This is a genomic window from Bacteroides cellulosilyticus (assembly GCF_020091405.1).
Classification (GTDB): Bacteria; Bacteroidota; Bacteroidia; order Bacteroidales; family Bacteroidaceae; genus Bacteroides.
Genome location: NZ_CP081903.1, coordinates 5307752 through 5365422 on the forward strand (window position 1 = coordinate 5307752; position 57671 = coordinate 5365422).

At 45.6% G+C, this 57671-nt stretch carries 45 protein-coding genes, 1 tRNA gene and 1 riboswitch (2 of these 47 running past the window's edge); of the genes, 30 read left to right on the forward strand and 16 right to left on the reverse strand.

The features are described from left to right. The 3 genes in view from K6V21_RS20135 to K6V21_RS20145 are tightly spaced (at most 20 nt apart) and all read right to left on the reverse strand, a layout consistent with a single transcriptional unit that may run on beyond the window. On the reverse strand, positions 1–1271 hold the 5' portion of the coding sequence (locus K6V21_RS20135; protein ID WP_224319663.1) for an FtsX-like permease family protein. It extends 1057 nt beyond the left edge of the window; 1271 of the gene's 2328 nt are visible here — the first part of the coding sequence; it begins with the start codon at positions 1269–1271; its stop codon lies off the left edge, out of view. A gap of 12 nt (positions 1272–1283) precedes the next feature. After that, positions 1284–3593, reverse strand: coding sequence for an ABC transporter permease (locus tag K6V21_RS20140; protein WP_224319664.1), 2310 nt, complete (start codon positions 3591–3593; stop codon positions 1284–1286). A 20-nt stretch (positions 3594–3613) separates the two neighbouring features. Then, a complete protein-coding gene (locus K6V21_RS20145; protein WP_007218342.1) occupies positions 3614–4297 on the reverse strand; it encodes an ABC transporter ATP-binding protein in 684 nt (227 codons plus the stop codon). Between the two features lie 284 nt (positions 4298–4581). On the opposite strand from K6V21_RS20145, the gene K6V21_RS20150 reads away from it, so the two are divergent. Together K6V21_RS20150 and K6V21_RS20155 are read left to right on the forward strand one after the other, a co-directional pair. Further along, complete coding sequence (locus K6V21_RS20150; protein WP_224319665.1) at positions 4582–5388, forward strand: metallophosphoesterase family protein; 807 nt, start codon at positions 4582–4584, stop codon at positions 5386–5388. Next, positions 5363–6133, forward strand: coding sequence for a hypothetical protein (locus K6V21_RS20155; protein WP_224319666.1), 771 nt, complete (start codon positions 5363–5365; stop codon positions 6131–6133). Before K6V21_RS20150 ends, K6V21_RS20155 begins: the two co-directional genes overlap by 26 nt. Before the next feature lie 75 nt (positions 6134–6208). Here K6V21_RS20155 and K6V21_RS20160 read toward each other — a convergent pair whose 3' ends face one another. The 4 genes from K6V21_RS20160 to K6V21_RS20175 all read right to left on the reverse strand — a co-directional run bounded on the left by K6V21_RS20160 (position 6209) and on the right by K6V21_RS20175 (position 8647). Continuing rightward, complete coding sequence (locus K6V21_RS20160) at positions 6209–6391, reverse strand: hypothetical protein (protein ID WP_022209299.1); 183 nt, start codon at positions 6389–6391, stop codon at positions 6209–6211. A gap of 160 nt (positions 6392–6551) precedes the next feature. Beyond that, positions 6552–8045 carry a proline--tRNA ligase gene (gene proS / locus K6V21_RS20165; protein WP_224319667.1) on the reverse strand — a complete coding sequence of 498 codons (1494 nt, stop codon included), beginning with the start codon at positions 8043–8045 and terminating at the stop codon, positions 6552–6554. A gap of 124 nt (positions 8046–8169) precedes the next feature. Next, the gene (locus K6V21_RS20170; protein WP_217716258.1) at positions 8170–8463 is read right to left on the reverse strand and encodes a hypothetical protein; all 294 of its coding nucleotides are present in this window, start codon (positions 8461–8463) and stop codon (positions 8170–8172) included. A gap of 111 nt (positions 8464–8574) precedes the next feature. After that, positions 8575–8647, reverse strand: a tRNA-Gly gene (locus K6V21_RS20175). Positions 8648–8741: 94 nt separating this feature from the next. Between K6V21_RS20175 and cobU the strand changes: the two genes are divergently transcribed. The 4 genes from cobU to cobC are packed head-to-tail and all read left to right on the forward strand — an operon-like array spanning position 8742 to position 11694. Beyond that, positions 8742–9251, forward strand: a complete 510-nt coding sequence (gene cobU, locus K6V21_RS20180) for a bifunctional adenosylcobinamide kinase/adenosylcobinamide-phosphate guanylyltransferase (RefSeq protein WP_224319668.1) — start codon at positions 8742–8744, stop codon at positions 9249–9251. 59 nt (positions 9252–9310) lie between these two features. Then, a complete protein-coding gene (gene cobT / locus K6V21_RS20185) occupies positions 9311–10348 on the forward strand; it encodes a nicotinate-nucleotide--dimethylbenzimidazole phosphoribosyltransferase (protein ID WP_224319669.1) in 1038 nt (345 codons plus the stop codon). A 4-nt stretch (positions 10349–10352) separates the two neighbouring features. Next, positions 10353–11141 carry an adenosylcobinamide-GDP ribazoletransferase gene (gene cobS, locus K6V21_RS20190; protein ID WP_224319670.1) on the forward strand — a complete coding sequence of 263 codons (789 nt, stop codon included), beginning with the start codon at positions 10353–10355 and terminating at the stop codon, positions 11139–11141. Positions 11142–11148: 7 nt separating this feature from the next. Beyond that, positions 11149–11694, forward strand: coding sequence for an alpha-ribazole phosphatase (cobC, locus tag K6V21_RS20195; RefSeq protein ID WP_224319671.1), 546 nt, complete (start codon positions 11149–11151; stop codon positions 11692–11694). Here cobC and K6V21_RS20200 read toward each other — a convergent pair. The 5 genes from K6V21_RS20200 to K6V21_RS20220 form a co-directional block, all read right to left on the reverse strand. Then, positions 11672–13648 carry a histidine kinase dimerization/phospho-acceptor domain-containing protein gene (locus K6V21_RS20200; RefSeq protein WP_224322072.1) on the reverse strand — a complete coding sequence of 659 codons (1977 nt, stop codon included), beginning with the start codon at positions 13646–13648 and terminating at the stop codon, positions 11672–11674. The genes cobC and K6V21_RS20200 overlap by 23 nt on opposite strands. After that, a complete protein-coding gene (locus K6V21_RS20205) occupies positions 13648–15519 on the reverse strand; it encodes a sensor histidine kinase (RefSeq protein WP_224319672.1) in 1872 nt (623 codons plus the stop codon). Before K6V21_RS20205 ends, K6V21_RS20200 begins: the two co-directional genes overlap by 1 nt. 102 nt (positions 15520–15621) lie before the next feature. Next, entirely contained in the window at positions 15622–16599 is a 978-nt protein-coding gene (gene cbiB, locus K6V21_RS20210; RefSeq protein WP_224319673.1) for an adenosylcobinamide-phosphate synthase CbiB, read from the reverse strand. A 167-nt stretch (positions 16600–16766) separates the two neighbouring features. Further along, complete coding sequence (locus K6V21_RS20215) at positions 16767–17801, reverse strand: threonine-phosphate decarboxylase (RefSeq protein WP_224319674.1); 1035 nt, start codon at positions 17799–17801, stop codon at positions 16767–16769. After that, on the reverse strand, positions 17794–19320 hold the full coding sequence (locus K6V21_RS20220; protein ID WP_224319675.1) for a cobyric acid synthase: 1527 nt from the start codon (positions 19318–19320) through the stop codon (positions 17794–17796). The genes K6V21_RS20215 and K6V21_RS20220 overlap by 8 nt, the downstream gene beginning before the upstream one ends. Positions 19321–19670: 350 nt before the next feature. Here K6V21_RS20220 and K6V21_RS20225 point away from each other — a divergent pair, with 350 nt between their 5' ends. The 3 genes from K6V21_RS20225 (at position 19671) to K6V21_RS20235 (ending at position 24655) form a co-directional block, all read left to right on the forward strand. Continuing rightward, a complete protein-coding gene (locus K6V21_RS20225; protein ID WP_224319676.1) occupies positions 19671–21071 on the forward strand; it encodes a TolC family protein in 1401 nt (466 codons plus the stop codon). Positions 21072–21188: 117 nt separating this feature from the next. Beyond that, entirely contained in the window at positions 21189–22178 is a 990-nt protein-coding gene (locus K6V21_RS20230; protein ID WP_217716268.1) for an HlyD family secretion protein, read from the forward strand. A gap of 32 nt (positions 22179–22210) precedes the next feature. Further along, positions 22211–24655 carry an ABC transporter permease gene (locus K6V21_RS20235; RefSeq protein WP_224322073.1) on the forward strand — a complete coding sequence of 815 codons (2445 nt, stop codon included), beginning with the start codon at positions 22211–22213 and terminating at the stop codon, positions 24653–24655. On the opposite strand, the gene K6V21_RS20240 is transcribed toward K6V21_RS20235, so the two are convergent. Further along, positions 24652–25257 (reverse strand): cob(I)yrinic acid a,c-diamide adenosyltransferase, encoded by a 606-nt coding sequence (locus tag K6V21_RS20240; protein ID WP_224319677.1) that lies wholly within the window; start codon positions 25255–25257, stop codon positions 24652–24654. The two genes, K6V21_RS20235 and K6V21_RS20240, sit on opposite strands and share 4 nt — an antisense overlap. Positions 25258–25269: 12 nt before the next feature. Then, positions 25270–26625, reverse strand: a complete 1356-nt coding sequence (locus K6V21_RS20245) for a cobyrinate a,c-diamide synthase (RefSeq protein WP_224319678.1) — start codon at positions 26623–26625, stop codon at positions 25270–25272. 82 nt (positions 26626–26707) lie between these two features. Here K6V21_RS20245 and K6V21_RS20250 point away from each other — a divergent pair, with 82 nt between their 5' ends. Both K6V21_RS20250 and K6V21_RS20255 read left to right on the forward strand, forming a co-directional pair. Beyond that, complete coding sequence (locus tag K6V21_RS20250; protein WP_224319679.1) at positions 26708–28138, forward strand: phosphotransferase; 1431 nt, start codon at positions 26708–26710, stop codon at positions 28136–28138. A 245-nt stretch (positions 28139–28383) separates the two neighbouring features. Next, positions 28384–29124, forward strand: a complete 741-nt coding sequence (locus tag K6V21_RS20255) for a nucleotidyltransferase family protein (RefSeq protein WP_224319680.1) — start codon at positions 28384–28386, stop codon at positions 29122–29124. On the opposite strand, the gene K6V21_RS20260 is transcribed toward K6V21_RS20255, so the two are convergent. After that, on the reverse strand, positions 29119–30108 hold the full coding sequence (locus tag K6V21_RS20260; protein WP_224319681.1) for a hypothetical protein: 990 nt from the start codon (positions 30106–30108) through the stop codon (positions 29119–29121). The genes K6V21_RS20255 and K6V21_RS20260 overlap by 6 nt on opposite strands. Before the next feature lie 143 nt (positions 30109–30251). On the opposite strand from K6V21_RS20260, the gene K6V21_RS20265 reads away from it, so the two are divergent. The 5 genes from K6V21_RS20265 to K6V21_RS20285 all read left to right on the forward strand — a co-directional run bounded on the left by K6V21_RS20265 (position 30252) and on the right by K6V21_RS20285 (position 36204). Continuing rightward, positions 30252–32135: a mucoidy inhibitor MuiA family protein gene (locus tag K6V21_RS20265; RefSeq protein ID WP_408912621.1), complete on the forward strand. Its 1884-nt coding sequence runs from the start codon at positions 30252–30254 to the stop codon at positions 32133–32135. A gap of 330 nt (positions 32136–32465) precedes the next feature. Further along, a complete protein-coding gene (locus K6V21_RS20270) occupies positions 32466–32684 on the forward strand; it encodes a hypothetical protein (RefSeq protein ID WP_224319682.1) in 219 nt (72 codons plus the stop codon). Positions 32685–32791: 107 nt separating this feature from the next. Next, entirely contained in the window at positions 32792–34363 is a 1572-nt protein-coding gene (locus K6V21_RS20275) for an ATP-binding protein (protein ID WP_224319683.1), read from the forward strand. Between the two features lie 319 nt (positions 34364–34682). Beyond that, positions 34683–35084 carry a hypothetical protein gene (locus tag K6V21_RS20280; protein WP_224319684.1) on the forward strand — a complete coding sequence of 134 codons (402 nt, stop codon included), beginning with the start codon at positions 34683–34685 and terminating at the stop codon, positions 35082–35084. Positions 35085–35625: 541 nt separating this feature from the next. After that, entirely contained in the window at positions 35626–36204 is a 579-nt protein-coding gene (locus tag K6V21_RS20285) for a DUF4251 domain-containing protein (protein WP_217715720.1), read from the forward strand. Between the two features lie 180 nt (positions 36205–36384). Here K6V21_RS20285 and K6V21_RS20290 read toward each other — a convergent pair whose 3' ends face one another. After that, positions 36385–36618, reverse strand: a complete 234-nt coding sequence (locus tag K6V21_RS20290) for a hypothetical protein (protein ID WP_217715722.1) — start codon at positions 36616–36618, stop codon at positions 36385–36387. Positions 36619–36788: 170 nt separating this feature from the next. Continuing rightward, positions 36789–36997, forward strand: a riboswitch (cobalamin riboswitch). Between the two features lie 124 nt (positions 36998–37121). Between K6V21_RS20290 and K6V21_RS20295 the strand changes: the two genes are divergently transcribed. The 14 genes from K6V21_RS20295 to K6V21_RS20360 all read left to right on the forward strand — a co-directional run. Beyond that, positions 37122–39482 carry a TonB-dependent receptor gene (locus K6V21_RS20295; RefSeq protein ID WP_224319685.1) on the forward strand — a complete coding sequence of 787 codons (2361 nt, stop codon included), beginning with the start codon at positions 37122–37124 and terminating at the stop codon, positions 39480–39482. A 19-nt stretch (positions 39483–39501) separates the two neighbouring features. Then, entirely contained in the window at positions 39502–40818 is a 1317-nt protein-coding gene (locus K6V21_RS20300; protein WP_224319686.1) for a hypothetical protein, read from the forward strand. Between the two features lie 30 nt (positions 40819–40848). After that, a complete protein-coding gene (locus K6V21_RS20305) occupies positions 40849–41811 on the forward strand; it encodes a sirohydrochlorin cobaltochelatase (protein WP_224319687.1) in 963 nt (320 codons plus the stop codon). 28 nt (positions 41812–41839) lie between these two features. Continuing rightward, positions 41840–45751: a cobaltochelatase subunit CobN gene (locus tag K6V21_RS20310; protein WP_224319688.1), complete on the forward strand. Its 3912-nt coding sequence runs from the start codon at positions 41840–41842 to the stop codon at positions 45749–45751. Positions 45752–45786: 35 nt separating this feature from the next. Continuing rightward, positions 45787–46344 (forward strand): hypothetical protein, encoded by a 558-nt coding sequence (locus K6V21_RS20315; RefSeq protein ID WP_224319689.1) that lies wholly within the window; start codon positions 45787–45789, stop codon positions 46342–46344. 34 nt (positions 46345–46378) lie between these two features. Beyond that, the gene (locus K6V21_RS20320) at positions 46379–46978 is read left to right on the forward strand and encodes a MotA/TolQ/ExbB proton channel family protein (protein WP_224319690.1); all 600 of its coding nucleotides are present in this window, start codon (positions 46379–46381) and stop codon (positions 46976–46978) included. A 20-nt stretch (positions 46979–46998) separates the two neighbouring features. Further along, a complete protein-coding gene (locus tag K6V21_RS20325) occupies positions 46999–47325 on the forward strand; it encodes a DUF2149 domain-containing protein (RefSeq protein ID WP_022209155.1) in 327 nt (108 codons plus the stop codon). A 146-nt stretch (positions 47326–47471) separates the two neighbouring features. After that, entirely contained in the window at positions 47472–49532 is a 2061-nt protein-coding gene (locus K6V21_RS20330) for a TonB-dependent receptor plug domain-containing protein (RefSeq protein WP_224319691.1), read from the forward strand. A gap of 22 nt (positions 49533–49554) precedes the next feature. Continuing rightward, on the forward strand, positions 49555–50373 hold the full coding sequence (locus tag K6V21_RS20335; RefSeq protein WP_224319692.1) for a sirohydrochlorin cobaltochelatase: 819 nt from the start codon (positions 49555–49557) through the stop codon (positions 50371–50373). A 157-nt stretch (positions 50374–50530) separates the two neighbouring features. Then, positions 50531–51949 (forward strand): precorrin-3B C(17)-methyltransferase, encoded by a 1419-nt coding sequence (gene cobJ, locus K6V21_RS20340; protein ID WP_224319693.1) that lies wholly within the window; start codon positions 50531–50533, stop codon positions 51947–51949. 11 nt (positions 51950–51960) lie between these two features. Next, the gene (cbiE, locus tag K6V21_RS20345) at positions 51961–53307 is read left to right on the forward strand and encodes a precorrin-6y C5,15-methyltransferase (decarboxylating) subunit CbiE (protein WP_217715730.1); all 1347 of its coding nucleotides are present in this window, start codon (positions 51961–51963) and stop codon (positions 53305–53307) included. A gap of 23 nt (positions 53308–53330) precedes the next feature. Next, complete coding sequence (cobM, locus tag K6V21_RS20350; RefSeq protein ID WP_224322075.1) at positions 53331–55142, forward strand: precorrin-4 C(11)-methyltransferase; 1812 nt, start codon at positions 53331–53333, stop codon at positions 55140–55142. Positions 55143–55273: 131 nt separating this feature from the next. Then, positions 55274–57166: a cobalt-precorrin-5B (C(1))-methyltransferase CbiD gene (cbiD, locus tag K6V21_RS20355; protein ID WP_224319694.1), complete on the forward strand. Its 1893-nt coding sequence runs from the start codon at positions 55274–55276 to the stop codon at positions 57164–57166. Further along, positions 57163–57671, forward strand: partial view of an SDR family oxidoreductase gene (locus K6V21_RS20360; protein ID WP_224319695.1) — the 5' portion only. It continues 295 nt past the right edge of the window; only the first 509 of its 804 coding nucleotides appear in the window; the start codon lies at positions 57163–57165; its stop codon lies off the right edge, out of view. The genes cbiD and K6V21_RS20360 overlap by 4 nt, the downstream gene beginning before the upstream one ends.

Here is a 57671-nt window from a genome sequence, read left to right on the forward strand (position 1 = left end):
CCCATGAACTGAATAAAAAGTAGAGGACGTTTCCAGCCCTTCTTACCTTCGGTGTATCGACGGAATACTTGAGATACCGGTATACGGGCAAACATTCGTCCGGGCAATACACCACCTATGACGAATAACACAAGCACCACCAGCATCGGCACCCAAATGCGCCCCGGTACAAAAAGGGAGGTTAGCTGAACTTCCATAGTCTCTTCTATCATTTCACGGAAGTTGAGCAACAGCAGCACCATCACTCCTATCGACAGTAAAATAATGATACCTGTTTCCAACAAGAACATACCGAAAACCGAACCACCCGAAGCACCATTACATTTATGTACCCCCACAGCTTTAGCACGATAGGAAAGCGAAGAAACAGAGATGAGAACATAGTTCAGCGCAGCTATAAAGAGAATGGCAAAACCAAGAAGGCTCATGATAGAAATCATGCTCTTTACCGTATCGCTATTGAGATATACCTCACGAATAGGCTGTATCACAGCCGTATATCCCACACTCTCTTTTTCTTCTTGTGGAATATAATTCTGGATAGCGGCATCCAGACGGGCATTGAACTTCTCAACATCTATTTTCACGCCCGGGCGCAGGCGGATATACTGGAAGTAAGAGTCTCCGCCCAGCCAGGTATTTTCCGCCCACTCACGACTCCATCCCGTAGCTATGGAGATGACAGCTTCAGGATTCATGGTTGCGTTTTCCGGTAAGGCTGCGTATATGCCCTTCACTGTCAGTTGTATCTGTTTATCATAATTTATCACTTTCCCGATGGGATTTTCATCACCGAACATTTTCCGGGCCAAGCGGTCACTGAGGAAGACAACATCTTTCTGTTGCAACTCCTGTACGGCATCTCCCGTCAGCACCTCAATCCCCATGGTACGGAAGAAAAGAGAATCAGCCATTATCTTATAGTCACTGAAACGTACACTACCATTGTACAACGGACCGAAAACCATGTACTTGCAGACATTAACGGCAGATTCCACTTCATCCGGAAAATTCTCAAGAATGAATCCTGCAACTACCGGTAAGTTCATCTCGTTGGGTTCGTTGTCACGTTCTCCATCCACAGTCCAGACGGAAAGCACCTGATAGAGTTGGTCATAGTCCTTGTAGCAGGTATTACAACTCTTCTCAAATGCTACACGGGCGAAAAGCAGGATACTCATTGTCAGGGCCAACCCAAGGGAAATAACTTTGATGATATTGGAACCACGACCGTGCAGCAACGTTTGAATGACATAATAGATTTGCTTCATACCCTAATTCTTTTATTCGCTCTTGATACTGTTCACCGGATTCTCATTCGCAATCTTCCAGGATTTCCAGATGACGCAAGCGACTATGATAATCAAAATGACCAATGCAATCAATACATATACGACCCAGGTAAGCGGCACTTGTGTAGCAAACTGCTCCATCCACATCCCATTGACATACCATGAAGCAAGCGTGCCGATAATAACGGCAGGTCCGGCTACGTAAAGTATATCTTTAGAGAGCAATTCCAGTATGCCCGTAGATTCCGCCCCGTTCACCTTGCGGATGGCAATTTCCTTTGAACGACGGCGCACCTCGTCTGTGGTGTAACCTATCAACCCCATCAGCATGATAAAGAACATGGTCACTGCCGCCAATATGGTAGCGTTGCTAAACACACGCACGGGATTGTATTCATTCAATATCTCTTGCTCCATTCCGCCGAAATCTATTGTTTTGTCCGGATATGCCTCGGCGACATCTTTGTTCAGGCGACGCAGATTCTCAGCAAAAGGTTCCTTGAGACGCACGTGAACGGCATTACCAAAAGTACGTGTGTAGCCAAAGATGATGACATCCTGCGGCTCGAAGAAGGAACCGATATGAAAATCTTTCAATATACCCACTACTTTATAATTTTCACCTTCCATACGCAGCGGGTGGTTCAGGGCTTTGTCTCCCCAACGCATCCGTTCCACAAATGCTTCATTCACTACTAATTCATCAGTGGCACGTGCGGGACGACCTTCCTTTATGGTCATGCCCATCATCTTAAAATAATCCTCGGGAGCACGACTGGTGCGGGTTGAGAAGAGCGCTTGTCCACTTTCACTCTGAATCATCGAACCACTGTAAGACCAAATGGGGGTACTGACAGCACAAGATACCTCTTCCACATAAGACAGTCCACGGAAGAAATGCAACGCCGGTTCGCTTTCCTCGGCTTTGCCAAAGTAAGCACTTCCCACCGCTACCCGGCGCGGATTGTAGCCCATGTCTTTATCCTTCACATAATTGTATTGCGCCATCACCACATACATCAATCCGCATATGAAAGCTACGCCTGCAAACTGAACAAAAAGTAACGGACGTTTCCAGCCTTTCTTACCCTCTGTATAGCGACGGAAAACCTGCGATACGGGTATCCGGGCAAATAATCTGCCCGGCAGCACGCCACCTACAATGAACAGAACCAGCACTACGGCAAGTGGTACCCAGATACGATCCGGTGCAAAAAGTACACTTAACTTAGCCGCAGTGGTATCTTCGATAAACTCCTGAAAATTCAGCAATATCAAGGCCATCAACATCAAAGCCAGCACAATGATGATGCCCGTCTCCAACAGAAACATAGAAAATACTGTGCCTCCGCTTGCACCACTGCACTTATGAACGCCCACCGCTTTGGCACGATAGGTAAGCGAAGAGATAGATATCAGTACATAGTTCAGCGCTGCAATAAAAAGAATTGCAAGGGCAAGAATGCTCATGATGGTGTCCATGCGCTTCACTTGGTCTTCGTTACGATACACGTCACGAATAGGTTTCACGAAAGCGGTGTATCCATAGGCCTTCTTGTCTTCTTCCGGACGGTACTTCTGAATCATGGCATCGAGACGGGCGTTCACGACTTCTTTGTCGGCTCCGGGACGAAAGCGGATGTATTCATAATAGCTGTCGCCTCCACGCCAGGAATAGTTACCCCAACCACGATTCCAACTCGTAGGCATAGACACAACACCTTCGGGACGCATCGTAGCATTCGCCGGCAAGTCAGCGTAAGTGCCCTTCACGGTGAACTGCATTTCTTTATTATAATTTAATACCTTCCCAATGGGATTTTCGTCACCAAATATCTTTCGTGCCAGTCGGTCGGCCAAGAAAATGACATCGGGCTGCATCAGCTCCTTTTCCGGATTTCCACTCAGCACCTCAATGCCCATGGTACGAAAGAAAAGCGAATCGGCCAGCAGAGTTTTGGCATCGAAACGAACAGAGCCATTATATAAAGGTGCACCCAGAAAATAAGCAATACTGGTGGCGGATTCAACCTCTTGAGGGAAATTTTCAAGAATGGCACCCGCTACCGGGCCGCAGTTCGCTTTCTGCGGTTCGAATTGTTCACCATCAGCCGAGAATATGGAAAATATCTGATAAAGATTATCATAGTCCTCGTAGCAAGTGTCGTAGCTTTGTTCAAAAGCCACACGTGAAAACAGTAGAATACTCATCGTCAATCCCAGTCCAAGGGAAATGACTTTGATTATATTCGAACCGCGCCCACGCAACAGGGTACGTATGACATAATATAGTTGTTTCATAGTTCAATCTCTTTATAAACTTATACTCCTTGTGCCGCAATGCTGGCCACTACGCTACCATCAAACAAATGTATCGTACGGTGTGCAAACGAAGCGTCATGCTGAGAGTGTGTTACCATAATAATCGTCGTTCCCTCCCGATTCAATTCCGTCAACAGGTTCATGACTTCCGCACCATTCTTAGAATCCAGATTACCGGTCGGCTCATCAGCAAGTATTAATTTAGGATTAGTTACCACAGCACGTGCAATAGCTACACGCTGCTGCTGACCACCGGACAGCTGTTGCGGGAAATGCTTGGCACGATGGCTGATATTCATTCGTTTCAATATATCTTCCACCATCCGGCGACGTTCGGAAGCCTTAATGCCGAGATACGTCAAAGGTAACTCTACGTTTTCATATACATTCAGTTCGTCTATCAGGTTAAAGCTCTGGAATACGAAGCCTAGTTTACCTTTCCGTACACGGGTACGTTCTTTTTCTTTCAGGTCTCCAACTTCCTGTCCCAGAAGCTTATATGAACCTTCCGTCGGATTATCCAGTAGTCCCAGGATATTCAACAGGGTTGATTTACCACAACCTGACGGTCCCATGATGGCCACAAATTCTCCCTCTTTCACTTCAAGGTTCACATGGTTCAATGCTACTGTTTCTACTTCCGTCGTACGGAATACTTTGCTGATGTCATTAATTTCAATCATAATGTTTATTATTAAAGTCTGATATGATATTCTGTTTATATAAAAGCAGAAAGCATGCCAAAACTTAAGATTCATTCATTATCAACAATTTATCTTTTTAAACGTATACAAATAGTGTCTAATAATTAGACACCTTCGTCTAAAAAATGGACACCCCTGGAAATTAGTGCAGCACGAAGGAACAGAAAAAAGGAAAATAAGACAATCATTTATCTAAAAGAAAACTCTATCTTTGCGATCAGTTTTCAATAGAAGAGATTATATATAATATTAATATCATACACATGAAACTATCTAAACTCCTGTTCATTCCGCTTATCGGCCTGTTTATGGGCGGTTGCGATATGATAGATTACCATCCTTATGATGTCCGTATCAGTGGTCAGACAGATATAAATAATCGTAATATAGAAAAGATAGAGGCCAATTGCAAGGATAAGGCAACTATTCGTTTTGTCACTATGGGTGACTCCCAGCGTTGGTATGATGAGACTCTGGACTTTGTCAACCACCTTAATAAACGGGATGACATAGATTTTGTCATCCATGGTGGAGATTACAGCGACTTCGGTGTCACAGACGAGTTCCTGTGGCAACGTGATATTATGAATAAGCTGAAAGTTCCCTATGTCGGTCTGATCGGTAATCATGACTGCCTCGGTACAGGTGAAGAAACTTTCCGTGCCGTATTCGGTGAACCAAACTTCTCTTTCATAGCCGGTCGCATAAAGTTCATTTGTCTGAACACCAATGCTATCGAATTCGACTACTCCCGCCCCATTCCTGATTTTGAATTCATCAATGCCCAGCTAGATGATCGCAGCGACGAATACGACCGCACTATCTTCTCTATGCATATACGCCCGTTTTGCTTTGAATTCAACAATAATGTAGCCCAGGCTTTTCAATATTCCATTAAGCAATTTCCCGGATTGTTGTTCTGTACAGCTGCCCATGAACATCGTTTATTCGAAGAGGATCTTTTTGAGGATGGCGTGATGTACTACATGAGCGACTGCATGAAACACCGCAACTATTATATATTTACTGTAACCCCTAATGGATATGAGCGTGAAGTGGTCTATTATTAAAGCAGTGACGTGCTTCCTTCTTGTATGCTCATCAACCGGCTATGCACAAGAAGCCAGTACAATAACCATAGAGCCACGCCGGGTATTCAGAGATACTGTTATCATTACAAAATATGATACCGTGTGGCTGGAGAAAGAAAAAGTAAAAATAGACAGTGCCGATATCAGCAATAAACGCTCCAGCCGTTATGATAAGCGGGTCCATCGCTATCGGAAACATTGGGAAAGCCTGATACCAACACATACTAAACTGCAATTTGCCGGTAACATGGGATTGCTGTCTCTGGGTACAGGATGGGATTATGGGAAACGGAATCAATGGGAAACGGATATCTTTTTCGGTATTCTGCCCAAGTACGACTCCAAACGTACCAAAATTACCATGACTCTGAAACAGAACTATATGCCATGGAGTATAGCTCTTGGAAAAGAATTCGCTGTCGAACCACTTGCATGCGGCATGTATTTCAATACAGTATTCGGCAGTGAATTTTGGACACATGAGCCCGAACGTTATCCAAAAGGTTATTACGGCTTCTCATCCAAGGTACGCATTCATGTATTCCTGGGACAACGTCTGACTTATAATATTCCCCCACGTTGGCGTCTGGGAGCAAGAGCCGTTACTTTTTATTATGAAATAAGTACCTGTGATCTGTATGTAGTAAGTGCATTCACCAACAAGTATCTGAAGCCCAAAGATTATCTCAGCTTATCGTTCGGACTGAAGACACAACTCTTTTAACCTTCTCTATAGCCACAAAGTCATGTCTGCTCACGCGGACATGACCTCAAGAGAATTTATGGAATCGAACACATGTTATACAAACTCTTCAACCATGTACATATCTGTGACGAAGTCGTCAACAATGTTACCAAGGTTCTCGCAGGCTTCATCAGGTGTTTCACCATACGCACTGCACATGATATTACTTTTCAAATAGGCGTAATAGCCGCCATCGGTAGTTGCCTCAATAGCATAATCATTTCTATTCAGTTTCATATCTAACTCCTTTCTTTTTTATTACGATGCAAAGATGGAGATTCAGTGTTACGGAAACATGTACAGGATATGACAATGATGTAAAAATAGCAAGGGCTGCATCTTCTTTGTGCGAAGTGCAGCCCTTTACTTTACTTTAGATCTTAAGATATCCTATATTCTAATAAGAACGAGCAAATAAAACACGGCAAGCAGAAGGTTTGCCTGTCACCATACAGATACCCGGTTCTTTGTCATCATCAAAGAACGTTTCGAAAGGAATACAACGGATAGTTGCTTTTGTTTCTTCTTTAATCTTCTCCTCTGTTTCAACAGTACCATCCCAGTGAGCAAGAATAAATCCACCTTCTTCAATCTTCTCCTTGAATTCATCATAACTATCCACTTTCGTGATATGAGAGTTACGGTAGTTAAGGGCTTTCTGATAGACGTTAGTCTGGATTTCTTCCAACAGGTTCTTTACATATTCTTCGATGCCGTCACAAGAAAGAGTTTCTTTCTCCAATGTATCGCGACGCATAACTTCCATTGTATTGTTCTCCAAATCACGACCACCCATAACAAGACGTACCGGCACACCTTTCAGTTCATAATCAGCAAATTTGAAGCCCGGACGTTTGTTATCAGCATTGTCATACTTAACAGAAATACCCATAGACTTCAGTTTAGCAACAATGCCTGCTACTTTCTCATTAATCTTCTGCAGCATCTCTGCGTTCTTATAGATAGGCACGATAACCACCTGTATTGGAGCCAGATGCGGAGGCAGTACAAGTCCGTTATCATCAGAGTGAGTCATGATCAGTGCACCCATCAGGCGAGTAGATACCCCCCATGAAGTAGCCCAAACATATTCCATTTTGTTTTCCTTATTCACGAATTGCACGTCAAATGCCTTGGCGAAATTCTGTCCAAGGAAGTGAGACGTACCACTTTGCAAGGCTTTCCCATCCTGCATCATAGCCTCAATGGTATAAGTATCCAGTGCACCGGCAAAACGCTCATTAGCCGATTTTACACCTTTCACTACGGGAACTGCCATGTATTTTTCGGCAAACTCGGCATATACATTCAGCATACGTACAGCTTCTTCTTCAGCTTCCTCACGGGTAGCATGTGCAGTATGCCCTTCCTGCCACAAAAATTCAGCAGTACGCAGGAAAAGGCGGGTACGCATTTCCCAACGCATTACGTTGGCCCATTGGTTACACAAGATAGGCAGGTCACGATAGGAATTAATCCAATTCTTATAAGTATTCCAAATGATGGTTTCTGAAGTAGGGCGGATGATCAGTTCTTCTTCCAACTTGGCTTCCGGGTCTACAATAACTCCGCTACCGTCAGGAGCATTTTTCAGGCGATGATGAGTAACGACTGCACATTCCTTTGCAAAACCTTCCACATGTTCTGCCTCACGACTTAGGAAAGATTTCGGAATCAACAATGGGAAGTAAGCATTCACATGCCCTGTTTCCTTAAACATATCGTCGAGTTGACGCTGTATTTTCTCCCAAATAGCGTATCCGTAAGGTTTAATCACCATACAGCCACGCACAGCTGACTGTTCTGCCAGGTCGGCCTTTACCACCAGTTCATTATACCACTGCGAATAATTCTCGCTGCGTTTGGTCAGGTCTTTTAATTCTACTGCCATTTTATTTTGTTTTTTAAAGTTTTTCGGATGTATCTATTAAATAGTCGGCAAAAGTACGAAAATTTGCGTGTTTTCTCCCAATATTTATAATAAAAACAACTTGCTTGAATCAACATCAAAACACTCAATTACTAATAATCATCTCCCAGTCATCAAGAACAATCATTTCCCAGTTCGGAACACTACCTTCCACATGAGTAACAGATATGCCATAAACTGAAAGGCTCTTACCAAAATGGGAGAATTCAATGAGAGCGGTTTCTTCTCCCTTTTGAATACGAAGATTTAAGAAATCACTCATTTGTTCCCAATCGGTAGGTCCAATGGCTAAAGATTGAATCACTCTACCGTCAAGTGGTGCACCAATGGCAATGTCTTTAATACGTTCAACAAAAGAAAGGGCTTGTTCGTAGGTCATAACAAAATGTTTTCTGCAAAGATACTATTAATCACAAACAGGGGCAAATCGAATTATATAAACGATAATAAAAAAAGCAGCTACTTACCGTAACTGCTTAACTTTCAAAAGAGCGGCAAACGAGGCTCGAACTCGCGACCCTCAGCTTGGGAAGCTGATGCTCTACCAACTGAGCTACTGCCGCATTGCTTTCTTAAAAAGACGGTGCAAAGGTAAAAGAAGTTTTTTTATATTCAAAAATAAAAATGTACTTTTACAGCCACTAAAGTGAAAAAAATATGAAACGAATCATACTCATTACCGGAGGTGCACGCTCCGGTAAAAGTAGCCATGCGGAAAAACTGGCGCTAAGTCTCTCTCCTACTCCTGTTTACCTTGCTACCGCACGTATTTGGGATGAAGAATTCCGACAACGCGTAATCCGCCATCAACAAAGACGCGGACCGGAATGGACAAATATAGAGGAAGAAAAAGAGCTAAGCCGTCATCGATTGAGCGGACGGGCTGTACTGATAGACTGCGTTACTTTATGGTGTACAAACTTCTTCTTTGATGTAAATGCAGATACAGATAGTGCCCTGACAGCTGCCAAAGAAGAATTCGACCGTTTTACAGCGCAAGATGCTACCTTCATCTTTGTTACCAATGAAATAGGTATGGGGGCTACTTCAGAAAATGAAATTCAGCGTAAGTTCACAGATATGCAAGGCTGGATGAACCAGTACATCGCCGAACACGCTGATGAAGTATGGTTGATGGTATCGGGGATTCCGGTGAAAGTGAAATAGAGAAAGGGAAAGATGATAGAATGGTAAGATGATAAGATTCAAAGTTATAAATATTGCATATGAAAACATTTAAGATAATACGTCCGGACGAGAATATCCGTCCAGCATTGATTGAAAAAATTAATAATCTGACTAAACCCAAAGGTTCATTGGGTACTCTTGAAGAACTGGCTTTGCAAATAGGCTGGATACAACAAACTCTGTCTCCTACCCTGCAACATCCACAGAATATAATCTTTGCCGCTGATCATGGCATTGTAGACGAAGGTGTCAGCCTTTCGCCCAAAGAAGTTACCTGGCAACAGATTAGTAACTTCTTACATGGAGGTGCCGGAGTGAATTTTCTTTGCCGACAGCATGGGTTTACCTTGAAAATAGTAGATGCCGGTGTAGATTATGATTTACCTTATGATACAGGTGTCATCAACATGAAAGTGCGGAAAAGTACTCGAAATTATCTGCATGAAGCTGCTATGACAGAAGAGGAAATGGAACTATGCTTGGAGCGCGGTGCAGAAGTTGTACGCAATTGCCATAAAGAAGGTAGCAATGTACTCAGTTTCGGGGAAATGGGTATTGGAAATACATCTTCCTCATCCCTGTGGATGACTTGCTTTACAAATATTCCTCTGGAACAATGTGTAGGCGCGGGAAGCGGACTGGATAATGTTGGTATCCGTCATAAATATGAAGTATTAAAACAGTCATTAGATAACTACAAAGGAGATCATTCTCCCCATGATATCATCCGCTATTTTGGAGGTCTGGAAATGGTGATGGCAGTAGGTGCTATGCTTCAGGCAGCCGAACTTGGAATAGTTATTATGGTAGATGGATTCATTATGACAAACTGTATTCTGGCTGCCAGCAAATTATATCCGGAAGTACTGCATTATGCTATTTTCGGACATTGTGGAGATGAAACAGGTCATAAACTGTTACTCGACAATATGGAAGCCAGACCGCTTTTAAATTTAGGCCTGCGTTTGGGTGAAGGAACAGGTGCCATCTGTGCATATCCCATTGTGCAGTCCGCTATACGTATGATTAATGAAATGGATAACTTCGCACATGCTTCTATAACAAAGTATTTCTAAACGTATGAAAGTCCTCGCAGCATTCATCTTCTTCACCCGGCTTCCATTTTGGAGAATCAAAGAAGTTCCGGCTAAATACTTTAAACGTATCGTTCCATACTGGCCATTAGCAGGATGGCTGACGGGTGGTATTATGGTCGGCATACTGTGGATAGCAGCTCAGATACTTCCCATTTCCATCGCATGGGTACTTGCCATCCTCTCCCGATTGCTTATCACAGGCTGTCTGCACGAAGACGGACTGGCTGATTTTTTTGATGGCTTTGGTGGAGGAACCACCAAAGAACGGACACTTGCCATTATGAAAGATTCCCAGATAGGAAGTTATGGCGTTATAGGATTAATAGTCTATTTCTTGCTATTATTCTTACTTTTGGAAAATCTACCTTTGAAACTGATTTGTGTTCTCGTAATTTGTGGCGACTGCTGGTCTAAATTCTGTGCTTCACAAATCATCAATTATTTACCTTATGCACGAAAAGAAGAAGAAAGCAAGGCGAAAGTTGTGTATGACCGTATGACCTGGAAAGAGTTATTGACAGGATTCATCTGTGGATTTTTACCTATTATATTATTTTTGCCGATAGATTTCTGGCCGGCCATGATCTGCCCGATTCTGACATTCAGTCTATTGTATCGGTTGATGAAACGTCGTCTCCAAGGTTATACAGGAGATTGCTGCGGAGCTACATTCCTGCTTTGTGAGCTTTCATTCTATTTGGGTGCAGTAATCTTGCTGTATGCATATATCAAATACGGTAACCCGGATTTTATTAATGTTTATTTAAAATAATAATTATATGGAAATTATTTTTATCAGACATACCTCAGTAGATGTCCCTCCCGGAGTGTGCTACGGACAAACAGATGTTCCTTTGCGAAACAGTTTCGAACAAGAAGCTGCCGTCACATCCGGAAATCTAAAATCTTACCGTCCGAAAGGGAGAGATTTCGATTATGTATATACCAGTCCGCTATCCCGTTGTGTACGTCTTGCTACCTACTGCGGATATCCTGATGCCGAACGTGACAACCGAATTATGGAAATGAACTTCGGGGATTGGGAAATGAAGAATTTTGATGAAATAAGTGATCCTAGACTGAAAGAATGGTATGCCGACTACATAAACGTACCTGCTACAAACGGTGAATCATTCGCCATACAGTATCAACGTGTCGCCAGTTTTCTGGATGAACTGAGAGAAAAGAATTATGAGAAAGTAGCCATATTTGCACATGGAGGCGTATTGATTTGCGCCCAACTTTATGCAGGAGCTATAAAACTGGAAGAGGCATTCAGTGCTTTGACTCCCTATGGAGGAATCATTCAGTTGAAACTTGATTAGCAGCTTGTATGCTAAACAGAACCAATGGCCCTTCTGCCGCACCTTCCTGCACTTTATAAGTACCATTGAAAGCATGAACAAAATGTGCATTGATCTCATGGCGAATCAGTGCAGTTTTGTTTTCAAAGCGAGCCTTAGCCAAAGGGGTACCGGTCACTCTGAAGAATAACATGTTCTTCTCTTTATCGTACCTAATGCGAATAACAATATTATATGTATTTTCATCATTCTCTGACGGTACCAGCAGGCTGGACAATAACGAAGAGAACTTGTTTTTATCCGTACTTATCATCTTATTTTCCACATCCGTTTTCAAACGGACTGTTACACGTCCGTTGCCACTCTGTTCAGCAATGGTAATCTCTTTCCGGCATAATTCTATCAATTCACATTCTTCCTGCACATATTGTGTCTTACCGGATTCAAGGCGGGAAAGTTCCAGAATACTATTAACATACGTCAATAGGTTTTCCGCATTCTCCTGAATCATCTTGCCATATTCTACTTTTGCTTCTGCAGTGAGTTCTTTTGATTCCGTCAACAGTTCGGCAAAACCTACCACCACATTCAACGGAGTACGTATGTCATGACTGATTTCAGACTGCAAACGGTCTTTAGTGGTGTTATCCGCTTCTGCCTGCATGGCTGCACTTACCGTCACTTTTTCAGCTGCAGCGATTTTTCGCGATATATAACGTGTATAAAGATAAAAAATGAGTATCAGTACCAGTAGTGTGATAAGAAACAGGAAGCCGCGTTTATAGTTGGTATCCTTTATTTTCTGCTTCTCCAGAAGAAGGTCGTTAATATGATAGATTTCCTTCATTTGCCGCAACTGATTTGCAGAAAAAGCATTGTCCAATGAGTCCTGAGTCCGTATGAGGTAACGTTTAGTCTCGATAGCTCCGTCAATATCACCTTTGTCAATCTGGGTGGACGCCTTATAATTAATAAGCGTAGCAAAAGTGGATACATAATGATTCAATACTACCGGTGTCACTTCATCTATCAGGGCAATACTTTTGTCATACTCCTGTGTACGGGCATAATATTGCAATTGTACAAGCTGGACATTCAACCAGAAAACCGGATCTACATGATCTTCCAATAATGCCTTTGCTTTATTTATATGCTCCAGAGCAATATGATAAGTTCCCTTATTCATATACAAGAGAACATACTTTATCTGGCAGTCAATCTCAAAATTACTCCAATTTTTCCGTGTCTCAGGTTCACGGGTTATGACTTCCTGTAAGGTCTCATCCATTTGTTGAACATAAGGTCGCCTCAAGCTATCTCTTCCTGTATTACCATACACTTGAGCAATACGCGAAAGAATATCCACACGCAAACTGGTCTTAGTCCGGGGAGTAAAACGTTGATAGGCTTTTAAAAAAATGTTCAATGCTTCGTCCACTCTGCTGGATACTCCGTATGCACACCCTAAACTATTGTATGATGCTATCTCACCATTATTACTATTGTGTTCCAAGGACTCTGCCAATGTTTCTTTTGCCACATATACAGCCTTTTCTATCTGCCTTTTAGAAGCCAGGGCACGGCTGATCGCAGCTTTCTGCTCCAGATAATAATCATATGTACCTACTTCAGGAGCATATTTTTCCAGCTTATCCACCCAATATGCCAAACTGTCCGCATCATGTAATTTGTCATAGCAAGAGGCCAGATAATAAGCACCCAGATTCTCATAAATGATATTTTTCTGAATACACGCTTCCTGATATAAAGCGGTTGAGAAAGTTTTGTTATAAGGAGCGTACTGATGTCTGTAAGCCATATCACGCAAGTAAGTAAGCTTAGGAAGCGTGCCCGGCATGGACTGCGCTATTTTCAGAATACTGTCCTGATATTGCTGCGCATTGGCATCTTCTGCATACAACGCATAAGGATACATATTCAGCAAACAAAACCATATAATTAGTATGTGCTTCATCATACAGCCCCCTCCGCTTTAGTTTTATACTTTAACGGATGCGTAAAGCAGAAACGTGCACCTTGTGTATAGTTACTGTCTACCCATATCCGTCCTCTCATGTAGGTCACAATCAACTGGCATATGGAAAGTCCCAGACCACTTCCCTGTGCAAAGTCGTTCAGCTTTTCAAAACGTTCAAAAATCAAGCCCTGTTTCTCAAGTGGAATACCGCAACCGGTATCGGTTACAGAAAAAAATGCAGTATTGCGGTCAGATAACTCTAACCTCAATACAATAGATCCTTCTTTAGTAAACTTGGTAGCATTCACCAACAAGTTAATCAGAACCTGACGAAGACGGGCATCGTCTGTTTCTATCATCAACTCCGGAAGTTCCGTATCGAAACGTAATTCCACCTCAAGTTTACGAGAAGCGTTAACAGTTTCCGAAGCTTCCTTACAGAGTTTCACGGCATCATACGGCCGGATATTAAATGTTATATTATCATTCTCGAAATCCGAAAAATCAAGAATATCATTAATCAGTTTCAAAAGTTGAAAGGAGTTGACTTTAATAATCTCACAGAATTCCTTACGTGAATCCTCATCAAAAGAGTCATCTTCCGAAGCCAGGACGGCAGAAAAACCGACAATGGCATTGAGCGGTGTACGTACTTCATGACTCATATTGGAAAGGAACATGTTCTTTTTCTGTATGGCACGCTCTGCCTTCTGTATCATTTTTTCCTGTGAACATTTTGACTCTTTCAGACGGAATATCTTCCTCCAGCTAAGATACAGGAAAAGCAGCAGGAAAAGTGTGCAGACAACAATACCTCCCAAATAAAGCCGATAGGAAAACAAACGGTCACGCTCGTTCTGATAAGTCAGCCGGTCGGCTTGGAAGCGGGTGGTCAACTGATCTATCTCTTTAGGATAATTTTTCTCAAAAGACGATTTAATGTATGAAAACACCAAACCGTATTGCTTATATGCTTCTTCCTTGCGCCCCATTTTCACGAGCAGGTCAGCCTTGTCTTGCAGGACTCCCTTGTACAAGCTGCTGTTGATTTCAGCATAATCCGTATGTAAAAAAGCATCATAAGTTGTCAGAGATTTCTCATATTCACCGGTACGTTCCCAATACATAGCCTCGGCTATCAAGAGATGTTGCATAATACCCGGAATCAGCTTTTCCCTCAAAGGTTCCACTTCATCCAAGTGTTGACGAGCGGTCTTCACAGAACCCTTAAACAGTTGACAATAGGCATTGAAGATATGCCGGACAGCTTGTTCCTGCTCTGAGAGACTATCTGCGGAAAAACGGTTCAGGCGGGCCATGAAATACGCTGCCTCCGTAAAATTACGAATACGAAGATTGTGCTCTACTAATTCCAACAATAACATCCGGACATATATTCCCTCACCGGACATTTGATCGAACATCTCTAATGCCTGTACATGAGCACTCCCTGCTTCCTGGTTTCGTCCGGTATAAGAATACACCTCACTAATGGCATTCAGTGCAAGAGCAGTTCCCAAAGCATGCGAGAGTGCACTTGCTTTTGAATACATCTGCTCACTCCAATCAATGGCCAGGCGTATTTCTCCACGAAAAAGATATGATTTTATGAGTATACGTTCCAGTTCAAAGTACGTATTATATTGCTTGGTAGATTCCAGATAATTGAGGATACTATCCAGATTGATAGCCGAGCTTTCTTCCTTTGTCAGATAATCAAAGCCCATACTGTTGTGAAAAGCAGATATCACTTCATCTTGAATGGTAGCACGCTCGACTTCTGCCAGGCTATCCTCCCCTGCTGATAATGGGAAAATGCATCCAAAGCATACTATATGGAGAACGAGATATTTCAGTAAGTTTCTCATGAAGTTTGTTTGTTTCGTGCTGTGTGGTGTTTGTGTTGCCATTCACCGCATACGCTGGCAAATATATTCAATATTTCCCAAAAAGCCAAAAATTGTGAATGACTAAATGAAAAAAGAGACCAAAGTAGTAGTTATTATCAGGATTACGATCATTATTCCTTCGGCACGGCGGTTGATACGAACAGCTACTTTCATGTCTTCCGTAGTTAAAAGACGATCATTGCTACCGATGTAAGGCTTCCAGACTTCTTCACCGAAATAATTGTGCGGACCTCCGAAACGGCAATCCAGAATACCGGCAAGAGCAGCCTCGGGATAACCGGAATTCGGGCTGGCATGTTGACTGCCATATATTCCGACGAATCTCAACAGAGTCCCAAACCGGCCTCGGGGAAGACAAGCAAGTGTCATGAGAAAAGCTGTCAGACGGGCAGGAATATAATTGGAGACATCATCCAGGCGGGCGGCAAAACAGCCGAAAGCACAGTAACGCTCGTTACGATAGCCAATCATGGAATCCAGAGTATTCACCATCTTATAGGCAAGCATACCGGGGATACCTAATAACATATACCAAAATAGGGGAGCAATTACTCCATCACTCAGATTCTCTGCAAGTGTTTCAAGTGCTGCCGTACGTACTTCCTGTGCAGAAAGTCCGGAAGTATCACGACCGACTATACGAGCTACCTGCTTCCTGCCTTCTTCCAACGAACGATCTACAGCTTCGAATACCATACGAACTTCACGGATAAGTGTGGTACCTGCCAGACAGAAAAAGATGGTAAGTATCTGTAGCGCCAGAAGTAATCCCGGAGAAAATGACGCTATCCAGTGAAATAGATAGTATGCCGCAAAATAAACGGCAAGAACAAGAACAATAGCTACGAAAGCACCTTTTAGTCCTCGTTTTGAACCTTTATTCAACAGATGTTCGCAGAATGAAATCATCTTTCCGAATGCAACTACAGGATGAGGCAACCAAGCCGGATCTCCCAGCCAGCGGTCAAGCAACCAGGCAGCAAGCAAGGGCAGGCTGAGGACAAATACGGTGTTTAAGATAAGAAGAATATTTTCCATTGTGATAACATATAATTGGAGTCTTTTCTATCGGGTTATGAATTAATTCACCACAGAGTAACGCAGGGTCTCACAGAGTTTAATCAATTTGAAATCAAAAGAATAGAACTCCGTGATACTCTGTGTTACTCTGTGGTGAAAACTTATTTCTGCACAGATATGTATTATCAATAAGTCGCAAACCATTGTTCTATAGCCTGTACGAGCCGGTCATTTTCCTCAGCTGTCTGGGCAGCGATACGAAAGAAATGTTCATCCAGACCTTCAAAATTGGAAGCATCGCGAATTAGTATGCCGTGTTCATTGGCGAGGTAATTCTTGAGAGCGGAAGCCTTGCCAATACGAAGACGAACCAACATAAAGTGAGTTTCCGTCTCCCATACCTCAAGACCGCCCAAGTTCTCCAAAGCATGACGTAAACGAGCCGTCTCCTGCAAATAAACAGAAATATTCAAGGGATTAGGAACGTCGTAAGCCAGCAGATAGATTCCGGCCTCAATAGCTAACTGATTGACAGACCAAGGCATACGATGAGTACGCAAACGACTGAGCAAACCTTCGCCAGCAGTTATATATCCCAGTCGTAAACCCGGAACAGCATAGCGTTTCGTCATGGAATGAAGCAGCAGGACATTCGGAAAGTTGACTGCTTCATCCGGCGAAAACAAAGGCTGTACAGTAAAGAACTCGTAAGACTGGTCGATGACAAAACAAACCTGCGGATTACGGGTAATCAATTCTTTCAGATAAGTTTTCTCTATGACCGTACCGGTAGGATTGTTAGGGTTACAAAGCCATAGCATACGGATATCAGGCGGTAAGAGATAATTGGCTTCTGCTGTCGGAAGCTTATAGAGTGACGTCACCCGATGACCATGCATGCGGCAAGCGTCAGCATACTCGCTGAATGTAGGTTGAAGAATGGCTGTATTAGTACCACGAAAAGTTTGTGCTATAAGATAAATAGCTTCTGTAGCACCATTCGTCACACAAACAGAGGTGGCCGTAAGGTGATACTTCTCTGCCAGACGACCTTCCAGAGTATAAGGTTCCGGTTCCGGATAAGAAGAAATACCGCTGATACAGCTACACAAATGAGCCTGAAGTCCGGATAAATCTACACGATTATACACATTGGAACTGAAATTGACCGTTATAGGCCGCTCGAATTTATAGGAATCATCTCCGTGTCCTTCAATCATGAGTTGTCAGTATTTTATAAATAAGTGGCAGATCAACATGACTACGCACATGGTCGGCCAGTTTATTGTATTGTTCTTCTTTGAATTGATGATAATCGAAAGATTTTCCCGCATCGGCAATCTTGTCGGCAAAAGGTTCCAGAAGGAAGTCGATGAATGAGGGATTGTCAAGAATACCGTGGATATAGGTTCCTATACAGGTACGATCCAGGAAATAACCGTCTGCACCGCCATCTTCCAGAAAATTCAGAGGGGAAACCGGCGCATCATAAACAGGAACGGTGGTACCCATGTGAATTTCGTAACCTTCCAGATTTGCCTGCATTCCGTCAGTAGACAAATGGCTGTTTTCCCTTGCAACAGGGGAAAGGTGGAATCTTATTTGCCGGGTAATCTTCTCTCCCGTCATGTGTGTACTGACAGGCAGAAGTCCTAAACCGGGTAAACGTTCTATTTCTCCTTCCACATGGTCAGGATCACACACTTCTTGTCCCATAATCTGATAGCCGCCGCAAATGCCCATAACGGTGGCGCCTTCACGATGGGCACGTATCACGGCTTGTGCCACACCATTACGACGCAATTCGTGCAAATCGGCAAGGGTGCTCTTACTGCCGGGTAACAGGATGATATCGGCTTTCGCCAATTCATCTACGTTATTCGTATAGAAAAGGTGCACCCGGGGATCGCGTTCCAGCACATTAAAATCGGTAAAGTTACTGAGATGGCGCAGCAATACAACCGCTACGTTTACTTTACCCTGCTCTGTCTGCACGGATTTCGTGGCAAGGGCCAGCGAATCTTCTTCTTCGATATAAATATCTTTATAATAAGGAACAACGCCTACCACGGGAATGTCACAAAGTTCTTCAAGCATCTTTACTCCGGATTCGAACAGGCGGATATCCCCACGAAATTTATTGATTAGTATGCCTTTGATGCGTTCCCTTTCGTAAGGACGCAGCAACATTAACGAACCATAGACGCTGGCAAAGACTCCTCCCCGGTCAATGTCTCCTACGAGGATCACATCTGCTCCGGCATGCAGGGCCATGGGCAGGTTTACCAGATCCGTATCCCGGAGGTTTATCTCGGAAATACTTCCGGCGCCTTCCATCACAATGGGGTTATAACGGGTGGCAAGACGGTCGAAAGCTGAACAAACCTCGTGACGCAACTCTTCACGGCCTTCAACACGGAAATACTCATAGGCACTGCGGTTACCGATGGGACGTCCGTTAAGTACCACTTGTGAAGTATGATCGGAAGAGGGTTTCAGCAACAACGGATTCATATCCGTATGGCAGGGGACTCCTGCCGCTTCGGCCTGAACAGCCTGGGCACGACCTATTTCCAGCCCTTCAGGTGTAGCATAGGAATTAAGTGCCATATTCTGTGCCTTAAATGGTGCCGGATGATAGCCATCCTGACGGAAAATACGGCAGAAAGCCGCGGCAATGATGCTTTTGCCTACATCACTACCGGTACCGGCAAACATAATAGGATGAAGTTTCTCCATAAGAAAATGTTTTTTAGAGAGGGCAAAGATAATGCAAATCGAGTGTAGAACTTTCATGCTTGCATGAAAAAGTTACGAGCTACGAGCTACGAGCTACAAGTGGCTGCGCTATATTCCGAAAGGCATTTGTAGCACGTAGCTTGCAGCTTTATGGGTGCCGCCAATTACGAGGTATTTGGCAATAGGTATTCTACGGTCTGTAGAATAGGTATTCAACGATCTGTAGAATAGGTATTCAACGGTCTTGGTAATTATCCGAACAAAAAGAAGCTTCCATTTTCATGCCACCATTGAACAATAGAAACGAACGAGTGTTTGAGATAAACGAGCCTAAACCAACAACTTGACGTATGAAACATATTTTATTGATCGTCCTGTTGGGAGCGAGCCTATCTGTGACGGCGCAAACGAAACTCTCCCTCAGCTACGACGACGCCCTACAAATGCTGCAAAAAGGCAATCAAAGCCTGAAGATTGCGGATAAAGGTATTGAAACAGCCCGCACAGAGCGGGATAAACTGAATGCTTTGTGGTATCCGAGCCTACAGGGAGCCGGTACGTATGTCCACATGTCCGAAAAGATAGAAGTGAAACAACCCCTATCCCAATTCACAGATCCGGCAAAGGATTTTGTACACGGCATCCTGCCGGACGATAAATTCATTAGCGGAATACTGGATCAGATAGGTAGCTACACTCTTGCTTTTCCTCTTGCTCCCCGCAATCTGACTACTGTAGGCTTAACAGCCGAGTGGGTGGTCTTTTCCGGTGGAAAGCGTATACGGGCAGGCAAAATCGGAAATCGGATGATTGACCTTGCCCGGGAAAACCGTGCACAGACAGATGCCACACAACGAACCCTATTGGCAGAAAGCTATTACGGTCTCAGCCTCGCCAGGGAAGTTGCAGCAGTCCGTCAGGACACTTATAACGGTTTGAAACAGCATTATGAAAATGCCCTCAAACTTGAAGCAGCCGGAATGATCGACAAGGCCGGACGCCTCTTTGCACAAGTGAATATGGACGAAGCCTGGCGGGCACTGGAAGCCGCACAGAAAGAAGTTACAGTCGTGGAAAGTGCTTTACGTACCTTGCTCAATCAGGAGGATACCTGCAAGATTGAGCCTACGTCTCCTCTCTTTATCAATTCCACACTCCCGGCAAAAGAGGAGTTTCAGCAGACTATGCGTTCGGGCAACTATATCCTGAACCAGTTGTCACTACAACAAAGCATTGCCAAACAACAATTACGGATAGACCAAAGTGGCTATCTGCCTGACATCGCCCTGTTCGGCAAACAGACGCTTTACGCCCATGGGATACAGAGCAACCTCGTGCCACGCACGATTGTCGGAGTAGGTTTCACCTGGAACCTTTTCGACGGACTGGCAAGGGAGAAACGTATCCGCCAGTCGAAAATTACCGAGCAAACTCTTGCTTTGGGAAAAGATAAGGCGCAAGATGACCTTTCAGTAGGCATAGACAAGCTGTACACAGGATTGCAAAAGGCACAGGATAATGTGCAGGCACTCAACTCAACCATTGCCCTGAGTGAAGAGCTTGTACGAATTCGTAAGAAATCCTTTGCTGAAGGCATGGCAACCAGTACCGAGGTAATAGATGCCGAAACCATGCTTGCCACCGTTAAGGTAGCCCGCCTGGCGGCCTATTATGAATATGATGTAACACTAATGAACCTGTTGGCACTTTGTGGTACACCGGAACAATTCAGCAGCTACGCTGTTAAATGAAGAACTAAGAATGAAGAACTAAGAATGATGAATGAAGAATTTGGCTGCGCTATGCAAGCATGCGGCAAGGTAATTCTTCATTCTTCATTCCTCATTCTTCATTAAAATATAACAATTATGGAACTATCAAAAAAAAGCATCAGCATCGCATTTGTCATCATATTGGCAATCACTATATTAGTCTCTCTCTTGGGAATGTTACTCATGAGTCATCAGCCCCTTGTGCTCCAAGGACAGATAGAAACAACCGAAATCCGTATCAGCGGTAAACTTCCCGGACGTATAGACTCATTCCTTGTCCGTGAAGGAGACTGGGTAAAGGCAGGTGATACACTTGTCGTCATCAATAGTCCGACGATAGAAGCCAAATACCGGCAAGTAAATGCCCTGGAACAAGTTGCCCAGGAACAGAATAAGAAAATCGATGCCGGTACCCGCCGACAAATCATTGCCACTGCCGGGCAACTCTGGAATAAAACCAAGAGTGACCTGACCTTAGCGCAAACAACCTACCAACGCATCCTGACACTGTACAAAGACAGTGTTGTCACCTCGCAACGAAAGGACGAAGTAGAAGCCATGTACCGTGCCGCACAAGCCGCCGAACGTGCCGCCTACGAACAGTATCAGATGGCAGTAGACGGTGCGCAAAGTGAGGACCGTGCATCGGCACGAAGCATGGTAGACGCAGCGCGAAGCACGGTGGATGAAGTTTCCGCCCTCCTTGTCGATTCGCGCCTGACAGCACCGGAAGACGGACAGATTGCAACCCTGTTTCCTAAACGCGGAGAGCTTGTGGCACCGGGTACTCCTATTATGAATCTGGTCGTTATGAACGATGCACATGTTGTACTCAATATACGCGAAGATCTGATGCCCCAATTCAAAATGGACGGTACATTCCGTGCGGAAGTCCCGGCTATCGGCAAGAAAGATGTGGAATTCCGTATTTATTATATCAGTCCGCTGGGTAGTTTTGCCACCTGGAAATCAACCAAACAGACAGGAAGCTATGACATGCAGACATTTGAGATACACGCCCGTCCTACCCAAAAAGTAGAAGGATTGCGTCCGGGCATGTCAGTGCTATTGACCATAAATGATTAATATGTGTAATCATTGAAATAACTTTGTGAATGATGAAACATCCATTATATAACGTACTCTGTCGCGAACTTCGCCGCATGACTTCCCGCCGACTTTATTTCGGGGTATGTCTCGTGCTGCCCCTGTTCTGCCTGTTCTTCATGGCAACCATTTTCGGCAGCGGACAAATGGAGAATATCCCTATCGGCATTGTCGACCAGGATAACACCGCCACATCCCGGCAAATAGTACGAAACATCTCCGCTGTACCAACCTTCAAAGTAACCCGGCACTTCACCGATGAAACAGCCGCCCGACAAGCCGTGCAACGGAAAGAAATCTATGGTTACTTGTCCATCCCCACAGGTTTTACCCAACGGGCTACGACAGGAATGGATGCCACACTCTCTTATTATTATCATTATGCCCTTCTTTCCGTAGGTAGTGAACTGATGGCAGCTTTTGAAACGGCACTGGCACCTGTCGCCCTCTCTCCCATTGCTATGGAAGCCGTCTCTTTGGGAGTCAGCCAGGAGCAAATCACCACATTTCTCCTACCCGTGCAATCCAGTATGCACCCTCTTTATAACCCTGACCTCGATTACTCCATTTATCTGAGCCAGCCTTTCTTCTATGTCTTGTTCCAGATACTTATTCTATTGATAACGGTTTATATCATAGGTAGTGAATTGAAGTTCCATACAGCACAGGAGTGGCTGACAACAGCGCGGGGAAATATCCTCACAGCAGTTGTCGGGAAGTTATTGCCTTATACTTTCATCTTCTCCGTAATCGGTATTTTGGCTAACTATATTCTATACGGTGTACTGCACATCCCCTTCCATGGAAGTCTGCTCATGATGAACCTTATGACAATACTCTTTATTATTGCCACACAGGCACTTGCCGTGTTCATCTTCTCTATTTTTCCACGGATAGCTTATATCATCAGTATTGTATCCATGGTCGGTTCACTCGGTGCCACACTCTCCGGAGTCACTTTCCCAGTGACGAGTATGTACCCTCCCGTACATGCCGCATCCTACCTGTTTCCTGTCCGTCATTTCACGGAAATAGCACAATCCATGCTCTATTTTGATTCGGGATTCGGGTATTACTGGCAATCGGCAGCCATACTTTGGCTTTTTCCGTTGGTGGCGCTACTGATACTACCCAGATTGAAACATTGGATTCTGAAGGATAAGGAAGAACTTAGTATTTGTGAGCATGAAACACCGCTTCCCCGCGTACACAATACTTCTCACAACTCAATAGCAACTGTCATTTTCCGCGAATGGCGCTCCATCAGCACCAATGCGGCTATACTGTTAGTACTAATGGGAGGCATCTTCGCTTACGGACTTTTATATAACTTAATGTATGCTCCCAACCTTGTGCGGAAAACACCGGTTGCCATCGTCGACAATTCCCATTCCGCCCTCAGCCGCGAATATATCCGTCTGCTCAATGCCACCCCACAGGCATCAGTCTATGCACTGACTCCGAACTATCTTGAAGCAAAAGAATGGCTGAAACAGAGTAAAGTAGATGGTATTCTTTACCTCCCCGCTGACTTTGATGCCCGCGTCGGTCGCGGTGAACAATCAGTCTTTACCGTTTATGCCTCCACGGATGCTTTCTTGAATTTTAAGAATCTACAAGAAGCTTCTTCCCGTGTGATGCTTGCCGTAAACGATGCGCATCGTGCAGAAGGTGCTGTATTCTTACCTCCTCAGGGACTGCTGGCAGTAGCCTCATCGGCACCTGTAAACGTGTCGGGTACAGCCTTATATAATTATACCGAAGGATACGGTTCATACCTCATTCCCGCTGTTATGATTATCATTATTTTTCAGACACTGCTGATGGTGATAGGAATGGTGACAGGAGAAGAGGCGGAACGAAAACGTTTACCTACCACCTCCCCCTACGGGTACTTACCCCCTCTTAACTCCCCCGTTAGTCGGGGGAGAACAACCTCCCGGAAGGAAGAGAATTCTGATAGTTCCGCCTGGCGACAAGCATTATATAACATTTCCGGAAGAACTTTCGTTTACGTTATGCTTTACTTCGTCTTTGCCTTATTCCTGTTAGGCTTGCTTCCTCACTTTTTCAGTATTCCCAATATAGGAAATGGCAGGGATATTATTACGATGATGATTCCTTTCCTGTTAGGGACAAGTTTCTTCGGGTTGGCGGCATCACGCTACTTCACTGATTCTGAAGCTCCCCTGCTGATGATTGCTTTCTTCTCCGTAGGATATATCTTTCTGTCCGGAGTTTCCTACCCGCTTGAACTGATGCCATGGTACTGGCAGGCAGCACACTATGTAGTTCCGGCAGCCCCTGCCGTGTTGGCTTTTGTCAAATTGAATTCAATGGGAGGAACCCTGGCGGATATTCGTCCGGAAATGATAACACTATGGATACAAGTTATAGTATACTTCCTGTTGAGCCTGTGGGTCTTCAAAAAGAAGGTATTCTATTTCAGGCATTAAGTCTGTTTCCTCTTTCTCTTATAAGCAAACGCTTGCCATCGTTCCTCGTCCCATCCTTGTCGCTGCATCTCCATGCGTGCCATGACAAAGAAAAGATCAGAAAGACGGTTGATAAAACGCAGGATATTTTCCGGTACAGAGTCCTCCCGATTCAGAGTCCAGAGCCGCCGTTCGGCACGACGTGCCACGGCACGGGCAAATTGCAATTGCGCTGAAATCTGCGTACCTCCCGGCAAGAGGAAATAGCCATTATCTTCCAACCGGAGCATCATAGCGTCCATAGCCTGTTCGCACTGCACAGTCATCTCTGCCGCATGCAGTGGGTTCGGATTACCGCTCCCCGGACGTTCAGGATCTGCATCCCGCAATGCGGAAGGAGTAGCAACGTGGCTCATCACTACCATTAACTCACGTTGTATATCATGCAACAATTCCTGCCAAACATCATCTACCGGCAGCAATGACCTGACAATGCCTATTACAGTGTTCAATTCATCAATACAGCCGTTAGCTTCTATACGGATATCATCCTTCGGAACACGTTCTCCACCATGGATACTTGTCATTCCCTTATCTCCCGTTCTGGTATAAATCTTTCTCATGACACTAAAATTTCAGAATAAAACCGGATCTCCCGGGGCCGGTTCAAACAGTCCCATGAATCCTGTTTCGCCCCAATATAAATGCGTATAACTTGCAATCAGATTCTTATAGTGATAGACCGGTGTATTCACCGGCTGTCCCTTGGCATTATATACCTGTGCTGCCGAGATTAGTTCCTCATCCGATTCAATGACCTGTGAGTAATGGAACTCATGCCCACGTATCTTCATACCTCTCAATTCAAAGCTCCTATATCCCAGTGACAGACGCATATCACCCTTAAATGCGGATACCTTGACGGGCAGTACATCCGCCATATTGTACTCCATACGGGTATCAGTACCTGTTATCAAAACGGATGTAAGATACATCATCCCCCCACACTCTGCCAGTGTATATCCACCTCGCTCTATATAGTCTTTGATGGAGTTCATCACATTCTTTGCCGCACTCAGTTGCCTGGCACGGTTCTCCGGATAGCCTCCGGGCAGGTAGAGCACATCCACATTATCCGGTAACACCACGCTATTATCCTCCGGATCAAAATAAGTAACTTTCCCCAACCAATTCAACCACTCCAGATGTTCTGCATAAATAAATGAAAAACTCTCCTTATTGCGGGCAATCCATATATTCATATTGGCAAGCGGTCTCTTTCTTCTCTCCGGTTTATCAGGAATATTCACACTCCGTCTTGTCATCTCCAGCAATAACTCAATGTCCAGTTGATGTTCCAATTCTTTCATCATTGTTTTGGTGATACTTCCTTTCCCTTTCCGACTAAAATCCAATCCCAAATGACGACTTTCTTCTTTCAGCACATCATACTTCCGCAAACATCCGAAACAAAGAATATTCAGATCTTCGCAGATTTCACGCAGCATCTCTTCATGTCGGTCACCGCCCACCTGGTTGAAAATGACACCTGCCACCTCCACCTGCGGATCAAAATCCATATACCCTTTTATCATTGCCGCCAATGAATAGGCCGCCGATTTAGCATTTACCACCAGCACCACGGGCAGATGAAGTACCTTTGCTATTTCTGCCGACGAGCCTTTACTACGGTCATATCCGTCAAATATTCCCATCATACCTTCTATAATACAGACATCCGCATCTACTGCGTGATGATTGTATACCTTACGTACATGATGCCCGGAAGCCATAAAAAGATCCAGATTATAAGACGGAAGTCCGCAGGCTTGTTCATGATACTTCGTGTCAATATAATCCGGCCCGCACTTATAGGGCTGCACACGTAGCTTTTTCTGCGTCAATAACGTCATCAGCAATCGGCTGACAGTGGTTTTTCCAGTGCCCGAAGTAGGCGCCGCTATCAGAAATTGGGGAATATTTCTTATCATACCGCACAGATTTATTTCCCGCAAAGGTAGTATATATTCCCTAAAACTCTTACCTTAGCTGCCCAAATAAAAGTAAATTACTATGATTACTGAAGAACTCAAGAAATTATATTGTACGTATACCGGACACGAACCGGAAGCTATTGAAGAACTTCCTTCATCCGGCTCCAACCGCCGTTACTTCCGCCTTACGGGCACCCCTACCCTTATCGGTGTCAGCGGAACCTCCCTCGAAGAGAATCAGGCTTTCCTCTATATGGCAGATCACTTCCGCAAGAAAGGACTCCCCGTGCCACAAGTTGTAGCAAAGAGTGATAACGATGCATTTTATCTGCAGGAAGACCTGGGAGACACTCTCCTGTTCAATGCCATCGAGAAAGGGCGCAAGACCAGTGTCTTCGATGAAGAAGAAAAGCAGCTTCTGCGCAAGACCATGCGCCTGTTGCCAGCCGTACAGTTCTCCGGTGCAGACGGAATGGATTTCTCATACTGTTACCCACAATCGGAATTCAACAGCCGCAGTATCTTATGGGACTTGAATTACTTCAAATACTGTTTTCTGAAAGCTACCGGAATGGAGTTTCAGGAAGACCGCCTGGAAGATGATTTCCAGAAAATGGCGGACGTATTGATGCGTAGCAGTTCGGCCACATTCATGTATCGTGATTTCCAAAGCCGCAACGTTATGATTAAAGAAGGCGAGCCATGGCTCATCGACTTCCAGGGCGGACGTAAAGGTCCTGTTTATTATGATGTGGCTTCCTTCCTGTGGCAAGCCAAGGCGAATTATCCCGATAGTTTGCGTAAAGAGCTTTTAAAAGAATATCTGGATTCCCTGTGTAAATACCAACCTGTGGACGAGAAATATTTCTATGCACAATTACGCCATTTCGTATTGTTCCGTACTATGCAGGTGCTGGGTGCTTACGGTTTCCGTGGTTATTTTGAGAAGAAACCACATTTCATTCAGAGTGTACCCTTTGCCATTGAAAACCTGCGGCAGCTATTACAGGAACCGTATCCCGAATATCCGTACCTCTGCCATGTATTGAAAGAACTTACCGAGCTGAAACAGTTCACTGACGATTTACAGAAACGCCGTCTTGTTGTGAAAGTTACCAGCTTTGCATATAAGAAAGGCATTCCCGAAGATTCCAGCGGAAACGGAGGTGGTTTCGTATTCGACTGCCGCGCGGTGAACAATCCCGGCAAGTATGACCGTTACAAACCTTTCACCGGACTGGATGAACCTGTCATCCGCTTCCTGGAAGACGACGGGGAAATAACCACGTTCCTCGAACATGTATACGGCTTGGTAGACGCTTCCGTGAAACGATATATGGAACGTGGATTTACGAACCTTTCCATTTGTTTCGGATGCACAGGCGGACAACACCGTTCGGTTTATTCAGCACAACACCTTGCGGAACATCTGAACCGGAAATTCGGAGTACAAGTAAATCTGATGCATAGGGAACAGAACATTGAACAGACGTTTAAGGCGAAAAGCTAAAAGCTATCTCCTAATAATCCGCTCCGTATCTGGTCCGTACCAACTCCGTACCTGCTCCGTACCTATACGAACAGACTTTATACGGAGATGGTACGGAGATGGTACGGACCAGACACGGAGATAGTACGGAGATAATACGGAGTGGGTACGGACCTGACACGGAGATAGCACTCTTTTCAATCTGCTTATGAAACTTAAATTAAAAATATTAATTCAATTGATCGACAGATCAAAATTTTGAAACAATGAAAGCAATGATATTCGCCGCAGGTCTTGGCACCCGCCTGCGCCCACTGACAGACAATATGCCCAAGGCACTTGTCCGCGTAGCAGGCAAAACGATGTTGGAGCGTGTCATCCTAAAACTGAAAGATGCCGGCTTCCATGATATCACCATAAACATTCACCACTTCGGAAGCCAGATCATCGACTTTCTTCGTGCCAATGAGAATTTTGGTGTGGATATTCATATCAGTGACGAACGGGGTGAACTGCTGGATACCGGTGGTGGTATCAAAAAAGCCCGTCCTCTGCTGGAGAGCAACGAGCCTTTCCTTATACATAATGCCGATATCCTGACAGACCTGGATCTCAATGCTTTCTACCACCACCATCTGGAAAGTGATGCAGATGCCACTCTGCTCACTAATCACCGGAAAACATCCCGTTATTTGTTAATGGATCAAGATAACCGTCTTTGTGGTTGGACGAATCTTTCTACAGGCGAAGTACTTCCCAAAGAACTCGATTATCCCAGCGATCATTATCAGCTGCAAGCCTTTGGCTGCGTCCATGTTCTTTCTCCCTCTATTTTCCGCTATATGGAAGGCGAACGCTGGACAGGGAAATTCTCCATTATCCCGTTTTATGTGGATATCTGCCCGAAAGCATGCATTCAGGGATTTCCTATAGACAGCGAAAACTGGTTTGATGTAGGCAAACCCGAGACACTTGCAAAGGCAGAAGCCTATTATGCGTCTTTATAAAATAGGGTTCATCTTCATCAACTGCCCTTGGGCATCAAATAAATATTCGTAATTGAAAGAACCGTAAATACGATACTTCCAACGGGCACTTTTCTCAAAACGGCGACTGTCATCCAGGATGGTCGCCTGATATTCGGTTTCCAATTCATGAATGAACTCTTTGAATTCCGGATCTTGATATCTATAAGTGGGAACAATTATGCGTATATCGGGATATTGTTCTCGCAGATTTTTGATTTCTGCACGAACGGCATCTTTTTCATCGGGCTTCAGAAAAAAGAGTAAACACACGGGATGTCCCTGCCCTGCAATGTCCGAAAAGAGCAAGCTGTCTTTCTCTGCATACTCCACTTGTTTGAAATCAACAAAACGATCTCCCGGCTTCGGGCTACGGGTAGCATCCAGCATCCGTTTCAGTCCTATCAATACAGATGTACTGTCGCGCATTTGTAAAGGAGTTTTCTGGTACAATGTTTCCAGTTCATCCGGATAGATTGCTGCCCAACGATCAAACACCATCCATCCTATTGCATTCCGGGCATTGTCGAATACAAATTGCCGCGTAGCTTCCAGCGGAAAAAGATCTTCATGCCAAAGCTTCCAAAGACGTACGTTTTGTGAATGGGGATTGGTACTCTTGTCCGGTACAGGCATTGCCGGTGGGACTACATTGGTCAGCGTCAGTTTCCCTTCCTCGGGATAAAAGAAGTTCATATTGCCGGGATGCTCCATTCCATAGATATGCAACGTATCTTCTTTTCCGGAAAATGAAACTTCCCCGTTTCTGATAATAGCGAAATCCAGAGGGCCTTTCCCGTAATCACGGTCACCCGTCATACGATCGGCACCATATCGCCACAGATAAACCGTATCTCCTTCGTAAGCGTCCAGTCCGGTGCATTGCACAGTAAAAGTCTGTTCTTGCGATTGGCAACTGATGAGTCCCAGAAACAAACAGTAAAATATCCATTGATTGATTTTCATAAAGCCCAAATAGATTAAGTAAATAAACACATTGCACAAAAGAACAATCTTTTCAGTAAAGATGCAAGCAAAAAAGACAATATATAAAAGCAATTGTTAATGAAATATCCATATATTTGTGACATAACATTAAAAAACTGACTATGAAACGACTGAGATTAGGAGTATGGGCATACTTCTGCCTTTGTGCAGCCACCACCCTTATGGGACAAAACAAGGTGAAAACAACTGCCGAAAAAGTAATGCTGTTCATTGACGGCGCTCAAGTGACGCGTACCAAGCAAATAGATATTCCGGCAGGAAACTCAACACTCATCTTTACCGGATTATCCCCCTATATGGATGCACAAAGTATGCAGGTCAGCGCAAAGGGAAAACTCACTGTTACGGCAGTCAACCGGCAATACAACTATATAGACAGCCTCGCCGTCAGCGAAAAGCAACAAAGCCTGCAAAAGGAGCTTAAAAAAATAGAGAAGCAGCAGAAAGAACAGAACGCCGAGCTTGGACTCATCAGTGCCGAATATGAAATGCTGAAAATAAACTGTTCCGTCAGCAATAAGAATACCGCTACTTCTCTGGCTACTATCAAAGAGGTGAATCAATATTACTCCGGACAGTTGAAAACTCTAAAAGCAAAAGAACTGGCTATCAATGAACAGATAGCCGAGCTTGCCATCAGACAGGGACAACTGAACTCTGAACTGGCACAGTTAAGCGGTAAGGCCCTAACCCCTATGAGTGAAATTATAGTCAATGTAAATGCACCAGCAGCCTGTAAAGCTACATTCACTCTGAATTATTATGTGAAAAATGCCGGTTGGTTCCCCTCCTATGATGTTCGTTCCGGTAGCCTGGCCGAACCTATCTCCATCGTTTACAAAGCCAACATCTTTCAGAATACCAAGGAAGAGTGGAAGAATGCAGAATTATCCCTTTCATCCTCTAATCCTTCCACCGGAAGCGTAGCCCCCACTCTGTCTACTTACTGGTTGGATTACGGACTTGCAGCACCACGCTACAATTTGAATCTCAATGGAAACACTGTTTCAGGAGTCGTTTTTGATAATGAACGCACGCCCGTAATAGGTGCCACCGTTACCATCCCGGGAACTACGATAGGAACCATAACCGACATAAACGGCAAGTACTCCATAACTATTCCCAATGGACAAAACAAACTTCAGTTTTCATATATTGGCCTTCAGACTCAGACCAAAGATATACAAGGAAACATTATGAATGTCACCCTTCAGGAGGATACACAGACATTGGATGAAGTAGTGGTAGTAGGTTACGGCGCTGAAAGGAAACCTCTTATGGCAGGCGCTGTCTCCGGTCTTAAGGTAAATCATAAAAAAGATATTCAATACGAAGAAGAAGCCAGCATGGCCCTTGACGTTGAACAAAGCCAGGGACAGATGGGCTACGAATTTGAAATAAAAGTCCCCTACACCATTCCTTCTGACAACAAACCTGTAGTTGCTGAAATCGGACATTACGAATTACCCGCTTCTTATGCTTATCAGAGCACTCCGAAGATAGACAAAGATGCTTTCCTGATTGCTCAGGTAACCGATTGGGAAAAGCTGAACTTACTTGAAGGTGAAGCAAATGTTTACTTTGAGAATACCTTCATAGGCAAGTCCATCATGAACGTCACCCAACAGAACGATACACTATCCTTCTCTTTAGGTCGTGACAAACGCATCATGATACAGCGTACGAAAGAGAATGAATATACCTCACGTAAGTTTATGGGTTCCAATCAGACGCAAGCCATTGCCTGGAAACTCTCTGTACGCAATACACGTCCAGAGCCTGTAACGCTCACTCTTTACGACCAACTGCCCGTATCACGCAACAACAACATCACCGTGACGGCAGAAGAAATCAGTGGCGGAACACTGGACGAGGCCAAAGGCATCATCACCTGGCAAATAACCTTACAGCCCGGCGAACAACGTGATTTACCTCTGCGATATAAAGTGAAATATCCCAAAGGACGGAATTTAATAATAGAATAACTCATATTGAGCGTGCACCTTTCTTATAAGGTTTGCACGCTTTTTCTTTGTTTCTTCCTCACTTTCTTTACTTTGTATTCACAAACATTACACTTGTGGTTCCTGTTCTCAGGACTCACTTCGTAGTGTACAACTTTAAATGATAAAAGTGATGGTATCCTGCGGTGCATACCTATTCCAGCACCTTGCGGAATTTCAATAAGATGCTGGGAGTACTGGCAAAACGTCTTTTGCCCGGCATCAAAATCAGTTCCTATACGGCCCGGCATGCATGAGCCACATTGGCTTATCATATGGGAATGCCTGTCGGCATCATTTGCCAAGCGGTAAATGCAGCGAATTTTCCACTGCATCCGTCGTTGCCTGCTTCTGTGGGGATTGCTGCCGTTTCTGTTTGGCTCATGTAGCTTCGGTGACGAACCTTCACCCTGTCTCTACGATATACGTCTGGAAGTGACGGTGTACGATGACAACCGGGTGGTAGTGACACAGGCTTCGGCTGCCGACTGGGAAGAAATTGAGACAAGAGATATAAACAACGTTCTTTGACATATTGAGAGCTTAAAAAGAAAAAGGAAGTTCCTGAGTTTTAAAAGTAAATCAGTATCTTTGCAGATATTGATTCGCATGATATTAATATATAATACTTTAGATGTATGGAAACAAATAATAATCATATACGGAAGTATCCCATCGGGATACAGAGCTTTGAAGATCTGCGCCGCGAAGGTTACCTTTACGTGGACAAAACGGCGCTGATTTATCGACTGGTCACCACCGGTAAGCCCTATTTCCTTTCCCGTCCCCGTCGTTTCGGCAAGAGTCTGCTGCTTAGCACACTAAAAGCCTACTTTGAGGGTAAGAAAGAACTTTTCGAAGGTCTTGCCATCGAAAAGTTGGAAACAAAATGGACGGTGCATCCGGTGCTGCACCTTGACTTGAACGCCGAAAAATATGATTCGGTAGAACGATTAGAAATGCAGATGAACAGTCAGCTTCTGAACTGGGAATCGCAATATGGTTGTGATGCAGAGAATTGGTCTTACTCCATCCGCTTCATGAATGTGATAAAAGCAGCTTACGAACAGACCGGGCAGCAGGTAGTGGTACTTATTGACGAGTATGACAAGCCGATGCTTGAGAGCCTACATGACAAGGAGTTACAGGATCAGTTCCGTAGCCTTCTTGTAGCTTTCTACAGTGTGCTGAAAACTGCCGACCCATTTCTGAGATTAGTTTTCATCACCGGCGTGACGAAGTTTGCCCAAATGAGCATCTTCTCCACTCTGAACCAGTTGATAGATATCAGCCTTGAGAAAAGCTACGAAGCCCTTTGCGGCATGACCCGCACTGAGATAGAGCAGAACTTCGCCCCTGAGCTGGAAGCTATGGCACTGAAAAACAGCACTTCCCGCGAAGCAATAGTGGAACGGATGAGGGCAATGTACGACGGCTACCACTTCTGTGAAGAGCAAACGGAAGGGATGTTCAATCCTTTCAGTGTACTCAACATGTTGCGGCAGTTGAAGTTCAATTACTACTGGTTCGCTACCGGCACCCCCACTTTTCTGGTAAAGATGTTGCAGCGCACTGAATTCGATGTGCGTGAACTGGTGAATGGTATTGAAGTTTCCGAAGCTTCTCTCATGAGCTACAGGGTTGATGACGACGATCCGGTTCCGATGATTTATCAGAGCGGTTATCTCACTATCAAGGGCTATGACCCGGAGTTTAACCTCTATAAGCTGAAACTTCCCAACGAGGAAGTGAAATATGGCTTGCTGAACTACATGGCTCCGTATTATACTCCGGTGATGGAGCGTGATGTTCCTTTTTATGTGGGCAAATTTGTGAAAGAGCTTCGCGCAGGCGATGTGGATGCTTTCATGAACCGTATGCGCGCTTTCTTCGGAAACATCTCATACGAACTGAGCGATGACACGGAACGGCATTATCAGAACGTATTTTATATTGTTTTCACCCTGTTGGGGCAATATACGGATGCAGAAGTGCGCAGTTGTCGTGGCCGGGCGGACATGGTGGTTAAAACTTCCGATTATATATACGTCTTCGAGTTCAAGCTAAACGGCACTGCCGAAGAAGCGCTGAAGCAGATTGATGAAAAAGATTATCTTATTCCATATACCACAGACCACCGCAAGTTGGTGAAAGTAGGGGTTGACTTCAACAAGGATACCCGCAACATAGGTCGCTGGCTCGTTCAGTAGACTTTTTCTTTTTCTTTTATTACCTGCCGGGAAGAACATCCGCAGGAAGATAAGCTCTCAATATCTCAATAACCAAAAGATATTGGGAGCTTGCTGCGTTTATATGCTTCAGGATACTGCAAGAGGATGGAAGCACGGTGCTGAAAGTCTTCTCGGTGGTGTGGAGAATGGCCGATAAGGAATATTCAAAAATACATGGTCTGTTCAGGTGAAACAGACCATGTATTTGGGTGGAATAGATGATCTGTTTGGAGTAAACAGACCATCTGTTTCACTTCTGTTTTTACACATATTTATCTATAAAAATAAGATTGACCACATGAAATTAATGACTAAACGAGATTTGGAACAACGTCTTGAACTTACGAAGCTACGCTACGAACGTCAAGAAATAAGATTATATGTCTTACTGCAAAGCATGCAAAATAATCGTGACAATATAAAACAGATAGAGTATGCCCTGCTGGTGATGGAGCGTGTCAGTACGCAACGCCGGCGCCACCGGATCATCCCTAATGCAGAGATACTGGATTTCATCACTTATGCCTCCTGCGTTTACGACCGTTTGCAGTCTCACCTGCACAAGCATCTGAATTATTCTTATTTCTGTAGCGTCATCTGCTGCCGCTATTTATTTGAAAGTCGGCGCCACATTCCCGGCCGGCGCTTCCTGAATTACAACAGTGTGTTGTCTTACTTCAAACGGGAGCGCGGGAGGTGATGGCAGAAAATAGATAAGGGAACTCCGAAAAAAGCCCGGAATGACAGAAGAATATATCTATATATTCTTCTTTTAATTTCTTGTATTTATTTATTAGTGTATCATTGATAGTACGGTTCGCTGTTCATGCGGAGAGATATATCACTTGCTATCAACGCGTTAAGTAGTACGCGGAGTTGTTCAAAAAAAGTTCGCTTCCGAAGGGCGCTTTTTAGGCAGCATTTACGTAGTATTGCAGTATTTACGCGGTGTTTACGCAATATTTAAGCGGCATTTATATCAAATGTTAGCCGAATAGCACCAATACTAGCCGGATGAAGCATTGTGCAGAACAAATGCGGTTTTATTGTAGTACTTTTGTGGCTATAAACAAAAGAAGTTATGAATGTATCGTATTTATTATCCCAATATGAATTAGCTCCGCCAACGAATAATTATTATCAATGCTTACAATTTATTAAGTATATCGCTTGTATCTTTTTCCTTTCCCAATTGTTAATCTTATAAATTAGAGTAAAATAGAACAATAAAAGAAGAAATTATGAAAAAGATTATCGCATTAATGATGTTAGTTTTCATAGGTGCATCCACAGCCATGTATGCACAGGAAAGTAAAAGTGAAAACCGCCGTGCAGAGCGTAAAGCACAGCGTGACGCAGAAAAAGCCAGGGAAAAAAGAGAAGAAGCACGGGCATATGCCGATGCTGTACAAGCTATCAACAACAGAAAATTCGTACTGGAAGCTGACCGTATTACGTTTAAAAGAGGACGAAGTGCTTTCGTTACATCAAATACCAACTTTGTTCTTTTAAACGGTGAAAAAGCATCCGTTCAGGTTGCTTTCAACGGCCCCTATGCAGGTCCTAACGGCATTGGCGGTATAACCGTAGACGGAAGAGTGGGTGAAGTTAAAACAGCCACAGATAAAAAGGGAAATGTAACTTGCAGTTTCAGTGTGATGGGTGTCGGAATTTCCGCACAAGTTTCCATCAGATTAACCCACGATACCAACAATGCATCCGTTACAATCAACCCGAATTTCAACTCAAACAGATTGTCACTGGATGGCAAAGTAATACCATTATCCGAATCGAGCGTATATAAAGGACGGTCGTTCTAATTACTGCTTCCCTAAATTGTACAATATATAGAGATATATCCGTGAATAAATATCATGTTCTTTTTCACGGATATATCCTTTATTTATAAATTGTGGCATCTTCACACAGAGATGTACCATTGCGACAATCATAAAACTCAAAAGTTTCTCTCATGTCCAAAAGTACTGCATCTGTCCATTCTACTCTCCGCTCCATTGACTTAACTTATTTCTCATTTCTTCAGTAGTTATCACTTCTCCCCGTTTCATCTGCTCCAATGCATTATCAACCTTTTCCTTTAACTCTGGAGAGAAGTAAAGAATATCATCCGGACAACGTCTATCCAATAAAGTCTCAATTTCTTCTAATAGGCGCTCATCGTTTACCGCCAATAGGCGTTGAAACAATAGTTGTTTACGTTCCGCTGTTTTCATGAAGCATTGTTTTTATTATACTACAAAGATAGTCTTTTTAATTTATTACGGATATAAACGACAAGACAGAATTCATATACTAAGCACTTTTATCTCCCCTACTCCCCCCTCTTTCTATGCCACAGGGAACATTTTCAAGGATGCTTTTTGTTCAGACAGACTTTTTTCATATCTTTGCAGCGGTTTTTGGTTCCATACCTCCCTGTCGCTATGGGGAGGATGGTGAAAAGGGAATCAGGTGTAAATCCTGAACAGACCCGCTGCTGTAAAATCCGTTTCAAATCTTGAATATACCCAATTAGCCACTGTCCGTAAACCGGATGGGAAGGCATTCAAAGATGGATAAGTCAGAAGACCTGCCAAAAATGATATAGTTTTAATGCTTTCGGGAAATAAAGCAGAAAAAACATTTAGTCTGGCAGTTCTTTATCCTCCATAAAGAATTCTCTCTCTTCATGTATATCCTCCCGAAAGTAAGTCATAAATACTTTAAAAAGACTGAAATGAAAGTTTTTTCATGTGTATTATTTATGCTGACTTGTCTTTCGCAGATAAGCATAATGGCACAAAACAAAATTACTCTATCGGGAAAGGTGACAGACCAGCATGGCGCTCCTTTATCTTTGGTGACGATTGCCGTAGAAAACACCTCATCCGGAACCTATACGGATGACAACGGCCGGTATTCCCTACAAGTCATACCCGGAAAACATACTCTTGTCGTATCTTTAGTAGGTTATCAAACTGTAAAGACACCCCTTAATATCCAGCAAAACAAAACACTCAATTTTACATTGGAAGAAAGCTCTGTTGTCCTGAATTCCGTTGAAGTATACGGAAAGACCCAGACACAGAAAGTGAAAGAAGGGGCTTTCTCTGTCAATGCTCTTGACATAAAACCCATCGTCAATTCACTAAACAACCTCAATGACCTGGTGAACCGGACAACGGGTATCAAGGTCAGAGAAGAAGGAGGTGTCGGTTCGGATTTCGATTTATCCATTAACGGTTTGTCAGGAAATTCCGTCCGCTACTTCCTGGATGGAATGCCACTGGACACCAAAGGAAGTGGCGTTTCGCTCGCTAACCTGCCGGTAAATATCATAGACCGGATTGAGATATATAAAGGTGTAGTTCCTGCAAGCCTGGGAACGGATGCATTGGGTGGTGCTATCAATATTATCACAAAAGAGGAAAAGAAGAACTATCTGGATGTCTCTTACAGCATCGGTTCATTTCATACACACAAGGCAGATCTGAACGCACAAATAGTGGAGCCCAAAACAGGACTGATTATCAAGCCTACCGTCGGAGTGAACTATTCGAAGAATGACTATAGGATGAAGGACGTGCAAATGCGGGATGAAAGTGGCGACAATTTCATTTATGGTAATCCTAAACGTTTCCACGATGACTACTTCTCTTTACTGGCACAAGTAGAAGCCGGGGTTGTCAACAAATCCTGGACAGACGCATTTTTTATTTCCGCTTCTTATTCCAAGACAGACAAGGAGTTGCAAACCGGCTCCGTTCAAGGCAAAGTCTATGGTATGGCAGAAAAGAACTCGGATGCCTGGAATATCTCGGCACGTTACCGGAAACGTGACTTCGTTTTAAAGAATATGCAGTTGAACGCCTCCCTTTCTCACACCTGGGACCATTCAATAACCGTGGATACTGCCTACCGGCAATATTACTGGGATGGCGGCTATATAGTGAGCCCGCGCAATGAAATTACGGGCAAAGGACCGTCCATGCGCCACTATAAACGTCCGTTGACCATTGCCCGCGCTAATCTGGACTATCAGTTGAACGAACACCACAACTTTAATCTGAACTACCATCTGAGCCGCACCGGCAACGACCGCTATGATGATTTGGATGACACTTTCGAGGCTTCCAAAGACATTGTGACCAAGCATATCCTGGGTTTTTCATACAACCAGTCACTTCTGAATGGAAAGATGGAAAATGTGTTTTTTATAAAAGATTACATCAACCACCCGAATATCCGACAAACTGACCAGGGCAGCGTGACGGGCTCTAATGAGGTGCGGGGAAGCACCACCAAGAACTATTTGGGTTATGGTGCCGGGCTTCGGTACACTATCGCAGAATTTCTCGCCGTAAAAGTATCCTACGAACATAGCGTGAGACTTCCCATTGCACGCGAACTGTTGGGCAACGGGGTCACCATCAATGCCAACGTGGCACTGGAACCGGAGAAAAGCAACAACTTCAATGCAGCACTGTTCGGCACGTGGCATCCTGCCGCCGGACATACACTTTACTATGAAGCAAACGGATTCTTCCGCAAGGTGGACAATTACATTCAGGCTAAGGTTGCGGAGAAAGAAGGCAGCATGCAATATACCAATGTTCCGGCAGTCCACATAAAAGGCGTGGAAGGAGAAGTGCGCTACGACTGGCAAGGTAAACTGCAACTTGCCACCAACGTCAGTTATCAGGATGCCCGTGACCAGCAAGAATATAAGGAGGGTGGAAAACCTTCGGCTACTTACAACAACCATGTACCCAACCGTCCCTGGCTGTTTGGCAGTGCGGAAGCATTCTATACATTCCGCAACATAGCCCTGCCCGAAAGCAAACTACGACTGGGATGCACCTACCAGTGGGTACATTGGTATTATCTTTTGTGGGATGCTTATGGTGCCGCCGAAGGCAAGGCACGCATTCCCGACCAGCAAATCCTCAACGCCGATATCAGCTACTCGTGGAAACGCGGACGCTACAACATCGCCTTTGAATGCACCAACTTCCTCGACAAGACGACCTACGACAACTACAAGTTGCAAAAGCCCGGGCGTGCTTTCTTTGCCAAATTCCGATTATTCATTAACTAATCATTAATACTTATTCAAAATGAAAAGATTCAAATTTACACTCCTTGCCTTTATGGCTGTCATGATGGCACTGTCGTTTACAGCTTGTTCCGACGATGACCCTACTCCTACCCCAGACCCGGGAATCAATGAAGGCGATTATCACTTCGACCTTTTTGTAACTGTGGACAAACATGGTGGCATGAGCAGCAAAAACACCACCATTGTCAAAAGTACCGCTGCACTGACGGCAGACCAAGGTGTTATCTCCGTTAAAAGAGCAGGTTCGGAACTCGGCGAATACTCCATGGAGTCCATCACAAAAGGAAAGTATTACTATCAGATTCCTTCGACCAGTGATCGCTTCGTGAAATACCAGATTAAGAATAATGCAATCCAGGTGATTGCAGAACGCCCTTTTAAGACCAATACTTATAAGGTACGTTCATACACACATGCCTGGATTGACGACAACACGCTTGTCATCATGTCCACCAACGGCACCAAGGACAAGGTGCTTTATACGAAACTGAACGCAGAGGATTTGACCATCCTTGCCGAGGGCGAATTGGAGATACCCGCCCCCACCGACTGGACAAAGCTGACTTCTTCGGGCATCCTTACCTATCGCCAGTCTGACAAGAAGCTGTACTACTTCTATTACTGGAAAGAAAAAGCCGGTCAGACTGTGGCAAGCGAACAAGAGCCCAGATTCCATGTGGCTGTCATCAACCCCTCGACGATGAAGGTGGAAGAGGATAGCACATCGCCCGTCGATGGTGAAATGGCGGGAAGTGCCTACGGAGAACTGATGCAGGATTGCGTGATGTATGACGAAGCGGGCAATCTCTACCTGGCCTGTTTCCACGAAGAAGAAAGTGGTATAGAGAGAGGCATGCTGCTGCGCATCAAAGCGGGTGCAACAACCTTTGATTCCTCTTACAATGGCTATTCCAATGCAGACGGCAAACTGATGACTGTTCAGTATTTGAGCAATAACAAAGCGCTGATTTATGCACGCAATGACAATGCTCCTATCAGTGATAAAGCTGCTGCATCAGGAATCAAGAAACCTACGGCAATCGATGCATTCTCACACTACTATGCCATCCTCGACCTCAGCACGGGCGCAAAAACCCGCCTAAGTTACAATGGTAAAGAGGTGGCTTACAGTGGCGGTCGTTTCTCACAGCGTTCCGTCGTCTTCAACAATAAAGCGTACATCGGTGTGGACACTGAGGAGGATGCCAATGCCGTTATCTACATCTACGACCTCAAGACCGGCACTGTAGAGAAGGGAGCGGAAATAGACGGCAGCTTCTACTACGACATGATACGTGTTGTTGAGAACGATTGATAATATATTTAAGAGCATCACTTCCGCTTTATGAGAAAATTATTAATCCTATTCTTTTTTTGTAGCCTCACTATCCTCCTCCATGCACATGGAGGAGGAAACTATGAGCACAGCGATATGCTGGCAAGTATGAAACCCGGCGATAAAGCCGCCCTGCTGATGGTGCACTTCGGTACAACCCACGACGACACCCGTACGCTTACCATTGACGCCATCAATGCAAAAGCTCGTGAGGCTTTCCCCGAACTGGAGATGCATGAAGCATTCACTTCCCGCATCATTATCCGCCGACTCAAAGCACGTGGCATCGAGAAACTGACACCATTGGACGCTATGCTCCGCCTGCGCAGTGAAGGCTATACACACGTAGTTGTGCAAAGTTCCAATATCATTGACGGTGTGGAAATGGAGTCGCTTCGCCGGGATATAGAAAGCGTGCAACCTTTGTTCAAAGAAATACGTGTAGGTACCCCCCTGCTTTACTCTGTAGAAGATGCGGAAAAAGTTGTTGAAATTCTGAACAATCGTCTCAACGCTACAGCACAAGATAAAAAGGCATCCGGCAAAAAGGGTGCGAAAGAGCACTTCGTACTTGTAGGTCACGGCACCTATACGCCCAGCACAGCTATTTACAGCCAGATGGACTATATGCTGAAAGCAAACGGAATGACGAATTTCCATTTGGGTACCATTGAGGGATACCCTACTTTTGAAACCATGCTGGCACAACTGAAAGCCGGAAAAGCTAAACAAGTAACTCTCGTTCCTTTCATGTTTGTGGCCGGAGACCATGCCAAGAATGATATTGCCGAAGACTGGAAAGAAGCACTCGAAAAAGAAGGCTATACAGTTAATGTACGCATGGAAGGTCTGGGTCAAGTACCCGAAATACAGGAAATCTTCATTGATCATATCCGCTTCATGCTGAAACATCGCATGCTGGGTATTATGGAAAAGAAAGCAGGATATGCTGCCGGAAAAGATGTAGAATAAGGAAACCGACATAAGATGCATAAGCATTATGAAGAAAAAGAATCTATATTCCATTATAGCCGGAAGCTGCGTGCTTCTGGCTATTTTGCTTCTGGTAGCCTACAGCTATTGGTTAGCCCCTACCCGCATCCTCATCGTCAATCCCTTGCCGGCACAGGCGGCGGACATTGCGCTGAACAATGATTGCGGCAGGATAAAAGTGAAGTGCATCAAGATGGAAGAGGTGGAAGACCTCTCCGGTTATGACGCCATCATGATGTACGGACGGGGATTATTTTTGGACGAAACGCAGGTGGCGGAACTGGAACGGGTGGCCGCCAAAGGCGTGCCCGTATTCACCAACGCACTGCGGCACTTCAATTTCATTGTCAACCATAACACTACGCCCGAGCAACAGGCCATCCTGCAAAAGTATTTCCAGAATGCATGCAGGCAGAATTACCGGAACGCCTTACGCTATCTGCGCCACATCTCCACTCCTCAACGCCTGGGCGACCGCTCTTTCGAGACGCCCGTGGAATTACCCAACAATCTGTTTTATCATAAGGAATACGGACAGTATTTCAAGACGCCGCAAGAACTGACTGAGTACTTGAAGGAGAAGTGCCTTTATCACGAGGAAGGGAGAAGTCTCACCTTCATTTCAGGCATCAGCTTCCCGATGGAAGGCAACCGTGCCCATGTAGACACGCTTATCTCCCGGCTGACACAGGCAGGCTTCAACGTCTACCCCATCACCGGCAGCGGCAAGGGGCGTGAAGACCTGATACGTACCCTTCATCCCGACGGGCTGGTCTATCTGCCTATGGGACGGCTGGGTAACGATTCACTCATCAACTGGCTGCATGCGGAGAACATCCCCCTGTTCATGCCTTTCCCACTGGTGCAGCCCCGTGAAGAATGGCTGAACCCGAGCGTACCCGTCGGTGGCGGTACGCTGACGGCACGGGTCGTTGTGCCGGAAATAGATGGCGGCATGGCGCCTCTGTGCATCGCCACGCAGAATGAAAACGAAGAAGGATATTTTCTGCACACTCCGGAACCGGAACGGGTGGATGCACTTATCAGCCACATCACTAAATATATGTCCCTTCGCGATAAATCCAACAAGGACAAGCGTGTCGCCATCTGCTACTTCAAGACACCCGGTAAAGATGCCTTGCTGGCAAGCGGTATGGAGGTGATTCCTTCTCTTTATAATTTCCTGAAACGCTTGCGCAATGAAGGATATGACGTAAGCAACCTGCCTGCCACCGTAGAAGAATTCGGAAACAGGATATACCGTGACGGTTCTGTTATGGGTTCGTATGCCAAAGGGGCACAGGAACAATTCCTGAAAACAGCACACCCTGTATGGTTGTCTACCGGACAATATGAAACCTGGGCAAAAGAAGTGATTCTGCCTGAAAAGTACAAGGAAGTGACTGACCGTTATGGAGATGCTCCCGGCAATTTATTAGCCACGGAAGACAGTATCGCCATTGCCTGCCTGCGATTCGGCAATGTGTTATTGTTTCCACAACCTCGTCCGGCATTAGGAGACGACGATTTCAAACTGGTACATGGTATGCCCGTAGCACCGCCTCACAGTTATCTGGCACCTTATCTGTATATGCAGAAAGGTTTTAAAGCGGATGCACTGATACACTTCGGTACACATGGAAACCTGGAATATACCCCGGGAAAGAATGTGGGTTTATCACAGGCAGACTGGTCGGAAGCACTGGTAGGTAATCTGCCGCATTTCTATTTCTATACTACGGGAAACGTAGGAGAAGGTATTATTGCCAAACGGCGTACACATGCTGTACTCGTCACTCATCTGACTCCGCCTTATGCGGAAAGTGGCATGAGACAGCGATATAACCAATTACTGGAAGATATTCATAAACTTCTGGATGAAGGTACGGAAGGACATCGTATGCTGGGAATGCGCGTCAAGAAAGAGACTGTTCGCCTGGGACTTCACCGGGACTTGGAACTGGATTCCATACCGGACAAGCCCTATACTGCCGAAGAACTGGAACGTCTGGATGCCTTTACCGAAGAAATAGCTAATGAGAAGATGCTGGGTGCATACTACACGATGGGTGAACCTTACTCGGAACGTGACTTACTGCAAACCACCCTTGCCGTCAGTACAGATGCCCTGGCTTACGAAACGGCAAAAGCTGACCGGGATAAAGGCAAGATTACTACGGAACAATTGCAAGACTTTACATATATAGCCCACCATTATCTGCCAACGGCAAAGAAACGCCTGACGGCTATGTTACAGAATCCGCCTCGTGATACGGCTGCCATTGCCCCGGACCTTCGCCCCGCATTGCGCTATCGCGAACAACTAATAGCTTCTACCGCCAATGAATTCAACGCAATGGTGCGCGGCCTGAATGGAGGAACAGTTCTGCCTGCCCCGGGTGGAGATCCGGTATTGAACCCTAATGTATTGCCCACAGGAAGGAACATGTATAGCGTAAATGCTGAAACAACCCCTAATCCACGTGCATGGGAAGACGGAAAACGACTGGCGGAAGCAACCCTGAAACAATACACCGGCAAACATGGGGAATATCCGCGGAAAGTGAGCTATACTTTCTGGGCGGGTGAATTTATCACAACCGAAGGAGCTACGCTGGCACAAGTCTTCTGGATGCTGGGTGTGGAGCCTGTACGCGACGGACAAGGACGTGTAGTAGATTTGAAACTTGTGCCCAGCGAAGAACTGGGGCGCCCACGTATCAATGTAGTGGTACAAGTCTCAGGACAGCTTCGTGACATAGCCGGATCACGTCTGAAGTTACTGACGGATGCGGTTCGTCTGGCATCAGAAGCAAAGGACGAAGCATATCCCAACTATGTGGCATCGGGAACAGTGCTACAGGAAAAGTTACTGGTGGAGAAAGGGACTTCCCCAAAACGTGCACGGGAAATGTCTGTGATGCGTGTATTCGGTCCTGTTAATAGTGGATACAGTACAGGAATCATGGGATATACCGAGCATAGTGGATCATGGGAGGATGAAAAGGAAATCGCCCAAGGGTATCTCAATAATATGGGTGCCGCTTATGGTGATGAGGATAACTGGGGAGAGGTTCAGAAAGATTTGTTTGCCTCCGCCCTCTCCGAAACGGATGTAGTCATTCAACCGCGGCAGAGCAATACGTGGGGACCTATTTCATTGGACCACGTATATGAATTCACCGGCGGATTATCTCTTACTGTAAAAACACTGACGGGTAAAGAACCGGATGCTTATATGGCCGATTATCGTAACCGTACCAACCGCCGTATGCAGGAAACAAAAGAGGCGATTGCTGTGGAGACACGGGCTACGATACTGAATCCGACATTCATACAGGAACGGATGAAAGGCGGTGCAGGTTCGGCACAAATGTTCGGAGAGATTTTCCGCAATATCTTTGGCTGGCATGTAATGCGTCCGTCGGCAATGGACAAGGAGATTTTTAATGACCTGTACCGGATGTACATTCAGGATGAAAATAAACTCGGAATACAAGATTATTTTCTCCGGGTGAATCCGGCATCCTATCAGGCTATGACTGCGGTGATGCTGGAAAGTGCACGGAAAGGCTATTGGAAAGCAAGCCCTGAACAGTTGAAAGAAACAGCTGCACTGCATGCACAGATAACCCGTGAGAAGGGTGCCGCCTGCACGGAGTTTGTATGTGACAATGCCAAATTACAGTCGTTCGTTGCGGATAATCTGGATGCGAAAGAGAAACAGGAATTCAATCAGGATATGAAAGCAATATATGAAGCCGCTTCGGCCAATGGAAAAGATGTAGTATTGAAAGAAAAGAAACTGACGCCGGAACAGGTAGCGCAGAAACGTACTACAAACGGATTAGTGATTGGAGGCGTGATACTGGTGGTGTTCATTGGACTGGTTGCATTAATTAAAAGAAGAAAAAGATAATCTAGAAAGATGGGTACGCGGACAAAAATATAACTATGGATTACGTCATCCCTATATTAGCAATCTTCATCACCCTCAGCTTCCTGCTGAAGGTCGGCTTCTATCCCCGTTGGGGAACGTGGCTGACAGCACTATGTTGCGCCCTATTTGTTTTACTCATTACCCCTTGGGTAACCGAGCAATCTAAGACAGCAATAGCAGCCTTTTTTGCTTCCCGGGAGAAAATGCTGGATGTATCTGTTTGCATCACACTGGAAGCCGCCATCCTGATAACCTTTTGCTTCGACTGCTTCTCCGGAATGCGTACAAGAGACACTGCATTCAAACGAAGCGTCACCTTCCTGCTCCACCTTTACCCCGGTTTATTGATAGGTGGCGTACTATGCTATATACTGGCTGAATTATTATTCTCTTTTCCGGGCATTGATTTCAATATGCTCTCGTGGATAGTAGCCACCACCACATTCTTACTTATCGGTGTCGGTGCCCGATTGCTGCAAATCCCATTGGGAGACAAAGCCCTGCGCCTCGAAATCCTTTTTATTGTAAACTTATTCATAGTCGTACTGAGCATCATAGCTACCGGCTACTAAATAAACAGTAACTACTAAAATTATAAATATCATTATGGAAACCATTTCAAACTCACTCTTCTGGATATCCAACGGACTACTTGTTCCGGTCATCGTATTATTACTCCTGTTCTTCCTCCGCGCCATTATCCTTGCCGGAGGTTTCTTCGGAGAATTCTACCAACGGATGAAACTACAAAAGCAACTCTCCGAGATGTTGGAAACCATCACTCCTGAAAACATTAACGAACAGTTGCAGAGCTTGCCCCAAGCTGGGAAACAACCTATGCTCCGTTGTCTGAAAAAGCTTGCCGAACACCGCGATAACGCCGCCTACTGCGAACGCCTGCTTGCCAACTTCGAAGTAGACGCCGAAAAAGAGCTGGGACGCTCGCGCACTTTCATCAAACTCGGCCCGATGCTGGGACTGATGGGAACACTGATCCCGATGGGTCCCGCCCTTGTCGGACTGGCTACAGGAGATATTTCCTCAATGGCTTACAATATGCAGGTAGCCTTTGCCACCACCGTGGTCGGTATGGTGATTGCCGCAGTCGGCGTCATCACTCTGCAAGTGAAACAACGCTGGTATGCCCGTGAAATAAATGATCTGGAATATCTGGACAGGACTCTGCGAAACAAAACCAATGAATAACCCTCAGCGCATAAAAAAATATGAAACGAAACAGACTGCTTCACAACCAAACGGACTCCGACCCGATGGGTACGGTAGCGAACCTTTTTGATGTAGCCATGGTCTTTGCTGTCGCACTGATGGTTGCCCTCGTCACCCGCTTCAACATGACGGAAATGTTTTCCAAAGAAGACTTCACTATGGTGAAGAATCCCGGAAAAGAGAATATGGAAATCATTACGAAAGAAGGACAGGAAATCAAGCGATACACTCCCAGCGAGGAACAGGAAACTTCCGGCAAGCGAGGGAAAAAAGTCGGTGTAGCCTACCAACTGGAAAGTGGAGAAATTATCTATGTTCCAGAATAATGATAGACATCCGTCACCCTTTGAATAAAAGTTAAAGAGTCCATACCTATAAACAAGGATTTTTAACAATAGAAATACCCATCAGTGGGTATTTTCTTGCCCTCATCTTCCCCATATCTTTGCATTTCCAAACAAACGATAATTTTATGATAAAGCAAAGATTCTTAACGACTCTCTTAATGGGAAGTATCGCTGCCGGTGCGTGGGCACAGGCTGATAAAGGTGAAACTTCCGTAGATAAAACTGTGGATTTGAATCCTGTAGTAGTAACCGGTACGGGTACGCACCAGCGACTGAAAAATACTCCGGCACCGGTATCCGTCATCACCGCTAACGAAATAAAACGTGCCGGAATCACGGATTTCCAACAAGCTATGACCATGATGGTTCCCTCTCTCTCCTTCTCCCCGAATGCCATGGGTTCGTATCTGATGATGAACGGACTTTCCAATAAATACGTACTGATACTGATTAACGGACGTAAAGTGACGGGGGATATCAGCGGTAATATTGACATCAGCCAGATAGACATGAGCCGTGTGAAGCGTATCGAAGTTTTAAACGGCGCAGCTTCTTCGCTCTATGGCTCGGATGCGATTGCCGGTGTTATCAACATCATCACCAACCAGCCGAAAGATGAAATCTCCTTCACCACCAACAGCCGTTATACAAGAAAGAATCAGTTTTCACAAGGCCTCAACCTGGACATTGCCAAAGGAAAGCTCGCCTCTTATACTGCTTATAAATACGATCACTCGGATGGCTGGCAGAACAGTGGTCTGACCGTAGACAAGAATGATGATCTGGTTGAAACCCTTGATCAGCTTTCCATCGGCTACAGCATGAATAACTTTTCTCAGCAATTCACCTACGATGCTACGGAAAAACTCTCGTTCTATGCCAACGGCGGATATTACTGGCGCATGACCGACCGCCCCATAAAACGTGAGGGCATGACGGGCGGAAATGATTATAACACGCATTACGAAGGCTACAACTGGGGTACAGGAGCCAAGTACAGACTGAACAAACGTTCCTCCATCCAGTTGGATTATGTAGGCAACAATTATACTTCGCGCTACAAATACATGCTGGCAGCCGGTGATTACCAACCGGGTGACTACGCATTCACCAAAAGACAGAAGTTTCATGATGCCGAACTAAAAGGTATCTTCGGTTTCACCACCAACAGTACCACTGTCTTCGGAGTGGACTACCGCAAGGACATTCTTGTTCGTCCCGATGCCGATGTAGACAAGGGAGTATATACTTTGTCGGGCTACGGACAGCATGAAGTAAAACTATGGGATCATTTCACGGGCATCGTCGGTGCACGCTATGACTATCATGAACAGGCAGGTGGACGTTTCACCCCGAAAGTGGCAGCCATGTACAATATTGGAAACTTCAACGTGCGTGCTACGTATGCAGCTGGTTTCCGTGCTCCCGGCGTAGACGAATTGTATTACAGCATGTTCAAGAAAATGGGTAGCAAATACACCATCTCCATCGGTGACGCTGACCTGAAGCCTGAACACAGCAACTACTACTCCATCAATATGGAATACCGCACCAACCGTTTCAGTGCCTCCGTTACGGGATATCTGAATTATCTGACAGATATGGTGTCTTCCAAAGTAACCGCATTCAATGATTTGTCCGCTGAGGCTCAACAGCAACTGAAAGAAGAATTCCCCGAACTGGCAGACTTATCATCTACCAAGAATGTGAACCTGAAAGAATACATCAACTTTGAAAAGGCTACCGTCCGTGGTTTTGAGGTAAGTTTGTCAGGCAATCCGTTCGCCGGATTTACGCTGAACGGTAACTATACCTACGCTTATGCCCGTGGTAAAGGTGAAGAAGGCTGGCAAAACATTCAACGCAGCATCCGCCACACGGCAACCATCAGCGGAAACTATGCACATTCATGGGGTGACTACACCATGAACCTCAACCTGAACGGCCGTCTGCAAAGCAAATGCTACTATCCGGGAGATGCCGACGGAGATGCTCCGGGTTACGGTATCTGGAACCTGAACACCCGCCACTCTTTCGACTGTTTCAGCAGTTTCTTCCTGGAACCCGGTATCGGTATCGACAATATCTTCAACAAGAGGGATATGAGACCTCTGACGAAGAACTTCACCCTGTACTCGCCGGGACGTATGTTGGTGGTGAGTCTGACTTTAAAACTAAAGAATTAACGCATAACAACTTATTATTGATATGAAGCATCTTTTCATCACTCTTTGTTTACTGAGTGTGGCTCTCTTCTCCTCTGCACAGGGGGAGAAGACCGCCCTTCTCATTACCCATTACGGAAGTTCGGACCCTGATACACGTGCACTGACGCTCGACGTAATCACCCGTGAGGCAAAAGAAACTTTTCCGCAGTTTGAAGTGCGCGAAGCGTATATCTCTCCCATTGTTCGGCGCAGGCTGGAGAAGCAGGGCGTTCATAAAGACAGTCCGGTAGACGCACTGCTGAAACTCAGAAGCGAAGGATATTCGCGTGTACTGATACAGAGTACAACACTGATTGAAGGAAGTGAAATGACTTCCGTCCGCCGCGATGCGGAGAGCGTGAAACCCTTCTTTAAAGAAATAAAGGTAGGTAATCCATTGCTTTATACAGTGGAAGATTGCGAAAAGGTTATAGAAATTCTGACACAGGAACAGCCTGGAAAGAAAGAGGACGTCATCTATGTGGGACACGGCAATCAATTGCCAAGTACCGCCACTTACGCCATGCTGGACTATATGATGAAAGCCCACGGACTGAAAAACTTCCACGTCAGCACCATCGAGGGTTATCCTACACTGGACGCTACACTGGCACAGTTGAAGGAGACACGCCCGAAACAAGTAACACTGATACCGTTGTTGCTGGTATGCGGTAATCATACGAAAGAAGACATCGTCGGAGTATGGAAACCGGAAATGGAAAAGGCAAGCTACCAGGTGAATGTGCGTATGCAAGGACTGGGCGAGCTGCCCGCTATCCGAAAGCTCTATATGGAGCACGTAGAAGCGTTGTTGAAATAGCTACACCCTTTCCCCCTTAAGGCTACACCCTTTGCCTCGGATGGCTACACCATCCCGGGTAAAGGGTGTAGCCCTTTTTTGTCCCCCTTTTTAGCCCCTTTTATGCCTGAAGTTTAAAGAATAGAGCGTATCTTTGCACGATAGAAATAAAAGCGATATGAAACAGCCTAAGATAATAGTTGCCGGCATCGGTCCGGGCAGCGAACAAGACATCACGCCCGCAGTTCTCAGTGCGGTTCAAGAAGCGGATGTAGTAGTGGGATATAAATATTATTTCCAGTTTATCCAGCCTTATCTCCACCCTGAAACAGAATGTATAGATACGGGTATGAAGCGGGAACGCACTCGTGCGGAACAGGCATTTGAATTGGCGGAACAGGGAAAAACGGTTTGCGTCATCAGTTCCGGCGATGCGGGGATTTATGGAATGACTCCGCTGATTTACGAGATGAAGCGGGAACGGAACAGCAACGTCAAAATAATTGCCTTGCCGGGCATCAGTGCTTTTCAGAAAGCGGCTTCACTGCTGGGTGCTCCTGTGGGACATGATTTCTGTGTGATTTCCCTTTCCGATCTGATGACACCGTGGGAACGGATCGAGCGTCGCATCCGTGCGGCAGCCATGGCTGATTTCGTAACGGCTGTATACAATCCGAAAAGCGAAGGGCGGTATTGGCAACTCTATCGACTGAAAGAGCTGTTTCTCGCAGAAGGACGCGCTCCGGAGACTCCGGTAGGTTATGTACGCCAGGCCGGACGGGAAGAACAGGAAGTGCATCTGACGACACTCGCTGATTTCAATCCCGAAGAAGTGGATATGTTTACAGTCATCCTGATCGGTAACTCGCAGTCTTATGCGTGGAACGGCAAGTTCATTACTCCCCGGGGATATTATAACCGTCCGGATAAAGATGAACAACCGACTAAGGGGATAGGTCAGGACATTATGATACAAAGTTTCCGGACCATTGAGTCGGAACTAAAGAATAAGAATATTCCTCTGGATCATAAATGGGCTTTGCTGCACGCCATCCATACCACGGCCGATTTTGAAATGGAAAAGCTGCTGTATACGGACAAAGGTGCTGTGGAAAAGCTTTATCAGAAAATAGCGGACGGTCGGTTGAAAACGATTGTTACGGATGTGACGATGGCTGCCAGTGGTATCCGCAAAGGAGCTTTACAACGGCTGGGAGTAGAAGTGAAATGCTATCTTTCCGATGAACGTGTAGCGGCAATGGCAGCGGAAAAAGGGATCACCCGTACACAAGCCGGTATACGTCTGGCGGTGGAGGAACATCCGGATGCCTTGTTCGTATTCGGTAATGCGCCGACGGCTTTGATGGAACTTTGTGATCTGGTACGTAAAGGAAAGGCTGCACCAAGCGGTATTATTGCCGCGCCTGTGGGTTTTGTACATGTACAGGAATCCAAGCACATGGTGAAGCCGTTCATGGAAATACCCAAACTGATAGTGGAGGGACGAAAAGGAGGAAGTAATTTGGCTGCAACGCTGGTGAATGCAATCTTGTGCTACAATGATGCGGAACAGTTAAGGCCGGGACGGGATGTATAAATTCAACAACTATGAAACGAAACTTTATCATCATAGGCATGGACGACAACCGGGAACCTTTCTTCCCGCCCGAAGTGCTGCGGCACATCCGGGAAGGAAAAGTTTTCTCCGGCGGCTTGCGGCATCGGGAGATTGTAGAGAAGTTACTTCCGGAAGGTGCGGAATGGATTTCTATAACAGTTCCACTGGATAACGTCTTTGCCCAATACGAAAACATTTTTGCAGACTTTGAGAAGAAGGCTTCCGATGCATCTATTGTCGTATTTGCATCCGGAGATCCCCTGTTTTTCGGCTTCGCCAATACGGTAAAACGAAAACTGCCCGATGCAAAGATACGCCTCTACCCGGCTTTCAATTCCCTGCAAACATTAGCGCACAGACTGGTGATGCCTTACGACGATATGCGTACCGTCTCCCTGACAGGACGCCCGTGGCAGGAACTGGACAAAGCACTCATAGAACATGCCCACAAAATAGGTGTACTGACAGATCGGGAGCATACCCCTGCCACTATCGCCGCGCGGATGTTGGAATATGGATACACCGATTACACGATGTACATCGGTGAGCACCTCGGCAATCCCGAACGCGAGCGCATTCGTCGGATGAATCTTGAAGAGGCCTCAGAAGAGGCCTTCGAGCACCCCAACAACCTGCTGCTCTATGCAGACACCCTGCATAGGTCTATGCAGACACCCTACACAGGCCTATGCAGACACCCTGCACAGGTCTATGCAGACACCCCGCACAGGTCTATGCAGACACCCTGCATAGATCGACGCAAACGCCCAGAGTTCAGGGATCACCTCGTCCGCCCCTTCGGTCTTCCCGACGAAGAATTCGCCCACTTGGACGGACGTGCCCGCATGATTACCAAAGCTCCGATCCGCCTCCTTACCTTGCAGGCATTGGAACTGAATCGCCGCCGTGTCTTTTGGGACATAGGTTTCTGCACAGGCTCTGTATCCATCGAAGCCCGCCTGCAATTCCCGCATCTTACGGTTGTTTCGTTCGAGAAACGTCCCGAAGGAGAAGAACTGATGCGCATCAACTCCCGCCGTTTCGGTGCGCCGGGAATCACAGCCTTAATCGGAGACTTCCTGCAAACCGAACTGGAAGATCTCCCCCCTCCCGACGCTGTCTTCATCGGCGGGCACGGCGGAAAATTAGAAGATATACTGGTACGCCTGAAAGAAGTATTGCAACCCGGCGGTTGCATCGTCTTCAACTCCGTATCCCCAAATAGCAGGGAATTGTTCCGCAAAGGGGCAGAAAACGCAGGAATGTCTCTGCAACCCTCCCTGCACATCGCACTCAATGATTATAACCCGATAGAAATAATGAAAGTAACCTTATGAATAAAAATAACGAGAGCCACCCTATGAAGGTAGCTATTATACTGATTTCCGAAAGCAGTCTGCCCATTGCGCGAACGCTGAGTAACGAGTTTCCCGACTCCGAAATAATCACCACGACTCCTGCACCCGACTGCACATACGTTTCTTTTTACGAAGAATTTATGGCTCTGTCTTTCCATCGCTACGATGCCTTTATTTTCATAGGTGCCATGGGCATCTGCGTCCGCACCATCGCCCCGCATGTGAAAGATAAACATACAGATCCCGCCGTGATCTGTGTAGACAGCACTGGCCGCTATGCCGTTTCCGTCCTCTCGGGACACATCGGAAAGGCCAACGAAATGACGGAAAACATCGCCCACATTCTCGGCGCCGAACCTGTCATCACCACCCAAAGCGACCGCACCGGACTCTGGGCACTGGACACCCTGGGTGATAAATTTGACTGGGCCGCCATTCCCGGTGAGACGGAATACGGTATGATGAATAACATCATCAGCCTTTTCGTGAAGAAAGTTCCCACCGCCCTCTTCCTCGAAGTGCGCGATCAGGGAACGGAATATCTGGAAAAGACCTGCCCGCCACACGTGGATATACATTACGGCTTATTCCGGGATATAGACCTCAGCCGTTACCAGCTGGTCATACTCGTCACTCCTTTCCTGCACAATACGCATGACACCCCTGCGCTCTTTTATGTGCCCAAGGTATTGCATGTCGGCGTAGGTCTGGCACATCAGGCAGGTCCCGTGCATGACATCGTTGAAAACATCCTTGGTACGATGATTAACAATACCTTCATGCCCCGTGCCGTAAAGTACATCGCCACCATTAACGAGAAACGCGACGAACCGGTCATTAAAGAACTGGAACGTGCCTATCAGATACGCTATTACAGTGCGGAGGAACTGAAAGAAATCTCCGTCCCCAACCCCAGTCCGGTAGTAGAGAAGCACATGGGTACACCCAGCGTTTCCGAAGCCGCCGCTTTTCTTTCCGCCAACGGTGGTGAGCTGCTGCTGGACAAACAAAAAGGCGGAAACTACACCATGGCCATAGCCATCGAAAAGGGGGTGCTCCGCTACCACGGACATATCGAAATCGTCGGCGCAGGTCCGGGTGATCCCGACCTCATCTCCGTGCGTGGAAGGCAAATGCTGGAGAAGGCAGATCTTATCCTCTACGCCGGCAGTCTCGTCCCTCGCGAACTAACATTCTGTGCCAAACCGGGTGCTACGATACGCAGTTCGGCTTCTATGGACTTGGAAGAACAGTTTGCACTAATGAAGAAATTCTATGATGAAGGCAAATTCATAGTTCGCCTGCATACGGGCGATCCCTGTATCTACGGCGCCATTCAGGAACAGATGAACTATTTCGACCAGCATCACATGAGTTATCACATCACCCCGGGCATTTCTTCCTTCCAGGCTGCTGCCGCTGCGCTGAAGTCTCAGTTTACCATTCCTGAGAAAGTGCAGAGCATCATCCTTACTCGGGGCGAAGGACGCACCCCCATGCCGGAACGCGAACAACTCCACCTGCTGGCACGCTCGCAAAGCACCATGTGTATCTTCCTCAGTGCCGGCATTGCCGAACAGGTGCAGGAAGAGCTCTTACAGGAATATCCCGAAACCACTCCCGTTGCCGTTTGCTACCACCTCACCTGGAAGGACGAGCGCATCTATCGCGGAGAGTTGAAGGACCTTGCAAAGATTGTGAAAGAGAACAACCTGACGCTCACCACCATGATTGTCGTAGGTGAAGCCATCGACAACCGCGAAGGCCTTTCCCGCCTCTACGCCCATGAATTCAAACATCTCTTCCGCAGATAAGAAGGGAATGATAATGTGATAAAGTGATAGGGTGATAAAGTGGCTGTATTATATATCACGGAGTGTTATCCCACTATCACTTTATCCCCCTATCACATTATCACATTTTGTTCAACTAAAACCTAAAAGTAATGATATTAATATTAGGTGGAACCACCGAAGGGCGCATCGCTGCCCGTACCCTTGAAGAAGCCGGAAAACCATTCTACTACTCTACCAAAGGAGACGAGCAGGAAGTAACTATGCACCACGGTATCCGCCTGCAAGGTGCCATGGACGAACTGGACTTGGAGCGCTGTTGCCGGGAACATAACATTCAATTACTGGTAGACGCCGCCCACCCCTTTGCCATACAACTGCACCAGACCGTAGAGAAAGTAGCCCATACCCTGAACCTGCTTGTCATCCGATTCGAACGTATTTATCCGCCACGTGATGAAGAACACATCATCTGGTGCGAAGATTTTGAAGATGCCATCCGGCAAATCAGAAAAGAAGATATCTTCACCCTCCTCGCTCTGACAGGCGTACAAAGCATCGCCAAGCTAAAGCCTCTCTGGCAGGAAAGTGCCTGTTGCTACTTCCGTATCCTTAACCGTGAGAGCTCCCGCCGCCTGGCCGAACGTGAAGGTTTTCCCGAAAAATATCTGCATTACTACCATGCAGGCGAAGACGAACGCATCCTGTTACAGCGACTTCACCCCGAAGCCATATTGATAAAGGAAAGCGGACTTTCCGGAGGATTCAATGAAAAAGTGGAAGCTGCCCTTCAGGAAGGTATCCGCATTTTTGCAATCCGTCGTCCGCCAATGCCCGGAAGTTTTATGATAGTGAACGGTGAGCATGGCCTACGCCGGATGATTGAAAAGCATCTGCCCGACTTTTATCCTTTGCGTAGTGGTCTGACTACGGGTACTTGTGCAGCCGCAGCCGCTGTAGCTGCAACCTGGGATATTTTCAACGTTCAACGCCAGTCCCGTCCTGAAGAATTCCCCGTTATTCTCCCTAACGGAGAAACCATTTATGTTCCCGTCGAAGAGCAAGAACGCTACCCGCATCCCAGCTGTGTGAACGATGACTGGATGCTGGAAGCAGATGCCACTGTCATCAAAGATGCAGGTGATGACCCCGATGTAACCAATGGCATGCAAATCAAGGCCAATGTTGCCCTACCTTTCCGTTTTGACGATCCAACACCCGCAGAACTTGGAGCTGATGATTATACCGTTATTGTCTGTGGAGGCGAAGGCATAGGCATTGTCACCTTATCCGGTTTAGGGCTGGAAGTAGGAGGACCTGCCATCAACGTTACTCCCCGCAAAATGATTGAAAACAATGTAAAGGCATGCCTTCAACGACTTGGAATTTCCAAACACCCCAATCCTTTTGCCGTCACTATTTCCGTACCGGGTGGCGAAGAGATAGCCCGACGGACTTTTAATCCCCGTTTGGGTATAGAGGGCGGTATTTCTATCATCGGAACTTCGGGCATTGTGAAGCCTTTCTCTTCCGAAGCATTTGTAGATTCCATCCGCAAATCTATGGAAGTAGGTCGGGCAACAGGAAGTCCGCGCATCGTCCTTAATTCGGGTGCAAAGAGTGAAAAGTATGTCCGGGGATACTATCCCGAACTGCCTGCACAGGCATTTATTCATTACGGAAACTTCATTGGAGATACGATAAAGATTGCCGCAGATTTGGAAATCAAAGCGGTGACTTTGGGTATCATGATAGGAAAAGCCGTGAAGCTGGCAGAAGGCAATCTGGATACGCACAGCAAACAGGTGACGATGAATAAAGACTTCCTTCTGGATCTGGCCTTCAATGCGGGTTGTGGAGATGAAGTACCTGCCATTATTAAAAAGATAACACTGGCGCGAGAGTTGTGGACATTGCTCCCGGCAGATGATTTGCAGGCCTTTTGCACCCATTTGCTTGAGTTGTGCCACCAGCATTGCGACCCGCTTCTGCCCGATGGAGAGCTGACCATTCTGCTCATTAGTGAAGAAGGGAAAATAATATGAAACACCCTCAAATAATCCTCGTCACCGGTGCTTCTTCCGGTTTTGGAAGAGTCATTGCTACGCGGTTGGCTGCACAAGGACATATCGTTTATGGTTCCAGTCGGAAAGCATTATCCGATAATCCCGGCTTCAAAATGTTGCAATTGGATATTACTGATCCTGCATCGGTATTCAACGCCATATCTACAATTCTGGAAGAGCAAGGCAGCATCGATGTACTTGTCAACAATGCTGGGATGGGCATCAGCGGAGCTATCGAACTCACTACCGAGGAAGAGATACAGCGCCAGATGAATACGAATTTCACGGGTGCCGTCCGTATGTGTGCAGCAGTACTGCCTTTCATGCGCAAAGCCGGACACGGACGAATCATAAATATCAGTTCCATCGCAGGCGTCTTTGCCGTTCCCTTTCAGGCTTTCTACAGTGCATCAAAGTTTGCGATTGAAGGGTATAGTGAAGCGCTTTATCAAGAAGTTAAGCCACTGGGTATACAAGTTTGCGT

Coding starts and splice junctions, on each gene's coding strand:
- K6V21_RS20215 (WP_224319674.1), bottom strand. CDS start 17,801: ATGATTGAAGGACACGGAGATGATTCCTATAAATTCGAGCGGCCTATA.
- K6V21_RS20305 (WP_224319687.1), top strand. CDS start 40,849: ATGAGAAAATTATTAATCCTATTCTTTTTTTGTAGCCTCACTATCCTC.
- cbiE (WP_217715730.1), top strand. CDS start 51,961: ATGAAACGAAACTTTATCATCATAGGCATGGACGACAACCGGGAACCT.
- K6V21_RS20140 (WP_224319664.1), bottom strand. CDS start 3,593: ATGAAACAACTATATTATGTCATACGTACCCTGTTGCGTGGGCGCGGT.
- cobS (WP_224319670.1), top strand. CDS start 10,353: ATGAAAGTCCTCGCAGCATTCATCTTCTTCACCCGGCTTCCATTTTGG.
- K6V21_RS20200 (WP_224322072.1), bottom strand. CDS start 13,648: ATGAAGCACATACTAATTATATGGTTTTGTTTGCTGAATATGTATCCT.
- K6V21_RS20335 (WP_224319692.1), top strand. CDS start 49,555: ATGAAGCATCTTTTCATCACTCTTTGTTTACTGAGTGTGGCTCTCTTC.
- K6V21_RS20250 (WP_224319679.1), top strand. CDS start 26,708: ATGATTACTGAAGAACTCAAGAAATTATATTGTACGTATACCGGACAC.
- K6V21_RS20310 (WP_224319688.1), top strand. CDS start 41,840: ATGAAGAAAAAGAATCTATATTCCATTATAGCCGGAAGCTGCGTGCTT.
- K6V21_RS20275 (WP_224319683.1), top strand. CDS start 32,792: ATGGAAACAAATAATAATCATATACGGAAGTATCCCATCGGGATACAG.
- K6V21_RS20245 (WP_224319678.1), bottom strand. CDS start 26,625: ATGATAAGAAATATTCCCCAATTTCTGATAGCGGCGCCTACTTCGGGC.
- K6V21_RS20205 (WP_224319672.1), bottom strand. CDS start 15,519: ATGAGAAACTTACTGAAATATCTCGTTCTCCATATAGTATGCTTTGGA.
- K6V21_RS20280 (WP_224319684.1), top strand. CDS start 34,683: ATGAAATTAATGACTAAACGAGATTTGGAACAACGTCTTGAACTTACG.
- K6V21_RS20270 (WP_224319682.1), top strand. CDS start 32,466: ATGCAGCGAATTTTCCACTGCATCCGTCGTTGCCTGCTTCTGTGGGGA.
- proS (WP_224319667.1), bottom strand. CDS start 8,045: ATGGCAGTAGAATTAAAAGACCTGACCAAACGCAGCGAGAATTATTCG.
- K6V21_RS20295 (WP_224319685.1), top strand. CDS start 37,122: ATGAAAGTTTTTTCATGTGTATTATTTATGCTGACTTGTCTTTCGCAG.
- cbiB (WP_224319673.1), bottom strand. CDS start 16,599: ATGGAAAATATTCTTCTTATCTTAAACACCGTATTTGTCCTCAGCCTG.
- cobC (WP_224319671.1), top strand. CDS start 11,149: ATGGAAATTATTTTTATCAGACATACCTCAGTAGATGTCCCTCCCGGA.
- K6V21_RS20300 (WP_224319686.1), top strand. CDS start 39,502: ATGAAAAGATTCAAATTTACACTCCTTGCCTTTATGGCTGTCATGATG.
- cbiD (WP_224319694.1), top strand. CDS start 55,274: ATGATATTAATATTAGGTGGAACCACCGAAGGGCGCATCGCTGCCCGT.
- K6V21_RS20145 (WP_007218342.1), bottom strand. CDS start 4,297: ATGATTGAAATTAATGACATCAGCAAAGTATTCCGTACGACGGAAGTA.
- cobT (WP_224319669.1), top strand. CDS start 9,311: ATGAAAACATTTAAGATAATACGTCCGGACGAGAATATCCGTCCAGCA.
- K6V21_RS20255 (WP_224319680.1), top strand. CDS start 28,384: ATGAAAGCAATGATATTCGCCGCAGGTCTTGGCACCCGCCTGCGCCCA.
- K6V21_RS20315 (WP_224319689.1), top strand. CDS start 45,787: ATGGATTACGTCATCCCTATATTAGCAATCTTCATCACCCTCAGCTTC.
- K6V21_RS20220 (WP_224319675.1), bottom strand. CDS start 19,320: ATGGAGAAACTTCATCCTATTATGTTTGCCGGTACCGGTAGTGATGTA.
- K6V21_RS20320 (WP_224319690.1), top strand. CDS start 46,379: ATGGAAACCATTTCAAACTCACTCTTCTGGATATCCAACGGACTACTT.
- K6V21_RS20290 (WP_217715722.1), bottom strand. CDS start 36,618: ATGAAAACAGCGGAACGTAAACAACTATTGTTTCAACGCCTATTGGCG.
- K6V21_RS20265 (WP_408912621.1), top strand. CDS start 30,252: ATGAAACGACTGAGATTAGGAGTATGGGCATACTTCTGCCTTTGTGCA.
- K6V21_RS20160 (WP_022209299.1), bottom strand. CDS start 6,391: ATGAAACTGAATAGAAATGATTATGCTATTGAGGCAACTACCGATGGC.
- cobJ (WP_224319693.1), top strand. CDS start 50,531: ATGAAACAGCCTAAGATAATAGTTGCCGGCATCGGTCCGGGCAGCGAA.
- K6V21_RS20170 (WP_217716258.1), bottom strand. CDS start 8,463: ATGACCTACGAACAAGCCCTTTCTTTTGTTGAACGTATTAAAGACATT.
- K6V21_RS20150 (WP_224319665.1), top strand. CDS start 4,582: ATGAAACTATCTAAACTCCTGTTCATTCCGCTTATCGGCCTGTTTATG.
- K6V21_RS20225 (WP_224319676.1), top strand. CDS start 19,671: ATGAAACATATTTTATTGATCGTCCTGTTGGGAGCGAGCCTATCTGTG.
- K6V21_RS20230 (WP_217716268.1), top strand. CDS start 21,189: ATGGAACTATCAAAAAAAAGCATCAGCATCGCATTTGTCATCATATTG.
- K6V21_RS20260 (WP_224319681.1), bottom strand. CDS start 30,108: ATGAAAATCAATCAATGGATATTTTACTGTTTGTTTCTGGGACTCATC.
- K6V21_RS20325 (WP_022209155.1), top strand. CDS start 46,999: ATGAAACGAAACAGACTGCTTCACAACCAAACGGACTCCGACCCGATG.
- cobM (WP_224322075.1), top strand. CDS start 53,331: ATGAAGGTAGCTATTATACTGATTTCCGAAAGCAGTCTGCCCATTGCG.
- K6V21_RS20155 (WP_224319666.1), top strand. CDS start 5,363: ATGAGCGTGAAGTGGTCTATTATTAAAGCAGTGACGTGCTTCCTTCTT.
- K6V21_RS20285 (WP_217715720.1), top strand. CDS start 35,626: ATGAAAAAGATTATCGCATTAATGATGTTAGTTTTCATAGGTGCATCC.
- K6V21_RS20235 (WP_224322073.1), top strand. CDS start 22,211: ATGAAACATCCATTATATAACGTACTCTGTCGCGAACTTCGCCGCATG.
- K6V21_RS20330 (WP_224319691.1), top strand. CDS start 47,472: ATGATAAAGCAAAGATTCTTAACGACTCTCTTAATGGGAAGTATCGCT.
- K6V21_RS20240 (WP_224319677.1), bottom strand. CDS start 25,257: ATGAGAAAGATTTATACCAGAACGGGAGATAAGGGAATGACAAGTATC.
- cobU (WP_224319668.1), top strand. CDS start 8,742: ATGAAACGAATCATACTCATTACCGGAGGTGCACGCTCCGGTAAAAGT.